The sequence below is a fragment of the Nocardia sp. NPDC004654 genome, from assembly GCF_040609595.1.
Classification (GTDB): domain Bacteria; phylum Actinomycetota; class Actinomycetes; order Mycobacteriales; family Mycobacteriaceae; genus Nocardia.
This window is the reverse complement of the sequence record NZ_JBEXKI010000004.1, coordinates 1-57,671: the sequence shown is the minus strand read 5'-3', so window position 1 is coordinate 57,671 and position 57,671 is coordinate 1. Positions and strand designations below refer to the sequence as shown.

General features: G+C 67.2%; 42 protein-coding genes (1 of these 42 running past the window's edge). 13 read left to right on the top strand and 29 right to left on the bottom strand.

The features are described from left to right. The 4 genes from ABZV58_RS14475 to panB all read right to left on the bottom strand — a co-directional run. Positions 1–493 carry the 5' portion of a CHAD domain-containing protein gene (locus ABZV58_RS14475; protein WP_355000614.1) on the bottom strand. The gene continues 377 nt to the left of window position 1, outside the view, so only the first 493 of its 870 coding nucleotides appear in the window; the start codon lies at positions 491–493; its stop codon lies beyond the left edge, outside the window. Between the two features lie 3 nt (positions 494–496). After that, on the bottom strand, positions 497–1,459 hold the full coding sequence (pip, locus tag ABZV58_RS14470) for a prolyl aminopeptidase (protein WP_355001136.1): 963 nt from the start codon (positions 1,457–1,459) through the stop codon (positions 497–499). After that, a complete protein-coding gene (locus ABZV58_RS14465) occupies positions 1,459–1,905 on the bottom strand; it encodes a hypothetical protein (protein ID WP_355000613.1) in 447 nt (148 codons plus the stop codon). The genes pip and ABZV58_RS14465 overlap by 1 nt, the downstream gene beginning before the upstream one ends. A gap of 160 nt (positions 1,906–2,065) precedes the next feature. Next, positions 2,066–2,923, bottom strand: a complete 858-nt coding sequence (gene panB, locus ABZV58_RS14460) for a 3-methyl-2-oxobutanoate hydroxymethyltransferase (RefSeq protein WP_355000612.1) — start codon at positions 2,921–2,923, stop codon at positions 2,066–2,068. Between the two features lie 209 nt (positions 2,924–3,132). Between panB and ABZV58_RS14455 the strand changes: the two genes are divergently transcribed. The 3 genes from ABZV58_RS14455 (at position 3,133) to ABZV58_RS14445 (ending at position 9,359) form a co-directional block, all read left to right on the top strand. After that, positions 3,133–4,665: an alpha/beta hydrolase gene (locus tag ABZV58_RS14455; protein ID WP_355000611.1), complete on the top strand. Its 1,533-nt coding sequence runs from the start codon at positions 3,133–3,135 to the stop codon at positions 4,663–4,665. A 306-nt stretch (positions 4,666–4,971) separates the two neighbouring features. After that, entirely contained in the window at positions 4,972–6,312 is a 1,341-nt protein-coding gene (gene glnA, locus ABZV58_RS14450; protein ID WP_355000610.1) for a type I glutamate--ammonia ligase, read from the top strand. A gap of 35 nt (positions 6,313–6,347) precedes the next feature. Further along, the gene (locus ABZV58_RS14445; protein WP_355000609.1) at positions 6,348–9,359 is read left to right on the top strand and encodes a bifunctional [glutamine synthetase] adenylyltransferase/[glutamine synthetase]-adenylyl-L-tyrosine phosphorylase; all 3,012 of its coding nucleotides are present in this window, start codon (positions 6,348–6,350) and stop codon (positions 9,357–9,359) included. A 6-nt stretch (positions 9,360–9,365) separates the two neighbouring features. Here ABZV58_RS14445 and ABZV58_RS14440 read toward each other — a convergent pair whose 3' ends face one another. Continuing rightward, positions 9,366–9,638, bottom strand: coding sequence for a hypothetical protein (locus tag ABZV58_RS14440; RefSeq protein WP_355000608.1), 273 nt, complete (start codon positions 9,636–9,638; stop codon positions 9,366–9,368). Positions 9,639–9,745: 107 nt separating this feature from the next. On the opposite strand from ABZV58_RS14440, the gene ABZV58_RS14435 reads away from it, so the two are divergent. Continuing rightward, complete coding sequence (locus ABZV58_RS14435) at positions 9,746–10,687, top strand: endonuclease/exonuclease/phosphatase family protein (RefSeq protein ID WP_355000607.1); 942 nt, start codon at positions 9,746–9,748, stop codon at positions 10,685–10,687. A gap of 272 nt (positions 10,688–10,959) precedes the next feature. Next, positions 10,960–12,414, top strand: coding sequence for a metallopeptidase (locus tag ABZV58_RS14430; protein ID WP_355000606.1), 1,455 nt, complete (start codon positions 10,960–10,962; stop codon positions 12,412–12,414). 21 nt (positions 12,415–12,435) lie between these two features. Here the strand turns inward: ABZV58_RS14430 and ABZV58_RS14425 are convergent, their stop codons facing one another. From ABZV58_RS14425 to ABZV58_RS14410, 4 genes are all read right to left on the bottom strand, one after another. Further along, a complete protein-coding gene (locus ABZV58_RS14425; protein WP_355000605.1) occupies positions 12,436–12,903 on the bottom strand; it encodes a 6,7-dimethyl-8-ribityllumazine synthase in 468 nt (155 codons plus the stop codon). A 9-nt stretch (positions 12,904–12,912) separates the two neighbouring features. Further along, positions 12,913–13,752: a lysophospholipase gene (locus ABZV58_RS14420; RefSeq protein ID WP_355000604.1), complete on the bottom strand. Its 840-nt coding sequence runs from the start codon at positions 13,750–13,752 to the stop codon at positions 12,913–12,915. Continuing rightward, complete coding sequence (locus tag ABZV58_RS14415; RefSeq protein ID WP_355000603.1) at positions 13,749–15,125, bottom strand: M20/M25/M40 family metallo-hydrolase; 1,377 nt, start codon at positions 15,123–15,125, stop codon at positions 13,749–13,751. The genes ABZV58_RS14420 and ABZV58_RS14415 overlap by 4 nt, the downstream gene beginning before the upstream one ends. Before the next feature lie 87 nt (positions 15,126–15,212). Further along, positions 15,213–16,862, bottom strand: coding sequence for a CocE/NonD family hydrolase (locus tag ABZV58_RS14410; protein WP_355000602.1), 1,650 nt, complete (start codon positions 16,860–16,862; stop codon positions 15,213–15,215). A 363-nt stretch (positions 16,863–17,225) separates the two neighbouring features. Here ABZV58_RS14410 and ABZV58_RS14405 point away from each other — a divergent pair, with 363 nt between their 5' ends. Next, on the top strand, positions 17,226–17,678 hold the full coding sequence (locus tag ABZV58_RS14405; RefSeq protein WP_355000601.1) for a hypothetical protein: 453 nt from the start codon (positions 17,226–17,228) through the stop codon (positions 17,676–17,678). 52 nt (positions 17,679–17,730) lie between these two features. Here the strand turns inward: ABZV58_RS14405 and ABZV58_RS14400 are convergent, their stop codons facing one another. Both ABZV58_RS14400 and glnA (ABZV58_RS14395) read right to left on the bottom strand, forming a co-directional pair. Next, positions 17,731–18,621 carry a tyrosine-protein phosphatase gene (locus ABZV58_RS14400; protein WP_355000600.1) on the bottom strand — a complete coding sequence of 297 codons (891 nt, stop codon included), beginning with the start codon at positions 18,619–18,621 and terminating at the stop codon, positions 17,731–17,733. A gap of 285 nt (positions 18,622–18,906) precedes the next feature. Then, entirely contained in the window at positions 18,907–20,343 is a 1,437-nt protein-coding gene (glnA, locus tag ABZV58_RS14395; protein ID WP_141812510.1) for a type I glutamate--ammonia ligase, read from the bottom strand. A 310-nt stretch (positions 20,344–20,653) separates the two neighbouring features. Between glnA (ABZV58_RS14395) and ABZV58_RS14390 the strand changes: the two genes are divergently transcribed. Next, complete coding sequence (locus ABZV58_RS14390) at positions 20,654–21,106, top strand: RDD family protein (protein WP_141812511.1); 453 nt, start codon at positions 20,654–20,656, stop codon at positions 21,104–21,106. Between the two features lie 286 nt (positions 21,107–21,392). Here the strand turns inward: ABZV58_RS14390 and ABZV58_RS14385 are convergent, their stop codons facing one another. The 3 genes from ABZV58_RS14385 to ABZV58_RS14375 form a co-directional block, all read right to left on the bottom strand. Next, positions 21,393–21,944, bottom strand: a complete 552-nt coding sequence (locus tag ABZV58_RS14385; RefSeq protein ID WP_355000599.1) for a dihydrofolate reductase family protein — start codon at positions 21,942–21,944, stop codon at positions 21,393–21,395. A 174-nt stretch (positions 21,945–22,118) separates the two neighbouring features. Next, entirely contained in the window at positions 22,119–22,862 is a 744-nt protein-coding gene (locus ABZV58_RS14380) for a DUF4191 domain-containing protein (protein ID WP_355000598.1), read from the bottom strand. Positions 22,863–22,918: 56 nt separating this feature from the next. Continuing rightward, on the bottom strand, positions 22,919–25,120 hold the full coding sequence (locus tag ABZV58_RS14375; RefSeq protein ID WP_355000597.1) for an elongation factor G-like protein EF-G2: 2,202 nt from the start codon (positions 25,118–25,120) through the stop codon (positions 22,919–22,921). A gap of 421 nt (positions 25,121–25,541) precedes the next feature. Here ABZV58_RS14375 and ABZV58_RS14370 point away from each other — a divergent pair, with 421 nt between their 5' ends. Beyond that, entirely contained in the window at positions 25,542–27,386 is a 1,845-nt protein-coding gene (locus ABZV58_RS14370; protein ID WP_355000596.1) for a VWA domain-containing protein, read from the top strand. A 73-nt stretch (positions 27,387–27,459) separates the two neighbouring features. On the opposite strand, the gene ABZV58_RS14365 is transcribed toward ABZV58_RS14370, so the two are convergent. Then, positions 27,460–27,909, bottom strand: coding sequence for a hypothetical protein (locus ABZV58_RS14365; protein ID WP_355000595.1), 450 nt, complete (start codon positions 27,907–27,909; stop codon positions 27,460–27,462). 287 nt (positions 27,910–28,196) lie between these two features. Here ABZV58_RS14365 and ABZV58_RS14360 point away from each other — a divergent pair, with 287 nt between their 5' ends. Continuing rightward, positions 28,197–29,633 (top strand): NERD domain-containing protein, encoded by a 1,437-nt coding sequence (locus ABZV58_RS14360; protein ID WP_355000594.1) that lies wholly within the window; start codon positions 28,197–28,199, stop codon positions 29,631–29,633. Positions 29,634–29,667: 34 nt separating this feature from the next. Here the strand turns inward: ABZV58_RS14360 and ABZV58_RS14355 are convergent, their stop codons facing one another. Next, complete coding sequence (locus ABZV58_RS14355; protein WP_355000593.1) at positions 29,668–30,180, bottom strand: hypothetical protein; 513 nt, start codon at positions 30,178–30,180, stop codon at positions 29,668–29,670. 576 nt (positions 30,181–30,756) lie between these two features. Between ABZV58_RS14355 and ABZV58_RS14350 the strand changes: the two genes are divergently transcribed. Together ABZV58_RS14350 and ABZV58_RS14345 are read left to right on the top strand one after the other, a co-directional pair. Beyond that, positions 30,757–31,062, top strand: a complete 306-nt coding sequence (locus tag ABZV58_RS14350) for a hypothetical protein (RefSeq protein ID WP_355000592.1) — start codon at positions 30,757–30,759, stop codon at positions 31,060–31,062. Positions 31,063–31,121: 59 nt separating this feature from the next. After that, entirely contained in the window at positions 31,122–31,769 is a 648-nt protein-coding gene (locus ABZV58_RS14345) for a hypothetical protein (protein WP_355000591.1), read from the top strand. Between the two features lie 127 nt (positions 31,770–31,896). Here ABZV58_RS14345 and ABZV58_RS14340 read toward each other — a convergent pair whose 3' ends face one another. The 10 genes from ABZV58_RS14340 to ABZV58_RS14295 form a co-directional block, all read right to left on the bottom strand. After that, positions 31,897–33,159, bottom strand: coding sequence for a hypothetical protein (locus tag ABZV58_RS14340; RefSeq protein WP_355000590.1), 1,263 nt, complete (start codon positions 33,157–33,159; stop codon positions 31,897–31,899). After that, positions 33,152–34,369: an AAA family ATPase gene (locus ABZV58_RS14335; protein WP_355000589.1), complete on the bottom strand. Its 1,218-nt coding sequence runs from the start codon at positions 34,367–34,369 to the stop codon at positions 33,152–33,154. Before ABZV58_RS14335 ends, ABZV58_RS14340 begins: the two co-directional genes overlap by 8 nt. A gap of 219 nt (positions 34,370–34,588) precedes the next feature. Next, positions 34,589–35,224: a hypothetical protein gene (locus ABZV58_RS14330; protein ID WP_355000588.1), complete on the bottom strand. Its 636-nt coding sequence runs from the start codon at positions 35,222–35,224 to the stop codon at positions 34,589–34,591. 26 nt (positions 35,225–35,250) lie between these two features. Continuing rightward, positions 35,251–36,549, bottom strand: a complete 1,299-nt coding sequence (locus ABZV58_RS14325; RefSeq protein ID WP_355000587.1) for an AAA domain-containing protein — start codon at positions 36,547–36,549, stop codon at positions 35,251–35,253. Continuing rightward, positions 36,549–38,033, bottom strand: coding sequence for a hypothetical protein (locus ABZV58_RS14320; RefSeq protein ID WP_355000586.1), 1,485 nt, complete (start codon positions 38,031–38,033; stop codon positions 36,549–36,551). The genes ABZV58_RS14325 and ABZV58_RS14320 overlap by 1 nt, the downstream gene beginning before the upstream one ends. A 162-nt stretch (positions 38,034–38,195) precedes the next feature. Then, positions 38,196–39,281: a hypothetical protein gene (locus ABZV58_RS14315; RefSeq protein WP_355000585.1), complete on the bottom strand. Its 1,086-nt coding sequence runs from the start codon at positions 39,279–39,281 to the stop codon at positions 38,196–38,198. Next, the gene (locus ABZV58_RS14310; protein WP_355000584.1) at positions 39,278–40,078 is read right to left on the bottom strand and encodes a hypothetical protein; all 801 of its coding nucleotides are present in this window, start codon (positions 40,076–40,078) and stop codon (positions 39,278–39,280) included. Before ABZV58_RS14310 ends, ABZV58_RS14315 begins: the two co-directional genes overlap by 4 nt. A gap of 188 nt (positions 40,079–40,266) precedes the next feature. Then, complete coding sequence (locus ABZV58_RS14305; RefSeq protein WP_355000583.1) at positions 40,267–40,515, bottom strand: hypothetical protein; 249 nt, start codon at positions 40,513–40,515, stop codon at positions 40,267–40,269. A gap of 272 nt (positions 40,516–40,787) precedes the next feature. Then, positions 40,788–41,375: a DUF4352 domain-containing protein gene (locus ABZV58_RS14300; RefSeq protein WP_355000582.1), complete on the bottom strand. Its 588-nt coding sequence runs from the start codon at positions 41,373–41,375 to the stop codon at positions 40,788–40,790. Positions 41,376–41,409: 34 nt separating this feature from the next. Further along, a complete protein-coding gene (locus tag ABZV58_RS14295) occupies positions 41,410–41,736 on the bottom strand; it encodes a hypothetical protein (protein ID WP_355000581.1) in 327 nt (108 codons plus the stop codon). A 920-nt stretch (positions 41,737–42,656) separates the two neighbouring features. Between ABZV58_RS14295 and ABZV58_RS14290 the strand changes: the two genes are divergently transcribed. Continuing rightward, the gene (locus ABZV58_RS14290) at positions 42,657–44,597 is read left to right on the top strand and encodes an N-6 DNA methylase (RefSeq protein WP_355000580.1); all 1,941 of its coding nucleotides are present in this window, start codon (positions 42,657–42,659) and stop codon (positions 44,595–44,597) included. Between the two features lie 47 nt (positions 44,598–44,644). On the opposite strand, the gene ABZV58_RS14285 is transcribed toward ABZV58_RS14290, so the two are convergent. The 3 genes from ABZV58_RS14285 to ABZV58_RS14275 form a co-directional block, all read right to left on the bottom strand. Further along, on the bottom strand, positions 44,645–46,624 hold the full coding sequence (locus ABZV58_RS14285; protein ID WP_355000579.1) for a UvrD-helicase domain-containing protein: 1,980 nt from the start codon (positions 46,622–46,624) through the stop codon (positions 44,645–44,647). A gap of 259 nt (positions 46,625–46,883) precedes the next feature. Beyond that, the gene (locus ABZV58_RS14280; protein WP_355000578.1) at positions 46,884–49,091 is read right to left on the bottom strand and encodes a 3'-5' exonuclease; all 2,208 of its coding nucleotides are present in this window, start codon (positions 49,089–49,091) and stop codon (positions 46,884–46,886) included. Next, the gene (locus tag ABZV58_RS14275; protein ID WP_355000577.1) at positions 49,091–55,426 is read right to left on the bottom strand and encodes a DEAD/DEAH box helicase; all 6,336 of its coding nucleotides are present in this window, start codon (positions 55,424–55,426) and stop codon (positions 49,091–49,093) included. Before ABZV58_RS14275 ends, ABZV58_RS14280 begins: the two co-directional genes overlap by 1 nt. A 916-nt stretch (positions 55,427–56,342) precedes the next feature. On the opposite strand from ABZV58_RS14275, the gene ABZV58_RS14270 reads away from it, so the two are divergent. Beyond that, positions 56,343–57,599, top strand: coding sequence for a DUF262 domain-containing protein (locus ABZV58_RS14270; RefSeq protein ID WP_355000576.1), 1,257 nt, complete (start codon positions 56,343–56,345; stop codon positions 57,597–57,599). Positions 57,600–57,671: the final 72 nt, after the last annotated feature.

Here is a 57,671-nt window from a genome sequence, read left to right as displayed (position 1 = left end):
GCAGCACGACGCCGAAGAAGTCGGCGGCGGGCGCCGCGGCGCGGGCGGGGCGCAGTGGCGGGTCGGTGCGCCAGCGGGTCAGTCGCTCGCGCAACGCGCGATAGCGGTCGGTGTCGAGTGCGGTGAGCACCTCGGCGTGCGCGGCGTCGTAGCGTGCGCGTTCGGCGCCGACCAGGCGCTCGGCGACCACCTCCGGCACTTCCTCGCCCTGCTCGTCGAGCAGGTCGGCGAAGCGGTCGGCCCGCACCTCCGCGTCACGGGCGACGCCGAGCAGGGTGGCCAGCCACTTCAGCTCCGCGCCGATCTCGGCCGCCGGAGCCTTCTCGAACACGCCGCGATACGAGCGGAGTACGCTGCGCAGCCGTCGGGTGGCGACCCGCATCTGGTGCACCGAATCCGGTGCGTCCGCACGCACCTCGGGCTCGGCGGCCAGCAACCGGTCGACGTCGTCCCGCAGCGCGGCGATCAGGGCTTCTCCGGCAGCGGACGCCACGGCTCAGCCCACCTTCGCGAAGCCGTCGGTGGCGCGCACCAGCCGGTCGACGATGCCGGGCTCGTTGGCCGCGTGCCCCGCGTCGTCGACGATGTGCAGCTGCGAGCCGGGCCAGGCGCGGTGCAGATCCCAGGCGCTCACGGCCGGGCAGACGATGTCGTGGCGACCCTGCACGATGACGACCGGCAGGTGCGAGATCGCGTCCACATCACGAAGCAGCTGCCCTTCTTCCAGGAAACCGCCGTGCCGGAAGTAGTGGTTCTCGATGCGCGCGAAGGCCAGCGCGAACCGCGGCTCGCCGGTCTCGGCGACCCGATCCGGATGGGGCAGCAGCGAACTGGTGGAACCCTCCCACACCGACCACGCGATCGCGGCGGCCGTCGCCACCTCGGGATCGGGGGAGTGCAGCAGCCGGTGATAGGCCTCCACGAGATCCCCGTCGCGCTCGGCCTCCGGCACCGGCGCGAGGAACTTCTCCCACTCGTCCGGGTAGACGTAGCCCGCGGCGCCGTTGTAGTACCAGTCGATCTCCTTGCGCCGCAACAGGAAAATGCCGCGCAGCACCAGTTCGGTGACCCGCTCCGGATGCTTCTGCGCGTACGCCAGCGCCAGCGTGGAGCCCCACGAGCCGCCGAAGACCTGCCAGCGGGCGATGCCGAGATGTCCGCGCAGCGCCTCGATGTCGGCGACCAGGTGCCAGGTCGTGTTGAGCGCGAGATCGGCGCCGTCGGCGATGTGCGGGGTGGACCGGCCGCAGCCACGCTGGTCGAACAGCACGATGCGGTAGGCCGACGGGTCGAAGAACTGCCGGTGGAACGGCGCGGTGCCGCCGCCGGGGCCGCCGTGCAGGAACACCACCGGCTTTCCCTCGGGATTGCCGCTGACCTCCCAGTACACCGACTGACCTTCGCCGACGTCGAGCATGCCCGACTCGTACGGCTCGATCGGGGGATACAGGGTGCGCATCACAGGCCGACGATGATCGAGGCCAGGTCCGGCGTCTGTAGCGCCTCGATGGCCTGCTGGCGCACGTCCGGGCAGCTCTTGGTGGTGACGGTGTCGACGACGGCCTTGTTGCCGAGCACGTCGATGCCGTTCTGCAGGCCCCACGGGTGCACGATCAGGTTGAGGCCGACCCGGCCCAGCGTGGGACCCTGCACCCGGAAGTTGGACAGCTCGGGGCGGATCGCGTCGCACAACTGTGTGGCGGCGGCGTCGGTGACCGTCGGGGTCGGCTTCTGGGTGCCGGTGGCCTGGACGGTCGTGGTCGCCGACGTGGGCGCCGAGGTGGTCGATCCCGTGCTACCGGTGGGCTCGGGGTTCCCGTTCGTCCCGCACGCGGCCAGTGTCGCGGCGGCGAACGCGGCGACCACCAGCGAGGTGCTGCGGAAAATCCAACGGCTGTGCGGCATCGGTACCTCTGCTCGTGTCGAGAATGTCGGCATCGAGTCTGCCATTGTTTGCCGCGCGCGGCCCGCACCGCTCGTTCCCGCGCCGCCCGACGCAGGAGCGCCGCCTACAACGAATCGAGCGGCGGGACAGGCGGTCCGCGCCGCTCGACCGGTCATTCGATCAGAAGCTGTGTTCGGGTCCGGGGAACGTTCCGCGGCGCACCTCGTCGGCGTAAGCCGCTGCCGCGGAGCGCAATTGGTCGCCGACCTCGGCGAAGCGCTTGACGAACTTGGCGGTCTTGCCGCTGGTGTAACCCGCCATGTCTTGCCAGACCAGCACCTGGGCGTCGCAGTCGGCGCCCGCGCCGATGCCCACGGTCGGGATGGTCAGCTTGCGGGTGACCTGCCCGGCCAGCTCGGCGGGAACCATCTCCATGACCACGGAGAACGCGCCCGCCTCCTGCACCGCGATGGCGTCGGCGATGAGCTGCTCGGCGCCGTCGCCGCGGCCCTGCACCCGGAAACCGCCGAGAGTGTTGACGCTCTGCGGTGTGAAGCCGATGTGCGCCATCACCGGAATACCGGCCGAGGTGATCAGCGCGATCTGCTCGGCGACTCGCTCGCCGCCCTCGAGCTTGACCGCGTGCGCGAGGCCCTCCTTCATGAACCGCGTCGCGGTCGCCAGCGCCTGCTGCGGAGAGGACTCGTAGGTGCCGAACGGCAGATCGGCCACCACCAGCGCGTGCGGTGCGCCGCGCACCACGCCGCGCACCAGCGGGATCAACTCGTCCACTGTGATGGGCACGGTGGTGTCGTAGCCGTACACCACGTTGGCGGCCGAGTCGCCGACCAGCAGTACGGGGATGCCCGCCTCTTCGAACAGGCGCGCGGAGGAATAGTCGTAGGCGGTGAGCATCGCCCAGCGCTCACCGTCGGCCTTCATCTGCTGAAGGTGGGGGACACGCGTCTTGCGCCGCGCCTTCTTGGTCTCGGCCGGAGCCGCGCCGTAGGCAGGGGTTTCCGCATCGGATACGGACATCATCGTCCCTTTCGTGTTGTCGCCTCGAGGCCCTGGCCGGGTCCCCGGGTCTTCTGACGGTTCCAGTGTGCCACCCGTCTCGGCGGTCGCTTAAGGGCGTCGATCGGTGCGATTGGTCACAGCGACGTGCGGTGGTTCGGGCGCACATGGCCGCTGTTCGCGGACGGGGGAGGAACCGCCTGGCAAACCCTTCCTGGCAGGATCGGAGTATGGGATTGCGGCGTGGGCGTGGTGTGCTGGTGGCGGCGGTGCTGAGCATGGTCGCGGCCGGGTGCGCGATCGAGCGGGCGGAGCCGCGGGGGCCGATGCCCGCACCGCAGGCCGGGTTGGAGCGGTTCTACCAGCAGACGCCGGAGTGGGGGGAGTGCGCGGGGTTCGCGAGTGCGGATGATCGGTTTCCGCCGAACGCGCAGTGCACACGGATCACGGTGCCGGTGGATTACGCGGATCCGGCGGGGCCGACGGCGCAGGTCGCGCTGAGCAGGGTGCCCGCGTCGGGGGCCAAGATCGGTTCGCTGCTGATGAATCCGGGCGGGCCGGGGGTGTCGGGGTTGTCGATGTCGAGCATCGCGAATCGGACGCCGCTGTCGGAGCGCTTCGACCGGGTCGGGTTCGATCCACGCGGTGTCGGCGCGTCGACGCCCGCCATCGCGTGCCTGACGCCGCAGGAGGCCGACGCGGAGCGCGCCGAGCGCCCCGAGGACAACACGCCCGAAGGCATCGCGGCCTCGGAGGCGGAGAACAAGGAGTACGCGGACAAGTGCGTCGAGCGCACCGGTGACGAGCTGCTCGCGCATGTCGGCACCCGCGAGGTGGTCCAGGACATGGACGTGATCAGGGCGGTGCTCGGCGACCCGAAACTGACCTACCTCGGCTACTCGTACGGCACCAAGCTCGGCTCGCTGTACGCGGAGAAGTTCCCGGACCGGGTGCGGGCGCTGGTGCTGGACGGCGCGGTCGACTCCTCGCAGGATCCGGTCCAGGAGTCGCTGCGCCAGGCGGCGGGGTTCCAGACCGCGTTCGACGCTTACGCCCAGGCCTGCGCGACCGAACCGGACTGCCCGCTCGGCACCGACCCGACCCAGGCCGTGGCCCGTTTCCGCGACCTGGTGAACCCGCTTGTGGACAGGCCCGCCGAGACCACCGACCCGCGCGGTCTCAGCTACAACGACGCCATGACCGGCGTCACCCAGACGCTCTACTCCGACGACCTGTGGCAGGTGCTGACCCTCGGCCTGGACGAACTGCGCGACGGCCGCGGCGACACCCTCCTGCAACTGGCCGACATGTACGACGGCCGCCGCGACGACGGCACCTACAACAACACCCAGGACGCCTTCAACGCCATCCGCTGCGTCGACGATCCGCGGGTCACCGATCCGGCGGTCGCGGGCCGCCAGGACACCGAGTACCGCAAGGCCGCCCCGTTCCTCGACGACGGCCGCGGCACCGGCCAGGCCCCGCTGGAGCTGTGCTCGAGCTGGCCGGTGCCCAACAGCGGCAACCCGCACCGGATCGCCGTCGAAGGTCTGCCGAAGGTCGTGGTGGTCTCGACGACCGACGACCCGGCCACGCCGTACCAGGCGGGCGTCGACCTGGCCGCCCAGCTGGACGCCGCGCTGATCACCTTCAACGGCAACCGCCACACCGCCGCGCTGGTGGCGGGCAACCAGTGCCTCGACTCCGCCGTGATCGCCTACCTGGTCGATCTGAAGGTTCCCGCGCCCGGCCTGACCTGCTGACGTCAAGTCGACTTGTCGCCACCCGCGGTGCCCGGTCGGCGGCCGCACCGAAGTCGCCGGGGGTGTCCGGCGCGAACGGAGATCGGTGGTCATACTGTTCCGTGCGCACCCGCAGACGTTGTCGCTACAGCATTTCCGGAACGATCGGCGGCGAACGTCCCGGCGAACGCCGAATCCCGGGAGACTGCTCACCGACCGGTCCGCACGCCTGCGAACTTCGTCCCGAACGGCCCCTCGCGGACCCGAAACGCAATCCCGAGGCCGTACGTAACACGGATTTAACGCCAGGTGCTTACGCTCGCGGACATGGATCGCCAGAAGGAATTCGTGCTGCGGACGCTCGAAGAGCGGGACATCCGCTTCGTGCGGCTCTGGTTCACCGATGTCTTGGGCTACCTGAAGTCCGTCGCCATCGCTCCCGCCGAGCTCGAGGGCGCCTTCGAGGAGGGTATCGGCTTCGACGGCTCGGCCATCGAGGGCTTCGCCCGGGTGTCGGAGGCCGATATGGTCGCGCGCCCGGATCCTTCCACTTTCCAGGTGCTGCCCTGGGCCACCAGCAAGGGCCACCAGCACTCCGCGCGCATGTTCTGCGACATCACCATGCCCGACGGTTCGCCGTCCTGGGCCGACCCGCGCCACGTGCTTCGGCGGCAGCTGAACAAGGCGGGCGATGTCGGGTTCAGCTGCTACGTGCACCCCGAGATCGAGTTCTTCCTGCTGAAGAACGGCCCGCAGGACGGCACGCCGCCCGAGCCCGCCGACTCCGGCGGCTTCTTCGACCAGGCGGTGCACGACTCGGCCCCCAACTTCCGGCGCCACGCGATCGACGCGCTGGAGTCGATGGGCATCTCGGTGGAGTTCAGCCACCACGAGGGCGCGCCCGGTCAGCAGGAGATCGACCTGCGCTACGCCGACGCGCTGTCCATGGCCGACAACGTGATGACCTTCCGCTACCTGATCAAGGAAGTGGCCATCGACGAGGGCGTGCGCGCCACCTTCATGCCCAAGCCGTTCGCGCAGTACCCGGGCTCGGCGATGCACACGCACATGAGCCTGTTCGAGGGCGAGAACAACGCCTTCGCCGACCCGGACGACCCGATCAACCTCTCCGAGACCGCCCGCGCGTTCATCGCGGGCATCCTGGAGCACGCGCCCGAGATCAGCGCGATCACCAACCAGTGGGTGAACTCCTACAAGCGGCTCATCCACGGCGGCGAGGCCCCGACGGCGGCCTCCTGGGGCCGGTCGAACCGCTCGGCGCTGGTGCGCGTCCCGATGTACACGCCGAACAAGTCGTCCTCGCGGCGCGTCGAGATCCGCAGCCCAGATTCCGCCTGCAACCCGTATCTGGCATTCGCGGTGCTGCTCGCCGCGGGTATGCGCGGCATCGAGAAGGGCTACAACCTGCCGCCGGAGGCCGAGGACGACGTGTGGGCGCTGACCACCGCCGAGCGGCGCGCGATGGGCTTCCGCGAGCTGCCTGGCACCCTTGACGAGGCGCTGCAGGCGATGGAGCGCTCGGAGTTGGTCGCCGAAACCCTCGGCGAGCACGTCTTCGACTTCTTCCTGCGCAACAAGCGCCGGGAGTGGGCCGACTACCGCAGCCAGGTGACCCCGTTCGAGCTCAAGGAGTACCTCGGACTGTGACATAGACGCGCGGCCGGGGCATGTAGTTTAAGACTATGGTCCGGCCACCGTCTGCGCGCTCCGCTGTTCCCGGTGTCGGTCGGCTCGGATTGCTCGAGCCGACGGCCGCAGCCTCGCTGCGCGAATTGGGCTGGGACAACGTCGAAAGTATCCCGGTCCTCTGGTCGTTGTCCAGGGCGCCCGACGCCGACTTGGCACTGAGCACCCTGATGCGCCTCCGCGAGGGGCTCGGAAGCGACTGGGCCGCACTGGATTCCGCGCTGCGCACCGATAAGTCCTTGCGCGGCAGGCTTTTCGCGCTGCTCGGCTCGTCGAGCGCCTTCGGCGACCATATGGTAGCCGAGCCCGCCTCGTGGCAGCTGCTGCGCCGCGGGGACCTGCCGAAGCGCGAGGAGGTCCTCGCGGATCTGCTCGACGCCGTCGACGCGGTGCCCGAGGAAGGGCCCTACGCGGGCCCCATGTTGTTTCGGGCTGAAATCGCCGGACCCGAAGCGGTGGCGCTGCTGCGCAGGCGCTACCGAGACCAGTTGATGCTGCTCGCCGCGCTGGATCTGGCCGCCACCGTCGAGAACGAGCCGGTGCTGCCGTATCAGACCGTCGGCAGGCATCTCACCGATCTGGCCGACGCGGCGCTCACCGCGGCGCTCGCGGTCGCGGTCGCGCGGGTCTGCAAGGACGGGCCGTGCCCGGTCCGGCTCGCCGTGATCGCGATGGGCAAAAGCGGTGCGTGCGAACTGAATTACGTCAGCGACGTGGACGTGGTGTTCGTCGCCGAACCCGCCGACGCCACCGCGACCCGGCTCGCCGCCGAGACGATGAGCGTGGGGAGCCTCGCCTTCTTCGAGGTGGACGCGGCGCTGCGCCCGGAGGGCAAGCAGGGCGCGCTGGTGCGCACCCTGGAATCGCATATCGCCTACTACAAGCGATGGGCGCGCACCTGGGAGTTCCAGGCGCTGTTGAAGAACCGGCCGATGACCGGCGACCTCGAGCTCGGACATCAGTACCGGGACGCGGTGATGCCGATGGTCTGGACCGCCTCGGAGCGGCCCGATTTCGTCGCCGACGTGCAGGCGATGCGCCGCCGCGTGGAAGACCTGGTCCCCGCCGACCTGCGCGAGCGCGAACTGAAGCTCGGCCACGGCAGCCTGCGCGACGTCGAATTCGCCGTGCAACTCCTGCAATTGGTGCACGGCCGGGTGGACGAGTCGTTGCACGTGCAGGGCACCGTCGAGGCGCTGACCGCGCTCGCCGCGGGCGGTTACGTCGGCAGGGACGACGCCGCGAACCTCACCGCCTCCTACGAATTCCTGCGCCTGCTCGAACACCGCCTCCAGTTGCAGCGGCTCAAGCGCACCCACACGCTGCCCGCGGCCGACGACGAGGAGGGGATGCGCTGGCTGGCCCGCGCCGCGCACATCCGTCCCGACGGCAGGCAGGACGCGGTCGGCGTGCTGGCCTCCGAGATTCGCCGAAATGCCGTGCGGGTGCGTCGATTACACGCGAAACTGTTCTACCGTCCGCTGCTGGACGCGGTCGCGCGGATGGACTCCGCAGCGCTGCGGCTGAGCCCGGACGCCGCGATCCGGCAGCTGGCCGCGCTGGGTTACGCGGCGCCGGAGAACGCCCTCGGCCATCTCAAGGCGCTCACCGGCGGGGTCTCCCGCAAGGGCCGCATCCAGGCGCTGCTGCTGCCCACCCTGCTCGAATGGCTCGGCGACACACCGAATCCCGACGCGGGCCTGCTCGCCTATCGCCGAGTGTCGGAAGGGCTGGACGACCAGATCTGGTTCCTGCGTGAACTGCGCGACGAGGGCGCGATCGCGCAGCGGCTGATGATCGTGCTCGGATCCTCCGAGTACCTGCCCGATCTGCTGATCAACGCACCGGAAACGATTCGCATGTACGCCGACGGTCCCGGTGGGTCGCTGCTGCTCGGACCGCAGCCGGAAGACGTCGCGCGCGGCATCCTGACCGCGGCCGCCCGCTACGAGGATCCGAAACGCGCTGTGGCGGCGGCCCGTTCGCTGCGCCGCCACGAACTGGCGAGGGTCGCGTCGGCGGATCTGCTCGGCATGCTCGAGGTCCCTGAGGTGTGCCGTGCCCTGTCCTCGGTGTGGGTTGCGGTGCTGGAAGCATCGCTGGCGGCGGTGATCCGAGCGAGCGAGGCGGAGACCGGCGCGCCGGCGCCCGCCGATTTCGCGGTGATCGGCATGGGCAGGCTCGGCGGTATGGAGCTCGGTTACGGCTCCGACGCCGACGTGCTGTTCGTCTGCGACCCGCGTCCGGGCGAGGACGAGACCAAGGCCGTCAAATGGGCCATCGGCGTCGCCGAGAAGGTGCAGCGCCTGCTCGGCGCACCGAGCACCGACCCGCCGCTGCACGTCGACGCGGGCCTTCGACCGGAGGGCCGCAACGGCGCGCTGGTGCGCACCCTCGCCGCCTACCGCGCCTACTACGAGCAGTGGGCACAGCCGTGGGAGGTACAGGCGCTGCTGCGCGCCCACCAGATCGCGGGCGATCAGGAACTCGGGTTGCGCTTCCTGCACGTCATCGACAAGGTGCGCTACCCGGTGGGCGGCGTCTCCGCCGAGGCGGTGCGCGAGATCCGCCGCATCAAGGCCAGGGTCGATTCCGAACGTCTGCCCCGCGGCGCGAACCCCGCGACGCACACCAAGCTGGGGCGCGGCGGTCTGGCCGACATCGAATGGACCGTGCAGCTCATGCAGCTGCGCCACGCCCACGAGGTGCCCGCGCTGCACAACACCTCCACGCTGCAATCGCTCGACGTGATCGAGGAGACCAAGCTGCTCGACGCCGAGGACGTGGCGCTGCTGCGCGACGCCTGGCTCACCGCGACCAAGGCCCGCAACGCGCTGGTCCTGGTGCGCGGCAAGGCCACCGATCAGCTCCCCGGCCCGGGGCGTCTGCTCTCGGCGGTCGCGCGCGTGGCGGGGTGGCGCAACGACGACGGCAGCGAGTTCCTGGACAACTACATGCGGGTCACGCGGCGGGCGAAAGCGGTGGTGGAGAGGGTCTTCGGGGCCTGACGCAGGTCACTCGTCGACGTGCTGCATCCGGCAGACGAAATCGCGCAGGGCCTGGCGGTCCTCCTCCGGTCCCTGCCGTCCTCCCTCCACTGTCACCGTCACCCGGCTGCCAGCGGTCATCGGCAGCTCGTCCCACGCGACCGGCAGGACCAGCGCGTGCACGTCGCGCCCGCCGCAGCTGACGGTGATGCGCGAGGTGTAGCGACCCGCGATGTCCGCGAGTTCCTGGGCTTCGTCGGCGGACAGCGGCCCGGCGGCCGTGAATTCTTCGACGTACATCTGCAACCCCTTCCGCGATGATGCCGCCAGTGTAGGAATTGTGCGGATCCTGTGGCGTTATGCGGCGCGAAAGGTTTCTCCAGGAGAACCCGCCTAGGGTCGGTCGCATGCGTGTTTGGGTGAACCGGGTGCTGCTCGGTCTGGGCTGGTGTGCCCTCGTCGTCGGAATCGCGGGTGTCGTGCTCTACTTCAGTTCCTGGCAGCGGCGGCTGCCGGTGCTCGTCGCCTCGGGGGCGTCGTATCTGATGCTGGGCGCGCTGGTGGGACTGCTGCTGTTCGTCGTCGCGCGAGGGTGGCGCAGCGCGGCCGCGGCGGGCGTCGTCGTGGTCGGGGTGTTGTGGACGCAGCTGCCGCTGTTCGTGCCGGACGGGCGGGCGGCGAGCGGGCCGGAGATTCGGCTGCTCCAGTCGAATCTGCTGTTCGGTGGCGCCGACCTGCCCGTGGTGGTGCGGGAGGTACGCGAGCGCCGCGTCGACGTGCTCACCCTCGAGGAGCTGACACCCGAATCGGCCGCGCGGCTGACCACCGAATTGGCCGGTGATCTCCCGTACCACTACCTGGAACCCGGGAAATGGGGCGCGGGCACCGGCATCTTCAGCCGATACCCGTTGCGCGACACCAGGAAATACGACGGCTTCGTCATGAACAACCTCTCGGCGATCATGGAGCATCCGCAGCGCGGGCCTGTCGCCGTCTACGCCTTCCACCCGATGCCGCCGCCGCTGGACTTCGCGGCGTGGAGCTGGGAGATGCGCCGCATCCGCGAAATCCTCGACGCCCAAACCGGTCCGGCCGTAGTCGGCGCGGATTTCAATGCGACACGGGATCATTCGGCCTTCCGCGACCTGGTGCGCGGCCGGTTCGACTCCGCCGCCGACCTCGCGGGCGCGGGCCCGCTGCCCACCTATCCCACCGACCGATCCTGGGGACCGGTGATCGGGATCGACCACATCCTGGTCGCGGGCGGTACGGCCGAGGAGATGGAGAGCCTGTCGATCCCCGGATCGGACCACCGCGCGGTATTCGCGCTGCTGCGCCTCGACGCCTGAGCATCCGATCTGCCGTTCCCACACCCCGTATGCACGCCCCACATAGGCGTCGTCTGTGTGAGGCGTGCGCAAGGTGTGTGGCGTCGCACCGCCGCGTAGGTGGTGCGCGCGTGGATGCTTGTGTGGTCGCGCTTGAAGTCTGGGCGCGCAATGGGATACGCGTGCGCGGGAATCAGCGATTACCATGTGAACGCTCGACCGGCGGTGTGGGTAGACCACCGTCCGGCGGCGGCGCGGGCGGGTGCCCGCGCAGGACCGGGGAGGAAGACCTGATGAGGACCAAACGGCTGCGATTCGCCGCTATCGCGGTGCTGGCGGCGGTCGGCGCGACGCTCGCGGGGTGCGGGAGTTCGCAGAACACGACGAGCTCGGAGAACGCCGCCGCCATCGATCCGAACAACCCGTGGATGGTCGCGGGCGCGGCCACCAGCACCGGGCCGAGCGGCCCGCGTCCCGGCGTCCCCGACGCGCCGCTGACCGCGGAGAACGGCGACGGTGGACCGGTCGACCGGCTTGCCCTCAATGCCATCGCCGACATCGAGGAGTTCTGGAAAGCCGAGTACGCCAAGACTTTTCCCGGCGCCTTCAAGCCGGCGAACAAGTACATCTCCTGGGACGCGCGCGCCCCCAAAGAGCAGTCGGTGAAGTTCTGCAAGACCGACACCTACAAGCTGGTCAATGCCGCCTACTGCGGGCTCGACCACACCATCGGCTGGGACCGCAGGGTGCTGCTGCCGCTGCTGGAGGACAAGTACGGTCCGATGTCGGTGGTGATGGTGCTCGCGCACGAGTACGGCCACGCCATCCAGGGGCAGGCCAAGATCGCCGGTCTGTTCACCGGCGGACTGGTCAAGGAGCAGCAGGCCGACTGCCTGGCGGGTGTGTTCCTACGGCACGTCGCCGAGGGCGATTCCCCGCACTTCACCATGAACATGACCGACGGATTGGACGGCGTGCTCGGCGCCACCATCGCGGTGCGCGACACCGATCCCAGCGATCCCGACAACGTGCACGGTTCGGCGTTCGAGCGGGTGACCGCCGTGCAGCTCGGTTACACCGACGGCGCCGAGGCGTGCAAGAAGATCGACAGGAAGGAGATCGAGCAGCGCCGCGGCGGTCTGCCCGTGACCTTCGAGGTGGACGACGAGGAGAGCCAGCAGCTCCCGGTCGACCAGGCCTCGCTGACCAGCGTGAGCCAGGCGCTGCTGAAGAACTTCCCGATCGCCGACGCGCCGCAGTTCGATTACTCCGGCGTGGTGCGCAACTGCTCGAAGGTCACCACCACCGAACCGGTGTCGTACTGCCCGAGCTCGAACAAGATCGGTACCGATGTTCCCGACCTGGCCGAGCGCGGCGGTCCGCTCGACGGCGACGACGAGCCGTTGTCGGCCGTCGTGCAGGGCGATTACAACGCCTTCGTGGTGTTCGTCTCCCGCTACATGCTCGCCGTCCAGCAGGACCGCAAGCTCTCGCTGACCGGCGCGGAGACCGCGGGCCTGCGCACCGCCTGCCTCAGCGGCGCGTTCACCACCAAGCTCAGCGAGCCGACCAGCGACCCGCGCCTGTCGGCGAACGACCTCGACGAGGCCGTCTCCGGCCTGCTCGCCGACGGGCTCGCCGCCGCCGACGTGGACGGCAAGGTCGTCAAGAGCGGCTACCAGCGGCTCGAGGCGTTCCGCACCGGCGTGCTCGACGGCGAGCAGGCTTGCATGACGAAGTTCAAGTGAGCCGTTCCGCCGCGGCCGGACCTATCCGGTCGCGGCGGGCAGCGCGCGCAGCGAGCTGAGCGTGGTCGCCAGCGCGCGGGCGGCCTCGGCGCCCTTGGTCACGAAGTGCCCGGTGAAGTAGTCGACGTGTTCGCTGTGCTCATGGAAGTGGTGCGGGGTGAGCACCACCGAGAAGACCGGCACGTCGGTGTCCAGCTGTACCCGCATCAGCCCGTCGATCACGGCCGAGGCCACGAAATCGTGCCGGTAGATGCCGCCGTCGACCACCAGGGCGGCGGCCACGATCGCCGAGTACTTGCCCGACTGGGCGAGCCGCTTGGCGTGCAACGGAATCTCGAACGCGCCCGGCACCTCGAACACATCGATGGTGGCCGGGTCGAAGCCGAGGTCGGTGTACTCGGCGGTGAAGCCCTCCAGGGCCTTGCCGACGATCGAGCTGTGCCAGGTGGCGCGGACGAACGCGACGGATCCGGTTGGTGTGGTTCCCATGACCGGATCTTACGGCTGAGTAACGTGCGCCTCCAGCCATGCCACCACATCGGTGAGCACCCGATCCTGCTCCGGCTCGTTGAAGATCTCGTGGTAGAGCCCCTCGTAGCGGATGACGGTCAGGTCCTTCGACCCCGCCTCGCGCTCGATCAGATCCGTGCTGGACGGCGCGGCGAGGGCGTCCGCGGTGCCGTGCATCACCAGCAGCGGAACGGTGAGCTTGTCCAGCCGCCCCTTGACCGTGGCGGTCGCGTTCAGGATCTCGGTGCCGGTGCGCGCGGGCAGCTTCCCGCGGTAGACCAGCGGGTCGGCGTCGTAGGCCGCGACCACTGCGGGGTCGCGGCTGATCATCGACGAATCCAGTTTCAGCACACCCAGATTCGGTGTCAGCTTGGACAGCACCGGCGCCACCAGTCGCTGCACCGGGTTGCCGACCTCGATGTCCAGCGGCGGCGCGGAGAGCACGATGCCCGCCACGTCGATCGGCGCGCGGGTGGCCAGGTAGAGCACGATCAGGCTGCCCATCGAGTGCGCGAGCAGGAACCTCGGCACGTCGGGGTGTTCGCGGGCGGCGATGTCGAGCATGCCCTCGACGTTGTCGGCGGAGCCGTCCATCGAGCCGATGTTCGCCTTGCTGCCCGCCGACTTGCCGTGGCCGAGGTGGTCGAGCGCGTAGACCGCGAAACCCGCTTCGGCCAACCGCTTCCCGACGTGGCCGTACCGGCCGGAATGCTCGGCGATACCGTGCACCAGTACGATCGCCGCCTTGGTCGTGGTCTCGGGAAGCCAAGCGCGCCAAGCGATCCGGCTGCCCGTGCCCTCGAAATCGCCATCCTCGGTGCGGGTCACCTGCGCTCCTCTCGGGTCGATCCGTGCGCGAGTTCCTCGATCAACCGTCGATTGAACTCGATGAGCCGAGCGTAGTTCACCCGCGAGATGCGCTCGTCCGTTCCGTGGATTGTCGCCAGGTCGGCCTGGGTCAGCACGATCGGCGCGAAGTTGCACCGGGTGGCGGCGAGGTCGTCGTAGTGGCGTGAGTCGGTGGCGCCGGGCACCAGGCCGGTGGTGACCGCGATGCCGGGAACGATGTGCTCGGCGAGCTTGGCGATCAACTCGAACGCCGGGCCCGGCGCGGTGGTCCGCGACGGTTCCGACGACATCCCGACCAGCTCGAGCTGCACGCCGGGATCGCGAATCACCTTGCGGCAGTGCGCGAGCACCCCGGCCACCGAATCGCCGGGCAGGATGCGGAAGTTGACGAGCGCCTCGGCGCGCTGGGGCAGCACGTTCGCCTTCACCCCGCCGCTGATCACGGTCGGTGCGGTGGTGGTGCGCACCAGCGCCTCGGTCTGCGGGCGGGCGGCCATGATCCGGGTGATCATGGGCCCCGCGAGACCGGCGATCCCGAGCAGCCGCCTGCGCGTCTCCGGCATCGCCGCGCGCAGGCGGGTCAGCATGTCGGCGATCACCGGCGTCAGCCGCAACGGCATCGGATGGTCCTGGACCCGTCCCACCGCCCTGGCGATCCGGCCGACGGCGGTCTGCCTGCCCGGCATCGAGGAATGCCCGCCGGTCTCCTGGACCCGCAGCCGCACGGTGGCATAACCCTTCTCGCCCAGCATGATCGAGGCCACCGGCCGGTCCACGCCGTCGGCGACGCCCTCGGTGATCACACCGCCCTCGTCCAGCAGCAGATCCGCGCGGACCCCGCCCTTCCGCAGGTGCTCCGCCATCCGGACGGCGCCTTCGTCGCCGAAGATCTCCTCGTCGTGCCCGAACGCGAGGTAGACGGTGTGCCGGGGTCGCAGGCCCGCGGCCAGCGCGGCCTCCACCGCCTCCAGGATGGCGATCAGCCTGCTCTTGTCGTCGATGGCGCCGCGACCCCAGACGAACTCCTCGTCCACGACGCCGTCGAACGGCGGGTGCGTCCACCGGCGCGCGTCGTCGACCGGCACCACGTCTTGGTGGGCAAGCAGGATCGCGGACACCCGATCCGGCTCCGCGCCCGGCCAGCGGTAGAGCCTGCTGTGGCCGAACAGTTCGAGTTCTAGTTCCGCATGCACCAGCGGGAACGAGCGCTCCAAATGCGCGGCGAGCTGTTCGAAGGCTTCGTCGGCGGCGCCGGTCGAGTCCTCGGTGGAGACCGTGGCGCAGCGCAGGGCCGCGGCGAGCCGCTCGGCGACGCGGTCGTCGACGTCGGCGGGGGTGGTCTCCGGCGTCATCGGGCGCCGGTGGGGTTCGTGAGCATCACTGCATTCTTCAACACCCTGAGCCGGAAGGCAGACCGGCCGGTCGGTGTGCCTTCTCGGTCACCGTGTCGTCGGCAGGTCGATGGCGGTAGCCGGGTTGTTCAAGAGGTCCGGGTCGATCGGGAAGGTCTTCTCCGCGCGCCACCTGGCGTGCCAGTCGGGTGTGCCGCCAGGGAGGTCGGGGCTGCGCGGTGTGGTGAGCGCTGGCAGTTCGAGTCGCGCAGAATGCACGGTGACGACCGCGTTGCTCGGCGCGTGCGACCACACGTCGTCGATCACGTCGGTGATCTTCGCGCCGAGCCGGTGTCCCGCGGCCAGCGGCCAGTCCTGGCCCAGCAGCCGGATGTCGGTGTCCGGACGAACCGGGGCGACGCCACGGGTGATGATGGTGGCGCGGCCGTCCGGAGCGATGTCGTAGAGCTCGACGGTGACCGTGGCGGACTCGGGACCCGCGAGCTGGAGCTTCGCCGTCGCGACGCCGGACAGGTGCGTCGGTTCCGTCAAAGGTTGTGATACCGACCAGATCTCGCGGTCGCGGCCCGGCAGCAGCCCACGGTCGGTATAGGAGCCGGTACGCAGCTGCACGGTGACGCGCTCGGAATCCGTGGGTGGCCAGGCGGTTTCGGAACGCCACCCGCCGTCGAACTGGTTGACCCTGATCCTCGGCCCGGGCACCTCGACGTCCTTGCCCGCGACGTGCCGGTCGAAGAACGCCATGAGCTCGGCGTCGAAAAACGGTGTGCCGCACTTCTCGTGGCAGTCGGTGTGACCCCACTGGCCGAACCAGGCGCGGTGTTCGCCGGGGCCGAGGCCTTGCCACATCTCGAAGACGCGATCCGCCCGCGTGTTCCCGTCGAGGAAGCCCTGGCTGACGAACAGCGGAATGGTGTTGCCGCGCAAGTCGTCGACGAGGTCGCGCTCGATCCATCCGGGATTGGCGGCGTCGTGGTCGGTGGTGAGGTCGACGTAGCGCTCGGCGCAGCCCGGCGGCATACTCACGGCGTTGGCCTGGTATTCGGGGGAGTCGCCCCAGTGCGCCGGGGTCGAGGCGATCGCGAGATGCTCCAACCCGACCTGGTCGGCGGGACGGATGCCGTTGTCGGTCACCGGTTTTCCGGAGAACTTCCAGGAGACGCCGCGCATGTACAGGTAGGAGTACGGGTCGACCACCGGCGCGAACGCGGCTACCGCCGCCAGCCCCTTCGGCTTGGCCGCCAGCGCCAGCATGCCCGTCCATGCCTCGTAGGAGGTGCCGGTCATGCCGACCCGCCCGGTCGACCACGGCTGGGCAGCCGCCCATTCCACCGCGGTCGCCACATCCGACCGCTCGCCGGGCCCGCCGTAGTCCGGACAGCCGTTCGAGCCGCCGAACCCGCGCAGATCCACCAGCACGTAGGTGTAGCCCGCGCGCAGCGCCTGCTCGACCGGCAGGTTCTCGACCGACGGCCCGCCCTCGGGCAGCGGATGGGTCAGGTAGGCAAGGTGCGAGCGGTACGGACTCACCGTGAGCAGCACCGGCGTCTTGGCGTCGTCGGCGATGCCGGGTGGACGCAGCACGTCGGCGTGCAGGCGAGTGCCGTCCGGGGTGGTCAAGTACGTCTGCCACCAGGTGAACGGAACGTCGGGCGGCTCGGCCACGGCGGGCATCGCCATCCCAAGCATCAACGCCACCCCGGCTACGACCCGCGCCACCACAGAACCCACTCGCACCAGAGGACTATGGTGTGTCACCTGGGCTTGCGTCCAGCCCCGGAATCTGGGGTGCGGAGGGAAATGTCGCCGTCCAGGTCGAGTCAGCGGTGGTGGGTGCCTGAGACCCGCCGCGGAAGGTTCTCCGAGGGGCACCGGCTGGTCATCGCCCGCGATCGGCAGCTGCCTGGCGGCCAGTGCAGGCGTCCAGCCGTCGCAGAGCCTGCGGGGTCGTCGAGATCACCTGCGGCGTCATCCGGCGGCGAGAGTTGTTGCCGAAGTGCATCAATCTCGCGAACCTTGCGTCGCGCCAAAAAGATTCACTCTGGTGTCTCAGCCAGGTCGGCGTATGATCGTGCTCCAGTGCGATCGACCGGGGGAAGTATGAGCGAGCCGGTGACCACGGATTGGGACCGATTCGTGCAGGCACTGGCCCGTTGTCTGGCCCAACTGCCCTCGCGCGCGACGCTGATCATCGCCGCGCCCGGCAACCGCTACGTCCAATTCGTGCAGTACGACATCAAGCTGTCCGCCGAACTCGCGGGCAATCGCTATCTGGACCAGCCGATGTCGTCGGACGCCGAGCGAATGCTGCGCGAACTCGGTTGGCAGGAACCGGTTTCCCGGCGCGAGATCGACAACTGGCAGCGCAGCCTCTTCTGGCCGCTCGCCGACAACGTGCTGCTCGAATTCGCCCGATCCGTCGCCCTCGGCCTGCACCACGCGCTCGGTGTCGCAGCGCCCACCGAACTGCGCGCCATGGGCTGGACCGAAGCCTCCGGCGACCTCGATCTCACCGTCCTCGGCCTCGTTTCGAAACCCAGCACGCACAACTGAACACCACCGAGCCCCCGCCACCCGTGTGGCGAGGGCTCGGGATCGGGACGTGTCAGCTGACGAGGTTCTTGCGCAATTTCAGGATCGTGCCCGGATCGAGGCCGAGTCCCTGGGTGAGGAACTTGCCGAAATCGCCGTAGCTCTGCTCCATCTGCTGGATCGCGGTGTCCAGGTAGGCGTCGCGCACCTCCTGCAGCGGGATCAGCAGGTCCGGATTCTGCATCAGCCCAGCTTGTTTCACCTGCTCGCGCAGTTTGGCGTCGGCGGCCGCGCGGTACTGGTTGGACAGCAGGTAGTCCTGGCGCGCAGTGCGTTCCGGCACGCCGACCGCGCGCAGCACCACGTAGGTGAGCCAGCCGGTGCGGTCCTTGCCCGCCGTGCAGTGGTAGAGCGTCGCCCGGTCGGAGTTCGCCAGATCGCGGATGGTCTGCCCGAATGCGTTGCGGGAGGCGTCACTCAGGAAGCTGCGATACACCCCGGCCATGATCTGCTCGGCCCGTCCGTTGCCGAGCAACTCCTCCTGCTTCTGCGGATCCCGCGACTGGATAGCCTGCAACATCTGCTGGAACAGACCGGTGTCGTCGATCGGCCGCGCCACCGCCTGGACTCCCGCGGGCAGCTTGTCTCGTCCGGCGAACTGAACCTCGGCCGGAGTCCGCAGATCCACGGCCGCACGCAAATTCAGCGTCCCGAGCTTCTGCACGTCCGCGTCGGTCAACTTCTCCAGCGAATCGGCCCGAAATGCCTTGCCCGACTTGACCCTTGCCCCGTCATACGTCCGATATCCGCCGATATCCCGAACGTTGACGGCCCCCTGCAAGTCGATCCGCGTCGCCGACGCCTCCACCGTCGGCTCGGCCACCGCGCTCGGCGGAAGGGGAGTGGAAACGAGGGCCAGCGCACTGAACGCCGCACCGATGAGAGCAATGAAAGAAATCTTCATGCCGGGCGACACTAGAACGCGTTCTAAGGAACCTCTCAGCTTCCCGCCCAACCCACCCACTCACCGGGAACCCCAACCCGCCCAACGGGATCGGGTGTTTCCGCCACACAGCCGCGCCGCTGCCCGGCTACCTCCAGGCACACCTCCGCGGTTGTCGCCGCTATCGGCTTGGAGCTTGCGCGGACTCTTTCGCAGCCGTCAGCGACAGGACGATATCCCGGAAACGGGACGAGCCCTCCCGCACCGAAGTGCGGAAGGGCTCGAAACGTCTTGCCGTACGACGACTTACACGTCGAAGTAGAGCTCGAACTCGTACGGGTGCGGACGCAGGTTCACCGGCGCGATTTCCTGGGTGCGCTTGATGTCGATCCAGGTCTCGATCAGGTCCGGGGTGAAGACGTTGCCCTCGGTGAGGTAGTCGTGGTCCTGCTCGAGGCGGTCGATGACCGACGCCAGGCTGGTGGGGGCCTGCGGGATGTTCTTGGCCTCCTCCGGCGGGAGCTCGTAGAGGTCCTTGTCGACCGGGGCCAGCGGCTCGATCTTCTTCTTGATGCCGTCCAGGCCGGCCATCAGCATGGCGGCGAAGGCCAGGTACGGGTTGCCCGAGGAGTCCGGCGCGCGGAACTCGATGCGCTTGGCCTTCGGGTTGTTGCCGGTGACCGGGATGCGGACCGCGGCGGAGCGGTTGCGCTGCGAGTACACCAGGTTGATCGGGGCCTCGTAGCCCGGAACCAGACGGTGGTAGGAGTTCACGGTCGGGTTGGTGAAGGCCAGCAGCGACGGCGCGTGGTGCAGGATGCCGCCGATGTAGTGACGCGCGATGTCCGACAGACCGCCGTAGCCGGCCTCGTCGTGGAACAGCGGCTTGCCGTCCTTCCACAGCGACTGGTGCACGTGCATGCCCGAGCCGTTGTCACCGAAGAGCGGCTTCGGCATGAAGGTGACGGTCTTGCCTTCCTGCCACGCGGTGTTCTTCACGATGTACTTGAACAGCTGCAGGTCGTCGGCAGCGTGCAGCAGGGTGTTGAAGCGGTAGTTGATCTCCGCCTGGCCCGCGGTGCCGACCTCGTGGTGGCCGCGCTCGAGCTCGAAGCCCGCGTTCTGCAGGTTGGTCGAGATCTTGTCGCGCAGGTCGACGTAGTGGTCGTACGGCGCGACCGGGAAGTAACCACCCTTGTTGCGGACCTTGTAGCCGCGGTTCGGGGTGCCGTCGAGGTTGAACTCGGCGCCGGTGTTCCAGGAGCCGGAGATCGAGTCGATCTCGTAGAAGGCGCCGTTCATGTTCGACTCGTAACGGATCGAGTCGAAGATGTAGAACTCGGCCTCGGGGCCGAAGTACGCGGTGTCGGCGATGCCGGTCGACCGCAGGTACTCCTCCGCCTTGCGCGCGATGTTGCGCGGGTCGCGGGAGTAGGCCTCGCGGGTGAACGGGTCGTGGACGAAGAAGTTCAGGTTCAGCGTCTTGGCGGCGCGGAACGGGTCGATGCGCGCGGTGGTGTAGTCGGGGAGCAGGAGCATGTCCGACTCGTCGATCGACTGGAAGCCGCGGACGGACGAACCGTCGAACGCTAGACCCTCTTCGGCAAGGTCGGCCGTGAAGGCCTTGGCCGGGATCGAGAAGTGCTGCTGCACACCGGGAAGATCGCTGAAGCGGATATCGACGTACTCGATGTCCTCTTCCTTGATGTACTGGATGACCTCATCGGCCGTGCTGAACGTCACTTGTTCTCCTTACGGATCGGTTCCCAGCCAGTGTCGATTGCATGGGTTCGTCGCGACCAGACGCTATGGATGCGGTGTTTCCCTACAGTCAAGGCTGTGTTTCGCCAGTGTTACACGTGCGCCTGGTCGAGTGGCGATGGCCACCCGGGCTCGACAAGCATGGTAGTCCTGCTGTTCGCGTCGCGTCCTGTGAGGCTGAACTCCCGTCGGCGAACCGCGGTAGCCGCATGTCAGGCGTTGTCGGACGCAGTACGTCCACTAACCTGCGCCGGGCCGAGGGCGGGGGAGGCGGCAGCCTATTCTGGAGGCCATGGCGCGTATCACCGGATCCTGGCTTTCCGGACCTTCGGCGGACCCCGGTGACCCGGCTACGCCCGAGTTTCCCGGCGAACACCTCGGCCTGCCCCGCGATGGCGCCGGTTCGCTGGCCGGGATGGGCCGCCGGATCGCCGCGCTGTTCGTCGACTGGATGATCGCCGTCGGCGTCTCGGCGCTGATCGTGCGCGGGGTGAACGCCAACCTCCCGCTGCTCATCTGGTTCGTCATCGGCGTCGCCGCGGTCACGCTGTTCGGCTTCACGCCGGGGCAGTACTTCCTGCGGTTGCGGGTGGTGCGGATCGATGCGGCCGCGCCAGTCGGGTTCGTGCGAGCGTTGGCCCGCCAGGTGCTGCTGATTTTCGTGGTGCCCGCGTTGTTCACCGATGGTGACGGCCGGGGTATGCACGATCGGGCGACGGGGACAGCGCTGGTGAAATCGCGCTGACGCGCAGACGCTCAGGCCAGCGCTGGGTCAAGGCTGACCCTGCCGCTGAGGCGAACGCTTGCGTATCGGCGACCAACGACCCCTGACCTGGACTGGTCGCGACGAACGGCTGTTCCGGGCCGTCGCCAATGTCATCCGTCTCGGCTGGCCGCTGCTTCCGGCGCGCGTTCGCTACTACCGCCGCGTATGACGGCATCCAAAAGGCAAAGGCGGCGGGCTGGAGCACATGAACGCGGCGGCTCGAGGCTGGACGGCGGCGGAGGGGTGATGCTGGGTCGAGCAGACCTCAGTCGACGAGATAGCGCAGCATCACCGCGGTGTCGAAGTGCCTCGTCTCGGCCAATCGAAGCGGGATGCGTTTGTCCAGTGCTGGGAACAGCGGTGTGCCGCCGCCGAGCACCACGGGCAAGACGAACAGCTGGTACTCGTCGATGAGCCCGTGCGGCATCAGCGAGGCCGCGAGGCTCGCGCCACCGACTTCGATGACGCCCTCGCCTCCGGCCTTGAGCCTGCGGACCTCCTCGACCACGTTCTCGCTGATCAGCGTGCTGTTCCAGCGGACCTCGGTGAGCGTCCGGGAGACGACGACCTTCGGCTTCTCCGTCCAGAGCCTGCTGAACTCACGCTGGATGCGTGGCGCGTCCTCGGGCACGTGCGGCCAGTACTCGGCCATCAGCTCGTACAGGCGACGCCCGTGCAGCGAGATCTCGATCTCGCGGTAGCGGTCGTTGTGGAACTGGTGCAACTCGTCGTCCGGGTTGGTCCAGTCGATGCTGCCGTCGCGGTCGTTGATGTAACCGTCGAGGGACACGCTGAACCCGTAGATCAGTTTCCTCATGACGGGTAGACGTCCTACGCGCTCGAAACTCATCGGCGTTCACCGGACGATTGGCCGCCGGGTCGCGCGGAGTGACCGCTGCCGAGTTCAGTCTCCAGCGCGTGGTCTCGAGACCGCGGAAATGGCGAAGGCCCGCGTCCCGAGCTGTGGAACGCGGGCCTCTCGAAACCGAACTCAGCGCCTGCGAATGGTGCGCTGCACCCCGCGCATCTTGGCGCCCGCGGGCATCGGACCCTTCGGCAGCGCGGGCCCGCTGCGCGAGCTGAGGGCGGCGAGCCGACCCTCGATGTTGTCGATGCGCTTGGTGTCGATATTGCGCGGCAGCTTGGTCAGGTAGCGCTGGAGTTCCTTCAGCGGGACCTGGCCCTCCTCGTTGCCGATGATGACGTCGTAGATCGGGGTGTCGCCGATGAGCCGCGCGGTGCGCTTCTTCTCCTGGGCGAGCAGCGCCTTGAGTCGCTGCGGCGAACCCTCACCGACGAAGATCACGCCGGGCAGGCCGATCACGCGGTGCACCGCGTCCAGCTGGGTGGTCGCCGCGACGCCGTTGCTGACCCGCCACTTGCCCTGCAGGTTGTCGAGCACCCATGCGGCCGCGCCCGCCTGGCCCTCGGCCTTCGCGTAGACGTTCTTCTGCACGCGACGCCCGAAGACGATGAACGCCACCAGCACGCCGAGCAGGATGCCGACCGGAAGCAGGAACCACTGCAGATCGAAGATCAGGCCGATCACCAGGAACAACACGGTGATGCCGAGCACCGCGCCGATCATCAGGGGCAGCAGGAGCTTGTCTTCCTTGCGCTGCATCTGGAACGCCTGCCAGAGCTGCTGGCGCCGCTCCTTCGACGCCTTCTTGCGCGCCGCCTTCGCCGCGGCCTTCGCTTCCTTCGACGGGTTACCGCCCTTGCCTGCTGCCATGTGTTTCAGAATAGTGGCCGCCGAGCCCACCATTTGCGCCGGGACGGCGGTCGGATTCAGCCCTTGCCGTTTTCCCGGAGCGCCCCCGCGATCTGCGATGGCATCGCCTCGTGCCGCGCGTAGGTCCGGCTGAAATCCCCGGTCCCGTGCGACAGCGATCGCAGGTCGATCGCGTAGCGGCTGAGTTCCAATTCCGGCACCTCGGCGCGGATCCTGGTGCGACCGGTCCCGTGCGGTTCCGTGCCGAGCACCCGTCCGCGACGGCTCGACAGATCGCTCAACACCGGCCCGAGGTAGTCGTCGGAGACCACCACCCAGACCTCGGCGAACGGCTCCAGCAAATCGATGCCCGCGACGGCCGCCGCCTCACGCAACGCCAGCGCGCCCGCGGTCTGGAACGCGGCGTCGGACGAGTCGACCGAATGCGCCTTGCCGTCGAACAGCGTGACCCGCACATCCACCAGCGGATACCCCGCGGCCACTCCGCGCGCCGCCTGCGCACGCACGCCCTTCTCCACCGAAGGGATGAACTGGCGCGGCACCACGCCGCCGACCACCTTGTCCACGAACTCGATTCCCGAACCACCCGGCAGCGGCTCCACCTCGATCTCGCACACCGCGTACTGCCCGTGACCGCCGGACTGCTTGACATGCCTGCCGCGCGCTGTCGCCTTGCCCGCGAACGTCTCCCGCAGCGCGACCTTGTGATCGACGGTGTCCACCTGCACTCCGAACCGGGTGCGCAGCCGCTCCAGCGCGACATCGCGATGCGCCTCGCCCAGACACCACAGCACCAATTGATGTGTCTGGCTGTTGTTTTCGACGCGCAGGGCCGGATCCTCCGCCGCCAGCCGCGCGAGCCCCTGCGAGAGCTTGTCCTCGTCGGCCTTGCTGTGCGCACGAATCGCGATGGGCAGCAACGGATCCGGCATCGGCCACGGTTCGATGACCAGCGGCTTGCCGGTGCCGGAGAGAGTGTCGCCGGTCTCCGCGTGACCGAGCTTGGTGACGCACGCGATGTCACCCGCGATGGCCTCGCCCAGCGGGCGCTGCTGCTTGCCGAAGGGCGCCGTTACCGCACCGACGCGCTCGTCCACGTCGTGATCCGGGTGCCCGCGATCGGCCAGTCCGTGCCCGCAGACGTGCACGGTGTCGTCGGCGTGCAGGGTGCCGGAGAAGATCCGCACCAGCGAGATCCGGCCGACGTACGGGTCCGACGCGGTGCGGATGACCTCCGCGGCAAGCGCGCCGCTCGGGTCGCAGGCCAGCGGGGTCGGTGCTGCGCCGTTGGTGGCGGGCGCCGCCGAGACGATGTGCTCGGTCGGGGGCGGGAAACCGCCGGTGATCAGGTCGAGCAACTCCATCGTGCCCAGGCCTTGCCGCGCGCCCTCCGGCGCGGGTGCGCCGAACAGCACCGGGTGGAAACTGCCGCGCGCCACCGCGCGCTCCAGATCGGCGACCAGTGTGTCGAGTTCGATGGGCTCGCCGCCGAGGTAGCGCTCCATGAGCGACTCGTCCTCGCTCTCGGCGATGATGCCCTCGATGAGCCGATTGCGCGCCTCGTCCAGCTCCGCGGCCTGCTCCGCCGACGGCTCGCCGCGCACTCCTTCACCGGAGGCGTAGTCGGCCACGCAGTTGGGCAGCAGCTCGATCAACCCCGTCACCGGCCGATGACCGTCCGCGCCGCGCGGCCCGTATACCGGCAGGTGCAGCGGCAGGATGTTCTCCGACGCTCCGCCGCCGAGCACGTCACGGCACGTCTGCACCATCTCGTCGAAGTCCGCGCGCGCGGTGTCCAGGTGCGTGATCACGATCGCCCGCGGCATGCCGACGGCCGCGCACTCCTCCCACAGCGCGCGCGTCGCCCCGCTCACCCCCTCCGCGCCCTCGGCCGCCGAGATGACGAACAACGCCGCGTCCGCCGCGCGCAACCCGGCCCGCAACTCGCCGACGAAATCCGCGTATCCCGGCGTGTCCACCAGGTTGACCTTCATCTCCTGCCACGCCACCGGCACGACCGACACCTGCACCGACCGGTGCTGCCGATGTTCGATCTCGTCGTAATCCGACAGCGACGTGCCGTCCTCCACCCGCCCCGCGCGATTCACCGCGCCCGCCGTCAGCGCCATCGCCTCGACCAGCGTCGTCTTCCCCGCCCCGCTGTGACCGACCAGGACCACATTTCGAATGCGTTCCGGCCGATCCACCGTCACCACTCTGCCGTTGCCTCCGGCAGGTCCACTCGATTTGTCCACCATGTGTCACGCTTCCTCGCCTCGACACCGCGGTTGTATCGAGCTTCCCACCATCGGGAGGTGTGCGTCCACGAATCGGGGGAGAAGGGCGAGGAGCTGTGCCGAAGGTCCGTGGTGATCGACGATCGCATCGGTTCCTTCCGCCGATGGACTCGTACCCGACAGCCGTCGCAGCGCCCGATCGGCGCGACGGGCGGGCCGCAAGGTCGCTGACGGCGGCAACTGGCCGCTCGTACCGCACTTCGGCCAGGTCAGGGAACGAGCGGCTCTCGCGGATATGTGCGGCTAAGACGCGCCCGCGGACCTGGACAGTGTCGATTTCGCGCGGCAAACGTGGCTGGTGCCAATTGTTTTGGGGGTAGAGGGTGGGTCACGCCACCGGTAACGTCTGTCCGGTTTCATTCGGTAGACGAAATCGAGGACAATGTCGAGATACCGCACGCTGACCGCGGCGCTGACCGTCGCGGCGCTCACCTTCGCGCCCGCGGCGCTATCGGCCGTCGCGCACGCCGAACCCGCGCAGTACGCCCCGACCATGCTCATCCTGGACGCGTCCGGGTCCATGCAGCGGCCCGATCAGGGCGCCACGATGATGGATTCCGCGAAGCAGGCCGTGCGCACCTTCGTCGACTCGGCGCCTGCCGAGGCGAAGGTCGGGCTCACCACCTACGGCACCGGCACCGGCAACGACGAGGCCGACAAGGCGGCGGGCTGCCGCGACGTCCAGATCCTGCGGCAGCCGGACACCGTCGACAAGCCCGCGCTCACCAGCGCCGTAGACGGCATCCAGGCCCGCGGCTGGACGCCCATGGGCACCGCGCTGCGCCAGGCCGCCGACGCCCTGCCGTCCTCGGGGCCGCGCTCGATCGTGCTCGTCTCCGACGGTGACGACACCTGCGCGCCGCCCGATCCGTGCGACGTCGCCAAGGAACTGAAGCAGAAGGGTGTCGACCTAGTCGTCCACTCGATCGGTTTCGCCGTCGACGACAAGGCGCGCGCCCAGCTGACCTGCATGGCCCAGGCGACCGGTGGCAGCTACAGCGACGCCACCGACGGCGCCGCGCTGAAACGCATTCTGCCCCGGGTGAGTTCGGCCGCCCTGCGTAACTACCAGGCCACCGGCACGCCCATCACCGGCACCGACGGCTACCAGACCGCGCCGGTCGCGAAGCCGGGTCAGTACCTCGATACCATCGGCCAGCACGAGAAGCGTTTCTACGCCGTGGATGTGCCCGCGGGCGCGACCGCCTACTTCACCGGCATCGTCTCGTTCCCGCGGACGACCGGCGTATCCGTCACCGACGACATAGGTGTGCTGGAACTGCGCGTCTACGGTCGCGACGGCACCGATTGCAATGTCAGGGAACGAGAGCTGGAGTCCAGGGCCAGCGACGGTGTCGCGATCACCGTCAGCAGCACCTTCGAGGGTGCGGCCGCGACACCGTCCGGTGGCAGCTCGGACAAGTGCAAGGGCGGCGGCCGGTACTACTACGAGCTGCACTGGGACATCGCACCGCAGGGTGCGCCCGCGCGCCTGCCGGTGGAGATCCTCGTCGGCATCGAACCCGGCGTCACCGATCCGGGGCCGTCCACGATCGGCGCGGCCACCACATTCACCGATCCGGCCGGAGCCGTGCGGCCGGTCAGCGGTGGCGGGTCGTTCACCGTCGCCTCGACGCTCGAGGACAGCGGCAAGTACACCGACACCGTGCAATCCGGCGAGTACGTCTTCTACAAAGTCCGGCTGGACTGGGGCCAAGGCCTGGCCTACCGGGTGCGCTTCGGCGAGACGGGAGGGGCGGGATACACCTCGGCCACGAATGTCGAGACCACGCTGTACTCGCCGCTCGGCCGCCGGGTCGACTCCGACACCGGCGCCTACACCGGCCGGGCGGCCGCCGAGCTGGAACTCGCGTCGGTGCCGATCCGCTACGCCAACCGGGAGGCCAACGACGCTGAGGTGCAGCGTCAGTCGGTGGCCGGGTGGTACTACATCGCGGTCAAGGTGGGTCTGCCATCCGGCGCGACGGCGATGCCGCCGACTCCGGTCGAACTCGATCTGACCGTCGCCGGTACCCCGGAAGCCGGGCCGATCTACACGACCGGCAGCGCCGACGTCCTCGGTGAGCAGTCCGGGCCCGGCACCGAGAAGCCAGTGGCCGTGAGCGGTTCGAACTCGAACACGTTGGGGGTCGCCATCGGTGTCGGCGTGGTCGCTGTGATCGGCATCGGGGTGGCGATCTGGTTCGTCGCCCGGCGCCGCGCCTGATCCGTCCCGAACCCGCTGGCACCCGAATTGCCTTGACTGCCAGCGGGTTCGGTGTTTCCGGGTCCGACGCTTTTCAGGCCGAGATCGTCCCACTCCAGGATGTGAACGACCGTCCCTTCGACTGGCAGCCGAAGCTGCCGTGGAAGCCGACCGAACACCGCGCCCCCGCGTACTCGACGAAGGGACCCCACTGCCCGTCGCCGGTTTTCACGTCGTTGATCGACGGATTGCCGCCGGGCAGCGTGTACGACGTTCCGGCATCGAACATCGGGTGTGCGGGCAGCCACTGCTGGTCGATCACGATCTCGTTCACGGTCAGCAGGAAGGGCAGGAAGCTGTACTGCAACCGCGTCGGGGACCCGAGATCGCACCCGACAGTGCCGTTGTCGTGGATCGCGCAGTTGGTGCCGCCCACGCTGAAATACAACGGCCCCGGATCCGCCTGCGCGGTCGCCGCCACCACCACCGGCGCCACAGCGGCGGCCGCCGCGACCCCGGCGATCTTCCTCACGATGCGTTCCATACGTGAATACTCCTCGGACTCGATGTGGCCGAACAGGTCGTTGGGTCTGTCGAACTCGGGGAGGTATTCGTTTCAGTCGGCAGGATCGGACGGACCTGGTCGGATGTGGGCTAGCTCCCGAACTCCCGGCCGGGGAAGCGCGGGCGTGTCCTGCCGACACGCTGCCCTTGTCTGCCCTGGTGTCGCCAATCCCCTGTTCTTGCAGTGCCTTTCGATTCGCTGTGTGGCGCGGCGGCGAATAACGTTGAACCGTCGATTGGTCTGGGACGCGATGGAGGTGGCCGCCGATGTTGGTCATCGACGAACGAACGACGATGCCGGGCACCGAGCAGCGTGTGCTCGAGTGGGTACGGACTTGGACGGGTCAGTACGTCATTGTCGGACTGGCCATCTCCGGCTGCCCTCTTCCGCAGGGTGATCCCGAGGGCGGAGCGCTGGAAGCGGACCTGGTGGTGATCACGCCCCGTGCGGTCGTGGTCCTGGAGACCGTCGACATGGTTCCCGAGGCGAGTTCCGGAACGCTCACCGTCGAGGCCGACGGCCGCTGGCGACTCTCGGGGCTCGAAGGGGATCCGATTCGAGACCAGAGCCCATTCGACCGAGTCACGGACAACGTCGCGAGCCTGAAGGCGTTGGTAGACCGTCGCCATCCCGAAGCGTTCGTCGACGGCATGGTCGTCGTCGTGCCGCCGCGGGAATCCACCGTGGTTTTGGACGTCGAATCGCGGCCGCAGGGCTGCGGTGTCGTGCTCGGCTCCACACCGAGCGAACTGCGTGCCTGGTTTCACCGCACCGCGGGCAGGAGGTTCGTGTGGACCGCCGAGGATGTCCACGCTTTGCTGGCGGAGCTGAATGTCGGTGCGTGGGTCATGGTGGAAGACCTTGTGGCCGAGGGTTTTCCGAAGGAGCGAAAGCAGCTTCCCGACGCGGTGTCGGATCGGCGGCCGCGCGAACAGCAACCGCCGTGGATCGAGCCCGACCCCGACGTCGAACCGATCCCGCAGCCACGCAGGTCCGGAATCGGCACCGGACACGCGCCCTTGATCGAACCGGAGGACGTGGACCCGCCAGAAGACGAATTCGCCGAAGCGGAAGAGGTATCCGCGCCCGTTGTCCCGTACGCGGTGGATCTCCAACGGTCTTCGCGTTCCGACGAGGTCGAGATGCCATCGTCGTCGGGGCCCGCGGTTCTGGTCGAGGACGCCCCCAATCCCGTAAGCGCCGACGTTCCCGCTCCCACGCCCCCGGAGAGCGCCTCGGAACCGCAGTTCACGGACCGTTGGTCGTCCTGGATACTGCCGGAAACCGAAAGCCCTGCCCGGCCGCTCGCCACCGCCGCACCCCTTCCCCGCCGAACCTGGGCCACACCGAAGATCGAACCGAAACCGCTGCGCCGCGTCTCGACACCCGCTCCGGAACCTCGGCAGAGCGCGATGGTCCTCGGCCGGACGATTTCTCCTTCGCGCACATTCGAGTCCGTCAGGGGTTCGATACCGCTCGAGGGGCATCGTCTCCAGCAACTGGCCGCCTGTGCCGTCATCGCGGCGACTCTCTGCGCGGTCTGGCTCATGGCCTCCACCTGCTCAGCGCGGACCGGAAACGCCGTCGAAGCACCCCAGCCTGTTCCGCAGTCGGAAGTCGTCCCGCCACCGCCGCAAGTCGTCGAGCAGTCGGGCACGATGCCCTGGCCGACTTTGTGTCTCCCGTTCCCTCCGGACTGCTGACGGTTGCCCGAGATTGCCCGGGGCCAAGTGCCTTTCAACCTTCCGCGTCCGCGGCTAAAAGCACCACACGGTCGACCTCGGGATCGAACCCGAGTATCGGAAACTCGCGAAACCCTTCCGCCGTCATGATCACAGGCTTGCCCAGCCGCCGCCCGACCGCACTCAGGAAATCGCACAGGATATCCAGCCGATCCTGCCCCTGAAGTTCCCTCAGGTCGACGTCGAAATCGATCTCATCCGCCGAATACGCACGAAAGATCGCCAACATGTCCGGCACCGGCCGCACATACACCTCGACGCACTCACCATCCGCGGAACGCGAGAACACTTCGGCGGCCGTAGGAAACGGCAAGCGCGCGAACCCTTCCCGATATTCACACCCCCACTTGTTGTCCCGAAACAGATCGAACAACGACTGCCAATCCTCGACAGACGTGCCCGGTACATGGACATCAGGGAGAACACCACCGTCACGCGGGTCGAAATGGGTTGCTACGTCCTCCCATGACAGGCTCGTCGCACCCGCGCAGTGCCCGACCGAGCTCATCGGCGTGACCTCCTGTGGCGGGGAAGCGGCACGCACCCGCCTTCTCTCTTGACCCGACACCCCACCTGCCGCCCTTTCCGGTGCGCCTCCCGGCGGTGGGCACCACCAGCAGGAATATCCTCGCCCACGTTGTCCCTGTCATTCCTCATGCTCAGGTTGGACGCACCAACCCCGCGTCGGGTTCCATCACTTTTCCTCACTACCTGGGGAGACTTCGGCGCAGCACCTGCCCGATCCCGCCGCGATCGCACCGGCTCTTTCCACCGGTTGAAGTCCTGCGTGTTTCAGGGCTGTTCGCGATATGCGTTCTGGCAGACTTGTGCGGTGCTCGTCACGAGGGGGACCACACCATGGTGTTGACCGCGCGATTCCAGCCGGGAGCTTCCAGCCGCCCGTTCGTCGACCGTGTTCCGGTCCTGACGCGATTCGACCAGCTGCTGACCGAAACCGCCGAACATCCCCGGGTCATGCTGCTCAGCGGTGTCGGGGGAATCGGCAAGTCACGGCTGATCACCGAGCTGCGCAGGCGGATCGACAAGAAGCCCGCTTTACGACGTGGCGACTCACCTACACAAGATGGGCTACCTTCCCGAGGAGCAGGAGGCGTTTCTTACCGCGTGGACCGCCGCCGAAACCGAGGCCGCCAACGGCGAGTGGCTGCGTGATCTGCGGAGCTATCTCGAGTATGAGCGGGTGAAGTCGGTCATTGTCGACGCGGTTCGGTACAGCAAAGTGATCGCGCAGGGGAGCGCGGGCGCGGCGAGGGAAGCGGCGTTGGTGGCGAGTATGGTCGGGAAGCTGCGGCTGGCTCGGGAGGTATGGGGGCAGGCCGAGCCGGTCGATGAAAACGTAGTGGAAACCGCTCTGCGCGAACGATATTGAGCCACGCAAAATACTGGCGTCGAAGGAGTGCGGAACCCTTGCCCTAATCGCGGTGTACGGTGCGGCGGAGGTGGCTGGACACCCGCCCGGAGCATGCGCCCCAAACGTGCGGCGCTGCGGCTATCTTCGGTGATGACGTGCTGTGTGGTGAGACCCTTCGGATGGGAGCGGCTTTGACGGCGAACAATGCCAAGTATCTCGTCGGGAACGGGCTCGGCGATCGAGTCTCGATCTTCGACGACGGTCGGGTGAAGGTTTGGTCGACCACACATCTATGGGCTATCGAAGGACGCGACCGCCACAACGCCCTCGGTGAGACGGTAGTGATCGGTGTCGCCCGCGCATTGTTGACGCAGGGGCCGACGTACCGGCAACAACCATGTGATCTGGAGGTCCCGCTCGATGGATCCCGCGCACGGACGATTGCCGCAACTATCGGCGTCGACAACGGCACGTTCGTGCAGTTCTTCCACGATGGAGCGATCGCGGTCGGCAACGACGGACGCGATATCGACCAGATCTTCAACATCGGCCGCGAAGCGAATCCGACGCGAGGGCGTAACGGCGTAGGCGGGTCGGTGATGGTCACCTTCGAGGGAAAGTATCGTCCGAAGTCGCTGCGTGCCTGCGATCACCGTGTCATGGTCACGGAACATGTTTCGCCGCCGCCGAACCGGCTGTACAAAGACGAATTCGAGATCCGCTGAGCGTCTGAAGGAGTCGCTGATAGCGAGATCCATTGCAAACCCTATCGCGGCCGGCTGTCAGGCAGCCGGGGGAGCCAATCGCCCAGCGCGGACGTATCGCTGTCCAGTCCTTGTGTTCGAAAGGTCGTCAGTGAGCGAACATCGCGTCGGTCACCTCGCGCCATAGTGCGGATCGGAGCCACGCTGTCGCCTCGGCGGGATCGGCGGACGCGTGCACGCCGAGAACGTGGATCGCCCCGAGGTGGCGGCCGGGCCCGCTGACTCTTAGGACACGGTGGGTGTGGCGGTGTGGGTCGGGGTAGAGGATGGCAGCCACCGGCGCGGTGAGCGGGGAGTGACCGGCGATATAGGTCAGCAGTTGATGCACATCGGGCGAGGACACCGGATCTGCGTTGTACGTCTTGTATTTCGCGTCGATGGGCATCAAGTTGCCCTCTGGACCGCCCAGCCGGACGAGGACGTCGGGCCGGAACGGAGGCCGGGTGGACAGATCGCCGTGGACGGTGATGCCGTTGCGACCCGACGACGGAACGATAGTCGCTTGGGCGGGAGCGGATTCGGCGGACAGGCGACGCACCACCGACTCCCACAGACCGGGCAGGTCCAGCAGCAGACTGTCGGCGTCGTACCCGGTGTCGGTGAGCAGATCGGAGACACCACCGCCGCTCAACAGCAACTCCGACCACACGTGAGCAGGTTGGTAGCGACGGTTCAGGTGTGTGTACCGGCTACGATCCAGCGCACGCAGAGCACCGAACGACGAACCGGTGACGGGGAATTCCTCGGCCACCGAGGCGATCTCGCGTGCGAGGTTGGAGTCGGTCGCAGTCCTGGCCGCGGTGCGCAGAGCGTGGCCACATAGCTGGTTCTCCCAGATGTCGACTTTACGGTCGAACGTGCGCATATGCAGTAGGTCGAGCATCCCGAATCGTTCGGTGGCCTGCGCCGCGGCGTCGAGTCTGCCGCGCAGCACAGGCCCAACGTGCTCGGTGCGCACATAGTCGCGGCGCAGGCCGTCGCGGAGCAGGGTGTGGCATTCGGCGAGCAGCGCGCTGGCGACCACGTCAGCGAAACCATCCCGTTCCACCGTCCAGGCACGGGTGGTGGCCTCATGCGGCACGGGTGTTCCGAGGGCGTAGCAGAGCCACCGGATCAGGGATCGGCCCGTGATAGCCGTTTTCGGGCGGATGACCAGGCGGATCCGGTCTAGATTCAGCACCCCGGTCGTCGCTTCCGGGCGGAATCGCCATCCGGTGCGCGTTTCTGCGAGAGTGCCGCGCCGACGGTTGCTCAGCAGGTTCAGCCGACGCACATCGTCGTCGGTCAGTTGGTCATGACACAGCGAAACCGATTCGTATTCCGCGACTTCCAGCTGGGGCTTGTTACTCATCGCTGTCGTTCGCGCCCGAGGTGAACTCAGTGGCGAGCGCCGCTGGCAGATCGGCCACCGACACCTGGGCGGGTCGGCCGGTGCCCTGGTCGACCAACCCACCCAGAATTCGCCGCAGCAGATCGGCGCGGCCGACGCAGTAGTCCACGAGCAGCGAGACGATGTCGTGGTAGAAGGCCGAAAAGAGCTCGTCCTCGGTGGCGACAGGTTCGTCGTTGCGTAAGAGATAGGCGTGGCCGATGCGATGGTCGGCGTCGAGCGTGCGATCGATCCGTTCGTTCAAGGACGCGAGGAAGGACGACAACTCCAAGGGGCCGACCTGTCCCGACACTGCGTCGGGATCGGGATCGACGGACAGGAACGCGAATCGGCGTCGGATCGCGGCGTCCAGGTGGCTGACGCTGCGATCGGCGGTGTTCATGGTGCCGATGATTCGGATGTTGGGTGGGACAGCGAATCTACGCTTGCTGATCGGGAGAGTGAGCGGCACGCCGCGCTTGTCGGACTCGAGCAGCGTCACCAGCTCTCCGAAGATACGCGGCAGGTCACCGCGATTGATCTCGTCGATGATCAGCAGAAACGTCATGTCCGGCTCGGCTGCGGCGGCGGTGCAGAGCGTGTGGAAGACGCCGTCTGTCAGGACGAGACGCAGTCCCTGGCCGGTCGCGTCATGGTCGGGCTTGAAGCCCTCGACGAAATCCTCGTAGCCGTAGGACGGGTGGAAGGTGACGAGCTGGACGCGGCCGGTCTCGAGTAGTTCGACGACCGACTCGTTGCGGCGCGGGCCGTCGATCACCTCGTTCTTGCCGTGCGCCGCGAGCGCGATATTCAGGGCGAGACGCGTCTTTCCGGTTCCGGGAGGCCCGTGCAGGATCAGCTGGCGTTTGTGATCGAGGACCGAGATCGCCTCTGAGATCTCCTCTGGCAAAGTGGTTTCGGCACTGACCTCGCCATTGCTGCCGTGGCCGGCGGTGAGCTGAGCAAGGAGGTTTTCGGACACCTTCGCGAACGTGGAGCGCCAGCCACCCTTTGGTTTGGGCAGCTCCTGCGCGAAGCTGGTGTCCCACGCGACCGAGACCAGGTGCTTCGACTCCGTCCGGCTGTCGTCGAACCGGTATCCGTCGGTCACAGTTCCGATCGCCAGCACCCGTCGCAATCCGTGATTGGCGACGATGCGATCGCCCGCCTGAAGGTCGCGGTAGGCGAGCAACTTGGCGGCCTTGTCGCCGTTGCGCCCAGGATGCTCGGGATATGTCGCGTCGAAGATCTCTTTGAGATCAGCGTCGCTTGTGTACTGAGTGAGATCTCCGACCTCGTCCCATCCGACGCAGATGAATCCGCCTGCGAGGCAGTCGTTCCAGAACTTCGCACCCTCACCCGGGGCGATCTTCCAAATGGCACGACTGCGTCCGCGCGGGTTGTAGTAGTCCTACAGGAACCGCATGACTTCGTGAGAGTCCCAGCGGGACAACTCCGGGTCCTGCGCAACGAGGCCACGCAGCTGACGGTTGGCTCTCCAGGCCGGGACATTCTTCTCGGGCGTGCCGCCGAGCTCGGAGATGAACGCGCGCAGATGCGATGAGGAGTAGATCGGCAGGAAATGCTGCGGAAAGTAGGTGGCGAGTGTCTTGGTGACCAACGCTTGACCTGACAGAAGCACCTCGAGTTCATCGAGTTCGGCGAACGCCGCCCGCTCGGCAGCGTCGAAGGCGGCCACGAACTGGCCGCGTAGACGTTCCCACGCCTGCTCTACCGGCAGACCCAGCAGTGCGGGCGCGAGTTTCCACGCACCCGAGTTGTGCCGGTAGAGCATGTGCTTCCCGGCGCTACCCCCGCTGATACTGCCGAGCGCACGTGTACCGAATTCCATGAGGCGGCAATAGGGCACGCCTCCGTGACCGTCCGATCCGAGCCCGAGTGCATACCGCTCCACGGGCAGCGTGGGCCAATCTGCCAGGGGGAACGTTTCGACGACAAGCTTGTGTTGGTCGGCAGCGGCGGCGACCTGCGTGGCGACGGTGGAAGGATCGAACTCACTGATGGCGGTGCGGAGATCGGTGGTCATGTGTCCTCACTGAGAAGATTTCGGCGTCAGAAGCCCGCCGCGACACGGTGGTGCGACAGGTGGGTGAGGATGGCCTGGTTGGCCTCCCAGCCGTCGGGGAATTTCACGGGAACGCCCAAGTGCACGGGTTCGGCGGAGGGATGGGCGTCGAGGAGTTCTGGGATGCCGGCGCGTCCGACGAGGATGCAGGCGTGACGGTGACGGGAGGCGAGGACGCAGAGACGTCCCGCTTCGAGGTGGAACGCACTGGCGTCCCGGCGGCCGGACAGTGGGTGCAGGACCACGGTGACGTCGTATTCGCGGCCTTGCAGGCGGTTGGCGGTGTCGACGGTGACCGTCTCGCCCGGGGTGCCGCGCAGCGCGGTGCGCACGGCATCGGCCTGGTCGCGATGGGCGGTGCCGACGGCGACTCGTTCGGCCGTCACCGGGCGGGAGCCTTGTTCGGAATGGGCGGTCGCGCCACGTTCGAGCAGGCGGCAGGTGATCTCGGCGATCGCGCGGACGGCTTCGCTGTCGGTGCGCAGGGTGTGCCGGGCGGGCAGTTCGTACCAGCCCCAACCGTGTTCGGCCGCTTCATCGAGCACGTCATCGATCGGACCTCGCAAACCGGCTGCCGCGAATTCCATTCGGCGATCGTGGATGCCGGTTCCCGCTCGGAATTCGTTGAAGGGGTAGAACGCCTTCGAGACCACCGGCGCCGCAGTCGCGGACAGCCGCCAGGACACGGGCAGGCTGTGCACGGGGATGTCGTCGTTGTTCGCGAGCATCACTGTGACCGCACTCATCGTGGGATCCCAGTCCAGGCCCGCCCACCGACCGACCTCGACGGTCGCGAACGGATCGAGCTGACCGGGGTCACCGACGAACAGTCCGTGGTCGAAGCGATTCGCGATGCGCAGCAACATGTCCGACCGCATCTGATACGCCTCGTCGACGATCGCGTGCGGCCAGCGACCGTCGTCGATTGTCGCCCATTTGGCGGCGGTGCCGATGAGAATGGTGCTCTCGGTGAGGTCCGTGACCTTCTGGCCGACGATCACATTCGGCCGGTCGATGCGTTCCGGTTTGAGATACCCAGTGCGGGACAGCCTTCCAATGCGCAGCGCTGGATCGGCGATGGCGAGGCGGTCGATGAGGTCGTCGACCTGCTCGTTGGTCTGGGCTACGACGATGTGCTGCCCACCGGATTCGGCGAGCTGTCGCGCCGCACGCACCACGAGCGTGGATTTGCCCGCGCCGGGCGGTGAGTCGACCACGACGGCGCGGTGCGAGGTGTCGGCGAGGTCGGTGAGGATGCCGTCGACGGCCGCATCCGCTGTTCGCATCACAGTTCCTCGAGGGGTTCGGAGTCCGGCGCCCACTCCGGCGGCGGACCGCCGTGCGTCCACGGAGTGTCTTCGCGGGCGGGAAGCTTCGCGGGCGGCCCGCCACTACCGATCTTGAAACCGGCGAAGCGGACGATGGCGCCGAGGTCGGGGATGGTCCCTGGACGGGCGGCCTTCCCGGTGCCCATCCCGCCGGACAGCTCCAGCACGATGTAGTCGTGATCGCCCTCCACCGGCAACACCGTTCCCGTTTGGCTGGGATTGTCGACATTGCAGAACTCGTCGCCCTCGGCCGCGATGATCGGATCGGCGGTGCGCACCTGAAGAATCGGTCGCAGCAGGGGACGGTTCTTCTCACTCATCACCACACGGGCCGGATCGACACCGATCACGGACCCCACGAAAGCCGTTCCGGTCAAACGGTGTTCGAGCATGATTCGTGGATCGTCGAACGCCTTTTCCGCCTCGTACTTCTCGAGTGCTCGCTCGCGAGCGAGCAACTTCCGCACGGCCGACACCGCCGAATCCCGCCGCGCTTGCGGCACACCTTCGGACACCGATCCGGCGAAGTAGGAGAACGACCCGACGTCCTCGTTCCACCGCCGGGCGACTCGCGCACCGGCCGGGAGTTCACGCAGTAGCGCGAGCCCCTGCCACATGAGCTGCCAGGTCGGCTCGACCTGGGCATGCAGCGCGCGCTCGATGCGTCGTGCCGCAGCGGATTTCGTCGCGTCGTCCTCGGCCGCGTCGTAGGCGGCGATGAGCGGCGCGAGCTCTTCGTTGTCGAAGCCGGGGTCGGTTGCGGGACCGGCGGGCGGCACCGACAGCGGGTCTTCCGCCCGCGCGGCGGCCTCGGCGCCGGTGTTGCCGGGCGGGGGAGAGATCCACCCGAGCAGCGCGGCGAGGTTCGCGTCCTCGAGAGCGGATTGGCCGGTCGCCCAGTGCGCCGACAGCGCCGAAGTGAGGGGAACCAGCGTGCTGGAGCCGGGATGCTCGGCGCGATCGCAGAACCAGGTGAGCCAACGACCGAGCAGTGGAATCGATTCGGGGACAGCGTTGTCGCCCTCGGTTCGATGAAAACGCACCGAGCGGCCGAGCAGTTTCAGGAATCCGACACCGCCCGAGTTCGGCACCCACAGCTGAGGTGCGTCGAGGCACCGCTCGTAGGTTTCGCCCGACTTGGTGGTCACCTCCTCGGTGTTCTCGGCGTAGGCCGCGAGGTAGGGGAGCACGATCTCGGCGAGTTCGGCGAGGAAACCCAAGCGCAGCAACCGGTCTCGTGGCTGCGGCACGGTCAATAGCGTCGGTGCGGCGGGATCGGTGCCCACCATGACCGCCAGCGGTGCGGCGGCCTCACCTGCCAGCTTCAGCGGCACCAGGACGAGCGGATTTTCCGAAATGTGGGTGTGGCGCACGTCGGCGATCGGCTGGGCGCGGCCCGCGCGCACCGCGTGCAAGCGAGCGAGGGCGGTCAGGACACTCATTTCCGCGGCTCACCGTCGCCGAGCGTCGGCATGCGTGTCGCGCACCGGCGAGCGATGCACTTGCTCATGCGCCGCTTCCTGATCGGTTCGCCCATGCCTCCACCTCGCCGACACTCGGCTCCGGCATGCGCGATCGCACATTGATTCGCTCACTCCGTTTGCTCATCCCGCGATCTCCAGCCGAAGCCGGTCGGCTTCCCTCAGCATCCGGGTGATGTCGGCGAACTCGGGCCCGAGGTCGCGCGAACCGTTCGCGACGGCGAGCACGGTATCGATGTCGTCCAGGCCGCCGAGATCGTCGCAGACACCGCGGCCGAGCACGTCCACCGAGCCGCTCGTCCGCGCGGCGGCGCGGCACGCGAAAGCCAGTTCGCACGACGACATGCATTCGGGGGCGTAGCGGGCGGGGATATCGGCGATCGTTTTCGCCAGGTGTTCACCGGGCGCGAATGACGCTCCCTCCGGAAGGGTTTCGATCAGCTCGCTGATGGACGTCAGCCGCGACAGCTGACGCGAGATGACCGCGATCTGCTTGCGCAGATCGACCAGCTCCGCGGTGGGCCGGTTGGTGAAATCCTTGGTGCAGACCAGGATCGCGTTGTGCGACACCAGGTCCGGTGACTCGCCGATCTCGGCCATGAGTTCGCGCAGCGCGATGACGTAGACGGCGGACTGCCGCGCGGCGCCGGCGACCTGCACCGGATCGGCCTGGCCGTCTACCACCGGGAACGACTTGATCTCCACCACGTGGAAGCGGCCGCCGATCTGCAAGGCGACCACGTCCGGCTCCAGATAGGCCGCGGCGCCCGCGATATCGAGCCGCAGCATCGGATGATCGAACAGGGTGCCTTCGCCGGAGTTGATCGCATGGGCGAGCAGCTGACGGGTCCGCTTGTAGCGCACGGCATTACCCGCGTTGTCGCCGACAGAGTTCAGATCGTGATAGCCGACCTCGGGAATGGGGAGGTTCAGCTTGTCGCGCAGCAACGCGAGCAGCTCCGCGCAGCCGTTCTCCTTCACCATCACCTCGAACGCGTTACCGCGCGTGATCGCGAACTGCGACTGACCGAATCGGGGTGGAAAGCCCAGCTCCCTGGCGATGGCGGCCTTGTCGGCCGCTGCCGCGTCCAGCAGTGCGCGCCGCGCGCAGCCGGGGTTCGCCGTCAACGCCGCGATGGTGCGGGCGTTGTGGCGGCACGCCGGCGCTGCACCGCGCAGTTCGTCCAGCCGTGCCGAAAGTGTGTTCATCCCACCTCGTTTCGTCTTCTATTGGCCACGCCGAGGCGGACACCGAACATCCGGGCGGCCTCGTCGAGCTGCTGATTCGCGCGTCGCGCGGCCTCGGCGCGGCGGCGCGTGTCCTCCTCACGGTGGACCTCGAGTTCCCTGGTGGCGGCGTCGATCACCGCCGCATGGTCGATCGTGTCCGGCGAACCCTGCACGCCGGGAACGGTAACCGCCAGCTTCCACAACACCCGCCGCGCACCAGCGCCGCAGTCGGGCTGTGCGGCGATGTGTTCGGCGAGCCGGATTGCCGCGCTGAGCAGATCCACGCGCGGGCTGAGTGGCCCGATCATCCGCTGCGCCAACGGCCAAGAGCTCACCGCCATCAGCCCGCGCGCCGGGGCGAGATGATCGGCGGTGAGTGCCGCGCAGATGTAGTACGGGCGCGTGAACGGCGAAGCGCGGAACGAGCGCTCCTCGTCGCGGCGAAGGCTGGTCAGTCGAGCGGGAGCGACGGCGCCGGAGAAGAACGATTCATGGACCGCGAGAACCAGTTTCGGCGACGCGGGCACTCCGATCAGTGTGAGTGCGCGGTGGACATGCTCGCGGATCGGCATCGCGGCCGCTTCCGTTCGTTCCGCGGACTCCTCTGCCGGCGGCGCTTCGGCACCCAAAACGGTTGAGTCCCAGGCCTCCTCGGTCCGCCGCAACTCGGTTCGAAGTTGGCGGGCGGTCGCGCGATCCCCAGCGGTCACCGCTCGCCGCACCTCGGCGCGCAGTTCGGCGATGCGCGCCTCCAGCTTCTCGGCGGCGTCGGTCATGGCGCGAGCGTATCCATATCTTCCAGTGAAATCCAGTAACTTCCAGCATTTGCCCGATGGTGGAACTCGGTGACTGCGGAAGGATGCCCGCACCGTATCCGCAGGGGCCGACAACTTTGTTCCTCCGGTGTGCGCGGAGTTCGCCGTCGAGGGAGGGGCGCCCGCGCCGAAGCGGGCACCCCTGTCGTTCACTCGCAGCCGATGCCGTTGCCGTCGCGATCGAGGCCGTACTCATCGGGACCGATGACCTGGACGCGACCGGTGTAGACGGGACCGTTGCCGCTGCCGCCTTCGCAGTCCACGTCGCTGACGATGGGCAGGCAGGGGATGTAGGAGTCGTGGCAGTTGGACGGTTCGGCGGTGGCCGTCTGCGGGGTTGCGAGAGCGAAGCCGAAGGCGGCGATCGCGGCGGAAGCGAGGGTGACGATGTACTTCATGATGCTCCGTTCAATTGTGTTGCGGTCGAGAGTTTGCCACGTGTGTGGGCGCGAATTGCGAGATGGGGAGGGTAAATTGACTTGTTAATGTGAAGGGATCGACTTGCGTGTTTCGGATCGAAGGCTCATCGATGGCGGCGGTGTTCGAGATGGCCGGAAGTTGACTGAGGTAGTTCAGAATTCCGTATCGAATTTCGGTCGTGCTCGTTGTAGAAGTGTTGATCCGTGCCGCGGGAGACGCCGGAACCTCGCGTTCCGGCGCCCGATTCGATCTACCTCAGCGCGACGCGTGCGCCGCCGGAGAACACCGAGTCGTGGAACTCGACCGCGGCGGGCACGGTGCCGCGCGGCACGTCGAAGACGATGGTGATCGAGACCTTGTTGCCGGTATTGATCTCCTCGGAGAGATGGTCGTTGACGTTGATCTCGGCGGCCGTGTCGTTGGCGAACTCGCGCCCCTGGTCGTCGATCAGCTTCTGATTCGAGCCGAAATAGTGCTGTGCCTCGTTGCCGATGTTGGTCACGTCGACGTGCACCTGAATGAATTCGCCCTGGGCCTCTTCCTTCAGGAAGTCGTTGGTGCCGATGACTGTCACCGGCTCGTCCACTCCGGTGACCAGGAACGCGAACTTCCCGTCACGCACTTCCGACCCGGCGGCCGCGGCCGTATTGCGCTCTTCCTCGGACTTGGCGACCTCGTTCGCCACCCCGCCGATCAAGGCGACGCAGCCGCCGAAAACCAGCAGGATGACGGCGAGGATCGCGCCGAGCATCCACGGCCACACCTTCTTCCGGGGCGGCTGCAGGTAGTGGGGTCCCGGCGGGAAGCCGGGCTGGGCGGGGTACTGCGGATTGGTCACGGAGACTCCTTGGGAAAGACGGGAATAGGTGAGATCAGTTGTCGAGAGTCCAGTGGCACCCATCGACCGTGACGACGTCGCCGTCGCGCAAGGTCACGTACGACTCGCCGGTGTAGCTCTGGATGTCGATCAGCTCGGAGCTGCGGGCGCCCTTGTAGGGCAGCCATTCGATGAAGCAATAGCCGTAGTCGCTTTCGCGGGGTCCGGCTGTGTGATAGGTCCCGGCCACCACATCGGTGCCGACGACCTGGGTGCCTTCCTTCAATGAGGTGCGCGGGGAGGCCTGAGCGGCGCCGGCCACGGCGGTGAGGATGGCCGCGGTCGCGACGAGGACCGCAGTGGTGTGGGTGATCGTCTTCATGGGAATTCCTTGGGTAGAAGGGGAGTGGCTGCTCAGTTGTGGTCGGATTCGCAATCCGGACATGTGTTGCTGATCGCGGTCAGATCTGCGCCGGATTCGATGTAGGTCCATGTCAGCGCATATGTCGGCGGGCGATTCGGCCCCGAAGCTCGCGGAGCAGTCGCTGCCAGAGCCGCACGGTTGGATCGGGCTTCTGCGGTGCGAGCGCTGCAGAGGATCGGGCGAGTCGCGTCGCCACCTCCGCGGGTGTGGGAAACGGACCGCCGCCGAGCGGAACGTCGAGTGTGATCGGCGCCCGCGCAGTGGGAGCCGCCGTGCTGCTCGAGCCGCTATGGACGGTCCTGGCGGATGCGAACTGCTCCAGGGTCTTGCTGGTCAAATGCCACCCGTGGCAGGACGGGCACTCGTAGCTGCGCTTCTCTCGGCGCCGTGGATCGCTGGCGTCGAGGTTGCTGAGGACGAGCTCGGCGTCTGAGCGGGTGAAGTATCGGCGCTTACTATGGAAGCATCGAGTCGTCGGCATCCGAAACCGTTGTTTGCGCAGGTCGTCGCCGTGCCGGAGGGTCAGGATGGAGGGGCTACCGGTTCGGATCCGACGGTGGCGAAGGTGTCGGCGGGTGGACATGCGTTCTCCTCTCGGACGGATGCGGGCACGACGAATCACGGCCTGAGGCCGGATATCGAGTGGGATCTGTTGGGGGATAGAGGTTTTTGCTGCTCTCTTATTGGCGTTGTTTCGCCGTGTTGTAAGGAAACTAGCATTTAGATGTCTAGCGCACAAGCGATTGACATTGTTTTCAGTTCACCGAGGCGGGACGATGGCCTTCTATCTGGGGATTTGTTGAAAACATCGTCAATCTGACGCCGTGTTATCTTGGGCTACGACCTCCTCCGAGTGGTGGCTGGTCGAGAGGAGGCTCATGTCGGACTCAACGCCTACGGTTGCCGCGGCGGAGATCGCCAGGCTGGCCGGCGTCACCCGTGCGACCGTCAGCAACTGGCGGCGTCGGCATACCGATTTCCCCGCGCCGGTGGCAGGCGGAACCGAATCTCGGCCGGTGTTCGACCTCGGTGAGGTGCAGGAATGGCTGCACGGTCACGGTGTACGGTCCGCTGACTCACCTGTCCAGCGATTGCGTACGATTCTTCGCGCCGAGGTGGATCCCAGCGAAGTGCCCGCATTGATGAGCGTCGTCAGCGGTCGGGATGTTGCCGATGGCACTACGGTGCAGACCGCGATTCATGACGCCGTCGCGGAGGCCGGGATCAAGGCGACATTGGATGTGCTCGCCGAACGTGGGCTGGATGCGGTGCCGAGCACAGGTGTCTATCCGACGGATTCGCCGGTCGCCGCGTTGATGGCCGATCTCCTGGCGGCCGCTTCCTCGCCCAAACCTCAGAGCGTTCTCGATCCTGCCTGCGGCAGCGGCGCCCTTCTGATCGAGGCGGCGCGGATCGGTGCCTCAACCCTGGCAGGACAGGACGTGCTGGCCGTCCAGGCTGCCCGCTCCGCCTCCCTGTTGCGTGTGGAGCTCCCTGGTGTCGGTGTTGAGGTCCGCACCGGCGACAGCCTCCTGTCCGATGCGTTCCCAGGCGAGCAGTTCGACGCGATCCTGTCGAACCCTCCTTATGCGCAACGTGATTGGGGCGCCGACCAACTGGCCCTCGACCTCCGGTGGGAGTACTCGGTCCCCCCGCGGGGCGAATCCGAACTGGCGTGGGTCCAACATGCCCTTTCCCATGTACATCCCGGCGGCACAGCGATTGTTCTGCTGCCGCCCGCCGTCGCCTCGCGTACATCCGGGCGACGTATCCGGATGGAACTGTTACGCGCAAATGCGCTGCGCGCTGTCATCGCGCTCCCGCCCGGGGCGTCGACCCCCAAGCAGGTAGGCCTGCAGATTTGGGTGCTCCGCCGCCCAGATTCCGCAGCTACGTCCGAGTTCGTTCTGTTCACCGACGCCGCTAGAGCCCTCGACGCCGAGGGGAGCCAATCGGATTGGCAATCTTTGGCCGAGCGAGTGACCGACACTTGGCGTGCCTTCGACCACGGTGACATGGAAGCCGCCACAATTGCCGGATTCACCGCCGTGGTTCGTGTCATGGACGTCATCGACGACGAGATCGACCTCACTCCGGCTCGTCGAGTCCGCGCCGCAGTCGACCCACACAGCGTCGCTGCCTCAGCGCACGCCGCCATCGAACTCCTCGGCGGCCACCTTGCTGAACTCCGCACTGCCGCAGAGACGGTAGAGCGCTGGTCCCCGGGTGGCAACCTCACCCTGCGGACGGCCACAGTCGGTGACCTCGAACGAGGTGGCGCGGTCCAGCTGGTCCCACTGACGGCAGAAGATCAGGCCGTGGGTTCACCTCAGCGCCCGGTACTTTCCGGACGTGACTTGCTCGCCGGCCGGGGACCGTCCGGTCTCACCGGTCCCGGCGTCCATGCCTCCACCGAGGTGATCCGTGAGGGCGACATCCTGGTCTCGCGTTTTCGCGACGACCATGGCGCCGCACCCGGTGCTCGGGTGGCGGAAGGCGCCGACGTGGGGGCAGTGCCCGGAGCAGGCGTGATCGTTTTTCGTGCTGATCCGACCCGATTGGACCCCTGGTTCTTCGCCGGCTTCATCGGCAGCCCCGACAACTCGGCGGCGATGTTCGGCGCGACGACCATCCGGATCGACCCTACCCGCTTGCGGATTCCGATTCTGCGGCTCGAAGATCAGAAGCCATATGCCGAGGCGTTTCGTCAACTGCACCTTTTGCGTGTGGCGGCAGCGCGGACGGCTGATGCGGCGCAGCGCGCGGCGGAGCTGATCGGAACAGGCTTGACGGCGGGGGCGATCGAACCGCCAAGGTAGTTCTTCGGCTATCTCGGACGGGCCGATCGGTCGCCGAAACTTCCGGATCAATCGGTCAGATAGGCGACCCACAGGTAGTCGCGAGGACGGCTCGTGGCGACGAGAAGTTGTCTGGCAAGCATATCGGCCCGGTCCCTGCCGCCCCCGGAGAGCTGTGTCGGATCGGCGGGCGGCTCTTCGGTGATGTGGAAGACCGCGGCGAAGTCCATCCCTTTGGCCCGCCGAACCGTGCCGACCTTGATCGGATCGAGCTGGCTGCCATCGTAATGTTCCAGCGAGATCGCCGGGAAACCCGCGCGGCGCAGGACCTGCAGATAGCGGCTTGCCTCGTTGGGCCAGTTGACGATCACCGCGATCTCGGAGCCGGAAGGCAGTGAGGCATCGCGGATCGCTTGGGGGAGCACTCGGTCGATGTCTCGACGTTGGACGCGTACGTCGAGCGCTTGCCCGCCAGTCAGCGTGGGTTCGCTGTCGCGGAGGATGACACCGGCTCCGCCGTCGAGGTCGTCCACGGTGTTGCCCGCTTCGATCCGTTGCGAATATCGCAGGACATCTTGCCTGTTGCGGTAGTTCTTGCGGAGCACGCGACCACGGCCACCGGCGAGCGGGATGCCTGCTTCGGAGAGGGTGCAACCACCCGCGTAGACCTGTTGTTGTCCGTCGCCGACCAGAAGCAACGGTGCATCGGGATCGCCGCCCGCAATCTGGTGCACCAGCTCCAGCTGCCGAAGTGTGAAATCCTGTACCTCGTCCACGACCACCATCGCGTAATCCTCGGTGTTGTCGAGGGGCCGCTGCTTCAGCTCGTCGACGGCCAGCGCGATGACGTCGTTGAAGTCGTGTGCGCCCCGCGCTTCGAGGCCCCGCTGGTAGGGCGTGTACCAGTGTTTCCAGACGTACTCGCGCTTGTTCGAATGCAGGCTGATCCCCTCGCGGCCGGTGCGTTTGACCATCTTGTACCTCTGGAGTTCGGAAATCCCACGGCCTTTGATCACCCGATCGATCTCGTCGGTCCAGTAACCGTGGTCGGTGCCTTCGACACGGTCCAAAATGTCCCGTGCACCCTGCCATGCCTTGGCCAACGCCGTTTTGATCGCGCCCTCATCGAGATTGAAGTCGACCCCGCGGCTGCGAAGGAAAGCGGTTGTCCAGGCATGCAGGCCCGTGAACTTGGCGCGATCCGCTGCGTGTGGAGCGAGACGCCGAAACCCCAGTTCGTGGTATGGGGGCAGCGTCTTGACGAACGTGGTGAACAGGAGCCTGCCCGGATTGCGCTTGGCGAAATGTGCCATGCGATGTAGTGCAACGACCGATTTTCCCGTCCCGGCCGGCCCGCTGAATCTCGCCGGACCGTTGAATGTGGCATGCACGAGGGAGAGCTGATCCGGGTCGAGAAAGGTCATCCAGTCGCCGAAGGGCCGGGCCAGCGCGACATCGCGAGCCTCGGCGCGAAGGTCGACTTCGTCGAACAGGCTTCCTGCGTCGACGGACTCGGATTCGGGAGCATCATCGGCACGTAGCCACCGGTGTGACGACAGCTTCGCCGCGGCGGTCGCCGCGAGTTCGTCGGCGCGCTGCGCACGCATTCGCTGATCACCGCGCACCAGCATGCCGACCAACCCGGCTTCGTCGGCGACAAGGAAGCGACCGTCGGCGAGGAAGTGCTTCGTGTCAGGCACCAACAGAACCAACTCGACGGAGTACGGAACGAACTGGGTCCCGTCGAGAGCGAGGCGGGCGAACGACTCTTCGGCATTCTTGCGAATCTTTCCGAGGGTGGCCGAGTTCGGCACCGATTCTGCGAAGACGAGCGCGAAAACGCCGGTTCGTCCCACTGCGAACGCGGCTGCTCGATCCGAGCGCGGTGTACTTTGCTCCACCAGAAGATGCCAGCCGCGCACGGTCAGCAAACCGGCGAGAAAGCGGCGCTGCGCGGAGGTCAGCTGTCGCTGCTCGGACAGGGTGCGTTCGGCCCAACGGGCAACCCGTTCACGATGAATGTTCGCCATGATCCCCCCGATATCCACAGCCGGAGGCTGCCCCGGCATGCGAGCTCGAATACCTTGTTGTTCAACATAGTTGAATCAAAGATTCGAAAAAGGGAATCAGACGAATCCGGCCTGGGACATGCGAATCGTGTCATGCCAGTAGCTCCGATGCCTGCCCACTCCAGGTCACCACCAGCTGGTCACGCGCGCGGCTGGCCGCGGCGTAGCGGAGAGATCGTTCGCGCTCGGGACGGCGTCGGCTACCCGCAGGATGGGCAGCCGTCGCTTGCTGCCTAGATCAAGCTAAAACGGCTGGCCGGAGCAGAGCCGATGCCCGGCCGCTCCATGTCACGACGAGCTGATCGCGCGCCCGGCTGGCCGCCACATAGAGCAGGGACCGTTCCCGCAGCTCGGCGTCGCCCCGCTCTTCCTCAGGCGCCTCATTGAGGACGGACTTGGCAGGAACGTGGGCCTCGTCTACGCCGGCGACGACCACCTTGGCGAATTCCATTCCCTTGGCCCGGTGCATCGTCAGCACCTGCACATGCCCGGGGCCGGCGGGATTGTCGTCAAGGACGCGTGCTTCGATGCCGCGTTCGCCCAGCGCTCGGACGAACTGGCTGCGTTCGTTCCGGCCTCGGGTGAGGATCGCGATGCTCGAGGGCTCGACGCCCTCGTTCAGCCATTCGCGCACCGTTTCGGCGACTCGATCGAGTTCCTCGGCCAGCGAATCGCATTCCACCAGAACAGGTTCCGGCCCGGTGCGGGCGGAGCGGCAGCCGTTGGTGGTCTCGCCCTCTTCTTCGAGGTCCTGGTATTCACCGCCGGAGAGGATATCGACGGCGAACCGCAGGTTCTGCGCCGTTGTCCGGTAGTTGAGCGTGAGCCGGCGGGAACGGCCGACGATCTTGACGCCCAGCCGTCCGAGCACGACCGGCTGACCGAAGATCCGCTGATGGGAGTCCTCGGCGATGAACAGGTCGTCGGGGCCTTCGGCGACGAGCGCGCGCAGCATCGCCCAGTGGGCGGCATGCAGATCCTGTGCCTCGTCGATGATGACGTGGTCGGCGACGAATGGTTCGCCCGCGGCGCTTCGCTGTCGTAGGTACTCCGCCGCCAGGGCCAGTACCTCAGGGAAGCTGACGGTGCCGTCCATGCGGCTGTGCCGCCGGAATGCCTCCATCAGCTTCCAGACCGCGATCCGTTGCGGACGGTTCAGCCGCACACCACGCCCCGCCCGCGCCACTTTGGCGTACTCGGCGACGGTGGTGATCTTGTTGGCAAGGACGACCGCGGTGTACTCGTTGTCGAGGAACGCCGCGGTGGTGAGTCGTGGATCCAGAGAGGTATCAACAGATTTGGTGACCTCGCGCCAGACCTTGGCCGTGTCGGTGCGCCGGGACGAGACGGTAGTGGCACTGCCGAGAACAGCTTCGGTGACCGGGACGAGGTTGCGCGCGCGAACGAGCACATCGCTGGCGAGCTTGTCGACTCCGTCGATGTAGACGCCGGGTTCGCCGGGGGCGGACGCGATGGCGATACCCGGTTCGAGGGTCTTCAGGTCCGCCTGGAGCTGCCTGGCCAGAGTCCTGTTGAAGGTGGTCAGGACGATGCGGGCGTTCTTGCTCTCCCGCCAGAGGTTGCGTGCCCGGTGCAGCGCCACCACGGTCTTGCCGGTGCCGGCTCCACCGGACAGCCGGAACGCGCCGTTGTAGTGCTTCTCGGCATAGGTGCGCTGCTGTGGGTGCAGGAAGGTCCGCCAGGCGGCGAAACTGCCGCCCTCGATGACACGCCGGAGCTCGGCGGTGTCCTCGCCGACGTAGGTGAAACGAAGTTGCGAGGCAGGGTGGCCCAGCGCCTGCAGAGTCTGCTCGTCCCGGCCGAGCGTGGGGTCGACCGGGTTCTCGTCGAGCCGCAGTTTCTCCCGGATCTCGTCGAGGGCGACGCCGCATGCCAAATCGAGGATCGCGGAGCCTTGCCAACCGTCGACTTCGGCCGCGATGTCGTTGAGTGCGTGATCGTCGGGGGCCGCGAGGACTTTGGCCGCCAGCTGTGGTGCGAGCCCGAGCTCGTCGGTGAGCTGCGCGAGCGTGAAACCGACGCCGGAGAGGTAGCCCGGCGGCTGCGGAGCCGGCGCGGCGACAGCGGGAACGGTCTCCGCGGCGACGTCGTGCACCACCAAGTCGAGCACTCCGTTGACCGGGTTGACCTGCAGCTCGGCGCGGGGCGCCAAGTCCGCGGCCGCGGCGTCCTGCCAGACGCCCACGTAGACGTAGGAACTGTCGCTCTCAGCAGGTACGACATGGAACAGAATGGCGCTGTGGCCCAGCCCGATTCGCCCGAGTCGGACGCGTCCGTCGCGCGCGCCTGCGACGGTCTCGATGAACTCGGCGGCGGCCGGTTCGTCGCTCTGAACGGTGTCGAGAAAGTCGTAGGCCCGACGCTGGACATCCCGGTCGAGTGCGACGCCGGACTTGCTCGTACTGGTCATGATAACGTGCGCCATCACATCACCCCGTTCGTCTTCAGCGCTTCGACGAGCTCTGCCGGATCAGCCGGGCAGATCGTCCAGCCCTGCTCGGTCATCGTAGGGGCCGCTTCCGGGCTTTCGAGGAGCACCCCGATCCGGGCATCCGCCCACCCGAGGTCGATGACATCACCACGATCGGTCTCCACGCCGAGCTCCGGCACCGGTGCCCCCATCGCGGCCAGACCGAGGACGAGTTCGCGTTCGGCGTCGGAAATGGTGTCGTCGTAGAGGGCCTGCCATTCGGGGGTGAGTCCGGCGCCGGTGGAGTCGGGACTGCGCTCTGGCACGGTGTTGTCAGCCGCCAGCAGACTGCGGGTGGTGACCACGTGCCCGGCGAGGCCGAACCAGTTTGCCAGGCGCAGCCATTCCTTCCAGGCGTAACCCTCGCGCAGTTCGAGCGTGTCGTCACGGTCGTCCAGCGCGAGAACCGCGTCGATGACCTTCTTGTCCTTGCGCAATGCGGCAGTGAGGGTCAGCGGTCCGTCGGTGTAGGACCAGCACGCGTATTCACCTGCCGCGATCTGTGATCCGTTGCCCTCGATGAGATCCAGCGCCCAGCCCGCGATGGCGTCACCGTCGCCGTGCACCCGGCCGTTGAGCATGAACATCAGCGGCAGCCAGTACCCGACGGCGTGCCAATCCTCCCGATCCGGATTGAGCATGAACTCGATCAGCTGGGTGATCGGGTCGGCGTGCAGGAGTTTGAACAGTGCGGGCCGCAGATTTCCGTGGCTGCGGGTGAAGTTGGCGAGCCTCTCGGTGTACCAGGACGGCTGCACCGGCTGGGCGCTTGTGAATCGCAGCAGATCCTCGTGGCCGAACGACCACACCAGCACCCCACCGGCCCGCAGGATTTCCCGCTTCCTGGCGTCGTCGGTGACCCGGTTTCTGCCGGGAACCGCATGGAACCGGCGACCATCGGCGAACAGCGCGATGATCGGGATATCGGGATCGGCGGTGCGAAGCTGGAAGTCGGGTTGGCTGTTACCCATGAGCACCTGGGGTTCGAGCTGCCACGTCCGGACTTTCGTGCCCGAGAGCTTGATCGTCGCCGTCGGACCGTAGGTGCCCGGCTTCTCGACGATCGTGGCGCCCATGGTGGTCAGGCGTTCGGTGAAGGCGCGATAGAACTCCCGCTCCAGCGGCGACTCCTCGCTGCCGAGACGTTTGGCCGGCGTCTCCTCGGTGATCGACGCCAGCCAGCTGTCCACATCGGGTTCACCGCCCCGGCAGGCGAGCAGGTCGTCGAGCACTTTGGCCGCGGTGATCCGCGAAACCTTGTCCAGTTCCCGCGGTGGCGCGAACGGCAGCAAGCACTTGTGGCAGGCCAGCCGGTCGGTGCAGTCGCAATTCTTGATCAGCTCGCGTGCCGCCGCCAGCACCTCCCACACCCGCGCCGGATTGGCGAAGTCGGCCAGGTAACCGGTGCCGCCGGGCACGATGTCGTGGATGAGCAGAGCGCGCTGGTTCGGCGCATGCAGTGCGTCGGTGATGGTGGCGACGTCGAGATGTTCCGGCGAGCCACCGATCACCTGACGCAGTCCGAGCAGGATCGCCGCGCTCAGGCTCGGATGAGCGAACGAGTCGTACTCGAGCCAGCTCGGCAGGTGCAGCAGCACCGCCTGTGTCCGCAGCGTCCGCGCGAGGGCGATCTCGCGAACATGCTTCTTGTCGTCGGCCTTCCGGAACTTGCACCAGCTGCGGTGTTCGTGTGGCTGATTCTGTCCGGCGTTCTTGTCGAGCTGTCCGCAGCCCGAGCACACCCGGAACAACCCGCTGGTCGTCGTGTTGCCCGCGACGGTCCGTTTGCTGCCCTGGGAGTTGCGCCGCCCCATGTTGATCCAGCGAATATCCATGCGGCGCAGGTATTCCGCGCCGAAGTCCTGTTCGGCGACGAACCAGCGTTTGGCCACGTTGTCGGGGTTGATGTCTGCCGCGGTCAGGACGGTGAAGGATTCTTTGCGCCGTTCGTCGCGGGTGTCGCTGATCGCCGACTCGTCGCGGCGGACTTCGGCGGAAACCTTCGTCATCTCGACCACTTGCAGCTGCTGGCTCACATCGGCGATGGCCGAGGTGTGGCAGCGGGGGCACTGGTTCGGCGGCGGGCTCTGGTCCGCCGCATGGCTGATCCCGGTCCACCCGCACGACGGGCACACCCGCCACGTGTGAATGGCCGCCTCGCCCGCACCGAGTTCGACGGCATCTATCTCGACGGCCAGCCCCTGCGCGTAGAACGTGGCGCCCGGCGCGAGTTCGGTCAACGCGACGCGGGAACCGCGCTGGTAGCTGGCGGTGTCCTCGGCGTATTCATTGGTGTCCGGGTCGATCCAGGTGATGCCGACATCCAGGGTGACCGCATCGTCGAGCAGCGTGTAGTTGGGCAGCACGCCGTAGCGTTCGAGCACGCCGACCCAGTGCTCGGCGGTGAGATCGTTGATGCTGCGGGACAACAGTTTCAGTGTGCCGCGAGCCGTGCGGAGGTCGCGTTTGTCGTCGTCGGTCGCGGCGGGTGAGTTGGCTCGCTGCTCGAATTCGGGGATGGCGGCGTCTACGGCGGTGCGCCGGTGGCGCAGTTCGTTGACATCGCGATTCCAGCGGTGCACCGCTTCGCGCAGCAGGACACTAAGCCCGCTGTGGTCGCCAAGACCGGGTGGCGTTGCCCAGGTTCGTAGCGCGGCCGCGGCCATTTCACTGAGGGTGTCTACGAACTGGACGAGGAACTCGTCGAGCAGCAGATCGGCGTCCTCGTCGGCGGTTTCGATGAGGGTGCCCATCCAGGTCTTGTCGTCGAAGCTCGACAGGACGTTGGTGGCATTGCCCGGGTCCTCGGCGCCGGCCTTGCGGGAGAGCCGGTCGACGATATGCGCGATGTATTGGCGCTGCAGGATTTCCTCGGCGGTGAGGAAGGTAGCGGGCGGTCGGACCTCGCCCTGGATCACCGAGGTCGGGTCGCCGAGCTTGGGCAGATGCTCGCCGCGGCCGCGCACGAACGCGAGGGCGAGGGAGTTGCCGGTGAGGCGTCCGGCGCGGCCGACACGCTGCATGTATGACGACACCGTGCGTGGCATCGAGCCGAGCATGACAGTGGACAGGTCACCGATATCGATGCCCATTTCCAAGGTGGGCGTGGCGACGAGCACGTTCGGCGCGGCCGGGTCGGGGTTCGGGGTCTTGAACTTGGTCTCGTACTCGAGCCGGGTTTTCGTCGGGAGCAGCGACGTGTGTTCGCGGGCGACGACCCGCTTCATCTCGGACCTGTCGTAGAGACTGCGATAGAAGTTGTCCTGCTTGGCCGCTCGGGTCAACTCGCCGGGGCAGCGGGTGAGCAGGCAGGGCGCGCCTTCGAGCTGGTCGATGACGGTGGCGCTGCCCGGTGTGGGGGTCTGGCAGACATCGCAGGCCAGCAAATACCGCATGTTCGCCAGCCCGTCGACGTCGGGAATCCCGACGAGGATCGAGTCGTGGGTCAACTGGTATGCGGTGAGCGACTTCTCGGTGCTCTCCGTCGTGACGATCCGTTCCTCGGCGAGCACGTCGAACAACGCCCGAGCGAGGAACCCGCCTTCGTGCGGTGACACCTTCAGGCATTGCGCCGCCCACCGCGCATACCAGGACGTGGCCGCGGTGATGGGGTCGAAGCCCTCGGGTATCGTGTGCCCGCCTACCGCCGGGAACGCCGGGGCGGGCCTGCCCTTCGGAAACGCGGGCATGCCTTGGCCTTTGGGCCGGCCACCCCACACCCACCGGCGGTTGGCGTCGCGCTGCACGTACTTCGTCAGCCATTCGTGCGAGATCGCCCCGCGCGTGCGCATGCGTTCGGCGACGCCGCGCACCCACTGGGTGACCGCGGCGGAATCCGGTGTGGAGAACGCGAGCTGGTGCTCGGTGCGTTCGAGCGCTGCGGCGCCGAGCTGCGCGACCCGTTGCGGCGAGCCGAGATCCACCTCGGCGACCACGCTTCCGGTCAGCTCGAGGGTGCGGCCCAACCGCGACTGCAGACCGAATTCGAGGTCGATGTCGAACTGGACGCGTCGCGCCACATTCTTGGCCGCCTTGCGGCGCGGCGCAGCGGGCCGGTCCAGCTGCCAGTACGCGGTGAACTCGTCGTGTTCGACGATGTCAGGAGGCAACAAGCGGTATCGGCGATTCGGGTCCTCACCGGCTCGTTCGAGCACGGCGGCGCACAGCTCCGAGAGGGTCAACGTCTGCGCTCCGCTGACTCGGTCGCCCAGCGCGTTCCGCAATGTCGAGCGCAAGCTGAGGGTGTGCGACCGCGCCTGGACGAACCCGGCCCGGTGCGCCGCGTCCTGCACACTGTCGGTGAAGACGAGTGCCTTCTTCTCGGCGTCGTCGAGGCGCGCATCACCGAAAAGGTTCGACAGCGCCACCGACAGCTGGGTGGCGATGGCACTGCCGAGGAACCTGATCCCGTCTTCGGCGCCACACGCCGGGCACAGATCCTTCATCGAGTTCTCGTCGGCGTCGGGGCCGCTCAGATACAGCACCGGCAGCACACGTCCATCGAGCAGGTCCGCGCTGTCGGCTTCGGGCCGCTGGTCGACGATCTCGCGATCGTCGACCCGGAACCACCGCAACCCGTCCACGGTGTCGTCGAGTTCGGCCTCGGTCGGCGCCGAGATCAGCGCACGGAACCGCCCTCCGCCGGCCGCGTGATAGCCGCGGATGTCGTCATCGCTGGAATCGAGTGTGTTGCCGGTCGGAGCGAGCCGCACACCCCAGCCCGACCGCCCGCAGTGCCTGCAATACAGCGACGGGTAGTACTCGGCCGTCGCGTCGTCGAGCTTCCCGTCGTCGGACCACCGGAACAGCGGAGTCACCGTCGCCGCTCGGTCGATCCGCGAGAGCTCTCGAAACCAAAGGTGCACATCGACATTGAGCGCCGAACGGCCGACCACTGCCCGCAGATGCGACAGCGCGGCGAGCAGATAGCCGAGATACCGTTCCCGCTGCGCTTGACCTCGCGCCAGATCCCGCTCACCGGTGTGCGCGGGCAGCGCTGTCAGGGCGAGGTGTTCGATCGAGCGAACGTCGACGGTGTTGCGCAGCAGCCGTGCGACGGTGCCGTGCCGCTTGACCAGGTCGAGCATCTCGGTCTCGTCGAGCCGGTGCAAGCTCGCGGCGGCTCGGTCGAAGGTGTCGTCGATGTCGGAGGTCTGCCGGAACAGCGTGGCCAGCACCGAGGCGGTCAGCCGCTTGTTCGTCGGTGCCTGCGCCGCGACCTGATCCAGTTCCTTGACCGCGTCCGCGATCGCCGGCTCGATCGGTGAGAAGGTTCGGTCCAGCGCCGGGCTGCGCGCCACCAGCCAGTCCTCGACCGCGAGTCGCGTCTCCCCGATGAGCGAGTCTTCGCCGAACGCTTCCCCGAACACGGTTTTCGCGAACGTCAGCATGGTTTCCGGCGAGGAGTCCTTTGATCCGAGCGTCGCCGACGTCGCCACCGGGGTGATCTTGCCCAGCGGACGCTTCCGATCCTCCTCGCCGACCGGCGATCTCGACGTCCAGTGCGCTTTGATCGTCAGCCCGAGCCGTCGCAACAGCATCGCCACGTCGGTGCCCTGCGCACCGTCGTAGGTGTGGAATTCATCGAGCACCACGTACTGCAGCGAATCCGCCGACTGCCGCCACAGCGCCGCACGATCCGGCCGCAACAACAGGTGGTCGAGCATCTTGTAGTTGGTCAGCAGGATGTCGGGCGGTGAATCGTGCATCAGCCGTCGGTCGGTGATGAGACCGGCCTCCGACACCATCGTCCGCCCGCTCGAGGACTGCTCACCGGTGTAGAGACCGGCGGTCACTCCCGACAGCTCGGGATGCTTGATGATCAGCTGCGCCAAGCGCTGCTCCTGGTCGTTGGCCAGGGCGTTCATCGGATAGATGATCAGTGCCTTCATCCCCGCGACCCCGGCCTTCTTGGCGCGCAGCACGTGGTCGAGGATCGGGATCAGGAACGACTCGGTCTTACCCGAGCCCGTGCCCGTGGTGACCAACGTGGGCTGCGGCCGCCGGTGGAACTTGGTCGACAATCGTTCGAATGCCGCGGCCTGGTGCCCGTATGGCTCGAAATACTTCGGCCACCAATCCAAGTGCATTCCCCAGTTGCCACGGGCAGGCGAGAAGGGAAGCCGCAGGCGGACATAGGGACCTTTGAACAGACCGTCTCTGGGATGGCCGATGAAGTCGGTGAGGGCGCCCTGCGTGTCCGGGTCGGTCAGCGCGAAGGTCGTCGTCAGGTAATCGGTCAACCCCTCCCGCAGCCGCTCGGCTTGAAGAGTCGGAAGCAGGGCCCCCACGTGTGCTCCTCGAATGTCAGCCGGCTGGTCGGCCGGGTTGTTGTGGAAAGTGTCCGACCTGTAGTTCGTCCGGTGCTTGCCACGTGTTTCGGATGCTAGTCGACCGGGCGATCTGGTCGGGCGGTGCGGCTCAGGCGTTGAGACAATAACATGAAACCAATGAGAATGTATAGATTGACGATGTTTTCAGAGAGCGCTATTCTGCGTGAAACCATTCAGGCAGGAGTTGAGAGCGATGAACATCCGAGTCACGAGAGCGATAGGTGCGATCGGCTTCGGTGCGGCCCTCGGGTTGGTCGGATGTGCTGCCCCGGCGGATTCGTCCGTTCTCCCGGCGACGGCAACGCCATCGGTGTCGTCCCTGACGTCGACGACCTCGGTGACAACGATGCTCGGGTCCGAAATGTCTGTGACAGAGTCCGCGACGCCCCCGCTTGCCGCACAACTCGAGCCGGCTTCCGCGCCGGAGCCGTATCCGGTCGAGTGCTTGGAAGGGACTCCCGGCCCGGCCATCTGGAGCGACGGGACCACCCGCTACTCCCAGTGGTGTTTCGACACCCAGGGCGGCCAGCAAAACCTCGACACCGAATCTCAGTCCGGCGCTGAGCCGAACGATCGCGGCTACCAATGCGATGCGCACAGTTGTGTGTGGCCGGACGGCTCGCCGGTGGTCGGCGCCGACCGGTGCGGCCGTCGCTGCGGAGAACCGCCGACTTCTGGTGATATCCAAGGGGATTGGATGCAGTGCATCGCCACGAAGACTGCCGAGCAGTGCCGCGCGGAGCTGAACTAACGCTATGGTTTCCGGATTGGCTTGACGTGGCATGTGCAAGGCGGTCCGCTGCACAACGAACGACGGCACAGCGCGTAACCGCCAAGCGCGCAATGTCCGTTGTCCTGTACTCGGAGGAGACGAATGAGCAGCATCACCCCGCACTACCGCACCATCAAGGAACTCCTGCAGACTCGATCCTTCGCGATCGACGAGTACCAGAGGGAGTACAAGTGGGAGCGGGAGAACATCGAGGAGCTGGTCACCGACCTCCAGGGCAAGTTCGACGCCTTTTTTAATCCCGGTGACCGGCCCCTGGCGTCGGCCCGTTACGGAGACTATTTCCTCGGCTCGATCATCGTCACGAAGCGGGGCGACAAGAACTACCTGGTAGACGGCCAGCAGCGGGTGACCTCCCTGACATTGCTGCTGATTTACCTTTATCGTGCGGCGCAGGAGCGAAGTCTCGATGTGACAGCGACGATCTCCCCGCTGATCTATTCGGATCACTACGGCGAGCGGAAGTTCAATCTCGACATCACCGAACGCCTGCCAGCTTTCAGCGCGTTGTTTTACGGCACCGAGTTCGATGCCGCCGGGCGGGACGAGTCGACCAAGACGATCGTGGATCGCTACCGCGACATCGAAAGCCTCGGTCTCGCCGACGATCTCGGCGACGGGCTGGAAACCTTCATCTACTGGCTCATCGGCAATGTCGGACTGATCGAGATCGCCACCGAGACCGACGCCCACGCCTACGCGATCTTCGAAACCATGAACGACCGCGGCAAGCCGCTGAGCCCGGTGGACATGCTCAAGGCATATCTGCTCGGCGCCATCGACGACGCCGACGCGCGAGCGCACGCCAACAGGGTCTGGAAGAAGACCGTGCTGGACCTGATTTCGTGGGAGCCGGCGCCGAACCCGGAACGTGATGCCACTTTCGTAAAGGCCTGGTTGCGTGCTCAGTACGCCGAGACCACCCGTGAACGCAAAAGTGGTGCACTCGACCGGGACTGGGAATTGATCGGCACCACATTTCATCGCTGGGTGCGGGACAACACGGGCCGGATCGGCGCAGGAAACGCCTCCACGAATCTGGACCTGATCAACAATCAGCTGCCGTTTTTCGCCCGCGCATTCCAGATCGTTCTCGATGCGAGCCACCGCTACATCCCTGGGCTGGAACCGGTATTCTACAACGCCCACAACGATTTCACCTGGCAGAGCACGGTCCTGCTCGCGCCTCTGGCTTTCGGTGACGACGAGGAGACTGTCCGCCGCAAGATCGCCGCGACCGCGACTTACCTCGACATCTGGCTGATGCGCCGCACTGTCAACTACATCCGCGTCTCGTACTCGAATGTCAGCTACGCAAGGGACTGCTGCACGATCGGGTGACAGGTTCGATCACGCGGCCTGACTGGCCGGTGGGGTCATGATGGTCTCGTATTCGATTGGCGTCAAACGGCC

What these genes read in the sequence shown, in the direction of transcription:
- pip (WP_355001136.1), bottom strand. Translation starts at nt 1,459, where the DNA reads ATGCGCACCCTGTATCCCCCGATCGAGCCGTACGAGTCGGGCATGCTC.
- ABZV58_RS14465 (WP_355000613.1), bottom strand. Translation starts at nt 1,905, where the DNA reads ATGCCGCACAGCCGTTGGATTTTCCGCAGCACCTCGCTGGTGGTCGCC.
- panB (WP_355000612.1), bottom strand. Translation starts at nt 2,923, where the DNA reads ATGTCCGTATCCGATGCGGAAACCCCTGCCTACGGCGCGGCTCCGGCC.
- ABZV58_RS14455 (WP_355000611.1), top strand. Translation starts at nt 3,133, where the DNA reads ATGGGATTGCGGCGTGGGCGTGGTGTGCTGGTGGCGGCGGTGCTGAGC.
- glnA (WP_355000610.1), top strand. Translation starts at nt 4,972, where the DNA reads ATGGATCGCCAGAAGGAATTCGTGCTGCGGACGCTCGAAGAGCGGGAC.
- ABZV58_RS14445 (WP_355000609.1), top strand. Translation starts at nt 6,348, where the DNA reads ATGGTCCGGCCACCGTCTGCGCGCTCCGCTGTTCCCGGTGTCGGTCGG.
- ABZV58_RS14440 (WP_355000608.1), bottom strand. Translation starts at nt 9,638, where the DNA reads ATGTACGTCGAAGAATTCACGGCCGCCGGGCCGCTGTCCGCCGACGAA.
- ABZV58_RS14435 (WP_355000607.1), top strand. Translation starts at nt 9,746, where the DNA reads ATGCGTGTTTGGGTGAACCGGGTGCTGCTCGGTCTGGGCTGGTGTGCC.
- ABZV58_RS14430 (WP_355000606.1), top strand. Translation starts at nt 10,960, where the DNA reads ATGAGGACCAAACGGCTGCGATTCGCCGCTATCGCGGTGCTGGCGGCG.
- ABZV58_RS14425 (WP_355000605.1), bottom strand. Translation starts at nt 12,903, where the DNA reads ATGGGAACCACACCAACCGGATCCGTCGCGTTCGTCCGCGCCACCTGG.
- ABZV58_RS14415 (WP_355000603.1), bottom strand. Translation starts at nt 15,125, where the DNA reads ATGACGCCGGAGACCACCCCCGCCGACGTCGACGACCGCGTCGCCGAG.
- ABZV58_RS14405 (WP_355000601.1), top strand. Translation starts at nt 17,226, where the DNA reads ATGAGCGAGCCGGTGACCACGGATTGGGACCGATTCGTGCAGGCACTG.
- ABZV58_RS14400 (WP_355000600.1), bottom strand. Translation starts at nt 18,621, where the DNA reads ATGAAGATTTCTTTCATTGCTCTCATCGGTGCGGCGTTCAGTGCGCTG.
- ABZV58_RS14390 (WP_141812511.1), top strand. Translation starts at nt 20,654, where the DNA reads ATGGCGCGTATCACCGGATCCTGGCTTTCCGGACCTTCGGCGGACCCC.
- ABZV58_RS14385 (WP_355000599.1), bottom strand. Translation starts at nt 21,944, where the DNA reads ATGAGGAAACTGATCTACGGGTTCAGCGTGTCCCTCGACGGTTACATC.
- ABZV58_RS14380 (WP_355000598.1), bottom strand. Translation starts at nt 22,862, where the DNA reads ATGGCAGCAGGCAAGGGCGGTAACCCGTCGAAGGAAGCGAAGGCCGCG.
- ABZV58_RS14375 (WP_355000597.1), bottom strand. Translation starts at nt 25,120, where the DNA reads ATGGTGGACAAATCGAGTGGACCTGCCGGAGGCAACGGCAGAGTGGTG.
- ABZV58_RS14370 (WP_355000596.1), top strand. Translation starts at nt 25,542, where the DNA reads ATGTCGAGATACCGCACGCTGACCGCGGCGCTGACCGTCGCGGCGCTC.
- ABZV58_RS14365 (WP_355000595.1), bottom strand. Translation starts at nt 27,909, where the DNA reads ATGGAACGCATCGTGAGGAAGATCGCCGGGGTCGCGGCGGCCGCCGCT.
- ABZV58_RS14360 (WP_355000594.1), top strand. Translation starts at nt 28,197, where the DNA reads ATGTTGGTCATCGACGAACGAACGACGATGCCGGGCACCGAGCAGCGT.
- ABZV58_RS14355 (WP_355000593.1), bottom strand. Translation starts at nt 30,180, where the DNA reads ATGAGCTCGGTCGGGCACTGCGCGGGTGCGACGAGCCTGTCATGGGAG.
- ABZV58_RS14350 (WP_355000592.1), top strand. Translation starts at nt 30,757, where the DNA reads ATGGGCTACCTTCCCGAGGAGCAGGAGGCGTTTCTTACCGCGTGGACC.
- ABZV58_RS14340 (WP_355000590.1), bottom strand. Translation starts at nt 33,159, where the DNA reads ATGAGTAACAAGCCCCAGCTGGAAGTCGCGGAATACGAATCGGTTTCG.
- ABZV58_RS14330 (WP_355000588.1), bottom strand. Translation starts at nt 35,224, where the DNA reads ATGACCACCGATCTCCGCACCGCCATCAGTGAGTTCGATCCTTCCACC.
- ABZV58_RS14325 (WP_355000587.1), bottom strand. Translation starts at nt 36,549, where the DNA reads ATGCGAACAGCGGATGCGGCCGTCGACGGCATCCTCACCGACCTCGCC.
- ABZV58_RS14320 (WP_355000586.1), bottom strand. Translation starts at nt 38,033, where the DNA reads ATGAGTGTCCTGACCGCCCTCGCTCGCTTGCACGCGGTGCGCGCGGGC.
- ABZV58_RS14315 (WP_355000585.1), bottom strand. Translation starts at nt 39,281, where the DNA reads ATGAACACACTTTCGGCACGGCTGGACGAACTGCGCGGTGCAGCGCCG.
- ABZV58_RS14310 (WP_355000584.1), bottom strand. Translation starts at nt 40,078, where the DNA reads ATGACCGACGCCGCCGAGAAGCTGGAGGCGCGCATCGCCGAACTGCGC.
- ABZV58_RS14305 (WP_355000583.1), bottom strand. Translation starts at nt 40,515, where the DNA reads ATGAAGTACATCGTCACCCTCGCTTCCGCCGCGATCGCCGCCTTCGGC.
- ABZV58_RS14295 (WP_355000581.1), bottom strand. Translation starts at nt 41,736, where the DNA reads ATGAAGACGATCACCCACACCACTGCGGTCCTCGTCGCGACCGCGGCC.
- ABZV58_RS14290 (WP_355000580.1), top strand. Translation starts at nt 42,657, where the DNA reads ATGTCGGACTCAACGCCTACGGTTGCCGCGGCGGAGATCGCCAGGCTG.
- ABZV58_RS14280 (WP_355000578.1), bottom strand. Translation starts at nt 49,091, where the DNA reads ATGGCGCACGTTATCATGACCAGTACGAGCAAGTCCGGCGTCGCACTC.
- ABZV58_RS14270 (WP_355000576.1), top strand. Translation starts at nt 56,343, where the DNA reads ATGAGCAGCATCACCCCGCACTACCGCACCATCAAGGAACTCCTGCAG.